Annotated in this window: 51 protein-coding genes, 2 pseudogenes and 1 riboswitch (2 of these 54 only partly in view); of the genes and pseudogenes, 29 read left to right on the top strand and 24 right to left on the bottom strand. The window is 73.7% G+C overall.

The features are described from left to right. The 4 genes and pseudogenes from AB0J21_RS22195 to AB0J21_RS22180 all read left to right on the top strand — a co-directional run. Positions 1–335, top strand: partial view of a TetR/AcrR family transcriptional regulator C-terminal domain-containing protein gene (locus tag AB0J21_RS22195; RefSeq protein WP_363147794.1) — the 3' portion only. 358 nt of this gene lie to the left of the window's left edge; the window shows 335 of its 693 coding nt (coding positions 359–693); the start codon falls outside the window, past its left edge; the stop codon is at positions 333–335. Positions 336–348: 13 nt separating this feature from the next. Then, positions 349–519: pseudogene (locus AB0J21_RS22190) on the top strand (2-aminoethylphosphonate ABC transport system ATP-binding subunit PhnT); the annotation flags it as partial. Positions 520–948: 429 nt separating this feature from the next. After that, complete coding sequence (locus AB0J21_RS22185) at positions 949–2,214, top strand: MFS transporter (RefSeq protein WP_363147793.1); 1,266 nt, start codon at positions 949–951, stop codon at positions 2,212–2,214. Between the two features lie 74 nt (positions 2,215–2,288). Continuing rightward, positions 2,289–3,113 (top strand): aldo/keto reductase, encoded by an 825-nt coding sequence (locus AB0J21_RS22180; RefSeq protein ID WP_363147792.1) that lies wholly within the window; start codon positions 2,289–2,291, stop codon positions 3,111–3,113. Between the two features lie 136 nt (positions 3,114–3,249). Here the strand turns inward: AB0J21_RS22180 and AB0J21_RS22175 are convergent, their stop codons facing one another. After that, positions 3,250–4,218, bottom strand: a complete 969-nt coding sequence (locus tag AB0J21_RS22175) for an NADP-dependent oxidoreductase (RefSeq protein ID WP_363147791.1) — start codon at positions 4,216–4,218, stop codon at positions 3,250–3,252. A 154-nt stretch (positions 4,219–4,372) separates the two neighbouring features. Between AB0J21_RS22175 and AB0J21_RS22170 the strand changes: the two genes are divergently transcribed. After that, positions 4,373–5,920: an ATP-dependent DNA ligase gene (locus AB0J21_RS22170; protein WP_363147790.1), complete on the top strand. Its 1,548-nt coding sequence runs from the start codon at positions 4,373–4,375 to the stop codon at positions 5,918–5,920. 241 nt (positions 5,921–6,161) lie between these two features. Beyond that, complete coding sequence (locus AB0J21_RS22165; RefSeq protein ID WP_363147789.1) at positions 6,162–7,577, top strand: SpoIIE family protein phosphatase; 1,416 nt, start codon at positions 6,162–6,164, stop codon at positions 7,575–7,577. A gap of 172 nt (positions 7,578–7,749) precedes the next feature. Here the strand turns inward: AB0J21_RS22165 and AB0J21_RS22160 are convergent, their stop codons facing one another. After that, positions 7,750–9,261, bottom strand: a complete 1,512-nt coding sequence (locus tag AB0J21_RS22160) for a hypothetical protein (RefSeq protein ID WP_363147788.1) — start codon at positions 9,259–9,261, stop codon at positions 7,750–7,752. Between the two features lie 232 nt (positions 9,262–9,493). Between AB0J21_RS22160 and AB0J21_RS22155 the strand changes: the two genes are divergently transcribed. From AB0J21_RS22155 to AB0J21_RS22145, 3 genes are all read left to right on the top strand, one after another. Next, positions 9,494–10,621, top strand: a complete 1,128-nt coding sequence (locus AB0J21_RS22155) for an aminoglycoside phosphotransferase family protein (RefSeq protein ID WP_363147787.1) — start codon at positions 9,494–9,496, stop codon at positions 10,619–10,621. 139 nt (positions 10,622–10,760) lie between these two features. Next, complete coding sequence (locus AB0J21_RS22150) at positions 10,761–11,372, top strand: GNAT family protein (RefSeq protein ID WP_363147786.1); 612 nt, start codon at positions 10,761–10,763, stop codon at positions 11,370–11,372. 123 nt (positions 11,373–11,495) lie between these two features. After that, complete coding sequence (locus tag AB0J21_RS22145; RefSeq protein ID WP_363147785.1) at positions 11,496–13,454, top strand: N-acetylmuramoyl-L-alanine amidase; 1,959 nt, start codon at positions 11,496–11,498, stop codon at positions 13,452–13,454. 106 nt (positions 13,455–13,560) lie between these two features. Here AB0J21_RS22145 and AB0J21_RS22140 read toward each other — a convergent pair whose 3' ends face one another. Continuing rightward, positions 13,561–14,061 (bottom strand): hypothetical protein, encoded by a 501-nt coding sequence (locus AB0J21_RS22140; RefSeq protein WP_363147784.1) that lies wholly within the window; start codon positions 14,059–14,061, stop codon positions 13,561–13,563. Positions 14,062–14,550: 489 nt separating this feature from the next. Between AB0J21_RS22140 and AB0J21_RS22135 the strand changes: the two genes are divergently transcribed. Continuing rightward, positions 14,551–15,507, top strand: coding sequence for a GNAT family N-acetyltransferase (locus AB0J21_RS22135; RefSeq protein ID WP_363147783.1), 957 nt, complete (start codon positions 14,551–14,553; stop codon positions 15,505–15,507). Between the two features lie 17 nt (positions 15,508–15,524). Here AB0J21_RS22135 and AB0J21_RS22130 read toward each other — a convergent pair whose 3' ends face one another. The 5 genes from AB0J21_RS22130 to AB0J21_RS22110 all read right to left on the bottom strand — a co-directional run bounded on the left by AB0J21_RS22130 (position 15,525) and on the right by AB0J21_RS22110 (position 21,667). Beyond that, a complete protein-coding gene (locus AB0J21_RS22130; RefSeq protein WP_363147782.1) occupies positions 15,525–16,460 on the bottom strand; it encodes a universal stress protein in 936 nt (311 codons plus the stop codon). 54 nt (positions 16,461–16,514) lie between these two features. Beyond that, positions 16,515–17,303, bottom strand: a complete 789-nt coding sequence (locus AB0J21_RS22125; protein WP_363147781.1) for an alpha/beta fold hydrolase — start codon at positions 17,301–17,303, stop codon at positions 16,515–16,517. A 692-nt stretch (positions 17,304–17,995) separates the two neighbouring features. Further along, positions 17,996–20,200: a serine/threonine-protein kinase gene (locus AB0J21_RS22120; protein ID WP_363147780.1), complete on the bottom strand. Its 2,205-nt coding sequence runs from the start codon at positions 20,198–20,200 to the stop codon at positions 17,996–17,998. Beyond that, entirely contained in the window at positions 20,182–21,129 is a 948-nt protein-coding gene (locus AB0J21_RS22115; RefSeq protein ID WP_363147779.1) for an oxygenase MpaB family protein, read from the bottom strand. The genes AB0J21_RS22120 and AB0J21_RS22115 overlap by 19 nt, the downstream gene beginning before the upstream one ends. Before the next feature lie 97 nt (positions 21,130–21,226). Further along, positions 21,227–21,667, bottom strand: a complete 441-nt coding sequence (locus tag AB0J21_RS22110) for a ferredoxin (protein ID WP_363147778.1) — start codon at positions 21,665–21,667, stop codon at positions 21,227–21,229. 170 nt (positions 21,668–21,837) lie between these two features. Between AB0J21_RS22110 and AB0J21_RS22105 the strand changes: the two genes are divergently transcribed. From AB0J21_RS22105 to AB0J21_RS22095, 3 genes are all read left to right on the top strand, one after another. Beyond that, complete coding sequence (locus AB0J21_RS22105; protein WP_363147777.1) at positions 21,838–23,109, top strand: MFS transporter; 1,272 nt, start codon at positions 21,838–21,840, stop codon at positions 23,107–23,109. 186 nt (positions 23,110–23,295) lie between these two features. After that, a complete protein-coding gene (locus AB0J21_RS22100) occupies positions 23,296–24,276 on the top strand; it encodes a rod shape-determining protein (RefSeq protein WP_363147776.1) in 981 nt (326 codons plus the stop codon). Between the two features lie 170 nt (positions 24,277–24,446). Continuing rightward, positions 24,447–25,829 carry an FAD-linked oxidase C-terminal domain-containing protein gene (locus AB0J21_RS22095; protein ID WP_363147775.1) on the top strand — a complete coding sequence of 461 codons (1,383 nt, stop codon included), beginning with the start codon at positions 24,447–24,449 and terminating at the stop codon, positions 25,827–25,829. Between the two features lie 72 nt (positions 25,830–25,901). On the opposite strand, the gene AB0J21_RS22090 is transcribed toward AB0J21_RS22095, so the two are convergent. The 4 genes from AB0J21_RS22090 to AB0J21_RS22075 form a co-directional block, all read right to left on the bottom strand. Beyond that, the gene (locus tag AB0J21_RS22090; RefSeq protein ID WP_363147774.1) at positions 25,902–27,287 is read right to left on the bottom strand and encodes a GH1 family beta-glucosidase; all 1,386 of its coding nucleotides are present in this window, start codon (positions 27,285–27,287) and stop codon (positions 25,902–25,904) included. After that, entirely contained in the window at positions 27,284–28,123 is an 840-nt protein-coding gene (locus AB0J21_RS22085; protein WP_363147948.1) for a carbohydrate ABC transporter permease, read from the bottom strand. Before AB0J21_RS22085 ends, AB0J21_RS22090 begins: the two co-directional genes overlap by 4 nt. A gap of 82 nt (positions 28,124–28,205) precedes the next feature. After that, a complete protein-coding gene (locus AB0J21_RS22080; RefSeq protein ID WP_363147773.1) occupies positions 28,206–29,210 on the bottom strand; it encodes a sugar ABC transporter permease in 1,005 nt (334 codons plus the stop codon). A gap of 10 nt (positions 29,211–29,220) precedes the next feature. Then, positions 29,221–30,537 (bottom strand): sugar ABC transporter substrate-binding protein, encoded by a 1,317-nt coding sequence (locus AB0J21_RS22075; RefSeq protein WP_363147772.1) that lies wholly within the window; start codon positions 30,535–30,537, stop codon positions 29,221–29,223. Between the two features lie 154 nt (positions 30,538–30,691). On the opposite strand from AB0J21_RS22075, the gene AB0J21_RS22070 reads away from it, so the two are divergent. Beyond that, positions 30,692–32,011: an ROK family transcriptional regulator gene (locus AB0J21_RS22070; protein WP_363147771.1), complete on the top strand. Its 1,320-nt coding sequence runs from the start codon at positions 30,692–30,694 to the stop codon at positions 32,009–32,011. 149 nt (positions 32,012–32,160) lie between these two features. Then, positions 32,161–32,781, top strand: a complete 621-nt coding sequence (locus tag AB0J21_RS22065; RefSeq protein ID WP_363147770.1) for an NAD(P)H-binding protein — start codon at positions 32,161–32,163, stop codon at positions 32,779–32,781. Between the two features lie 28 nt (positions 32,782–32,809). Here the strand turns inward: AB0J21_RS22065 and AB0J21_RS22060 are convergent, their stop codons facing one another. Beyond that, the gene (locus AB0J21_RS22060; protein WP_363147769.1) at positions 32,810–33,367 is read right to left on the bottom strand and encodes a 2'-5' RNA ligase family protein; all 558 of its coding nucleotides are present in this window, start codon (positions 33,365–33,367) and stop codon (positions 32,810–32,812) included. A 253-nt stretch (positions 33,368–33,620) separates the two neighbouring features. Then, a riboswitch (cobalamin riboswitch) is annotated at positions 33,621–33,790 on the top strand. 177 nt (positions 33,791–33,967) lie between these two features. Between AB0J21_RS22060 and AB0J21_RS22055 the strand changes: the two genes are divergently transcribed. Further along, positions 33,968–34,399, top strand: a complete 432-nt coding sequence (locus tag AB0J21_RS22055) for an acyl-CoA thioesterase (RefSeq protein WP_363147768.1) — start codon at positions 33,968–33,970, stop codon at positions 34,397–34,399. Between the two features lie 83 nt (positions 34,400–34,482). Here the strand turns inward: AB0J21_RS22055 and AB0J21_RS22050 are convergent, their stop codons facing one another. Next, entirely contained in the window at positions 34,483–35,844 is a 1,362-nt protein-coding gene (locus AB0J21_RS22050) for an NAD(P)/FAD-dependent oxidoreductase (RefSeq protein WP_363147767.1), read from the bottom strand. 403 nt (positions 35,845–36,247) lie between these two features. Here AB0J21_RS22050 and AB0J21_RS22045 point away from each other — a divergent pair, with 403 nt between their 5' ends. Then, entirely contained in the window at positions 36,248–37,105 is an 858-nt protein-coding gene (locus tag AB0J21_RS22045) for an alpha/beta hydrolase (protein ID WP_363147766.1), read from the top strand. Positions 37,106–37,150: 45 nt separating this feature from the next. Next, positions 37,151–37,924 carry a Clp protease N-terminal domain-containing protein gene (locus AB0J21_RS22040; protein ID WP_363147765.1) on the top strand — a complete coding sequence of 258 codons (774 nt, stop codon included), beginning with the start codon at positions 37,151–37,153 and terminating at the stop codon, positions 37,922–37,924. A 24-nt stretch (positions 37,925–37,948) separates the two neighbouring features. Here AB0J21_RS22040 and AB0J21_RS22035 read toward each other — a convergent pair whose 3' ends face one another. Further along, positions 37,949–39,172 (bottom strand): benzoate/H(+) symporter BenE family transporter, encoded by a 1,224-nt coding sequence (locus AB0J21_RS22035; protein ID WP_363147764.1) that lies wholly within the window; start codon positions 39,170–39,172, stop codon positions 37,949–37,951. Positions 39,173–39,340: 168 nt separating this feature from the next. On the opposite strand from AB0J21_RS22035, the gene AB0J21_RS22030 reads away from it, so the two are divergent. Continuing rightward, positions 39,341–39,886, top strand: coding sequence for a helix-turn-helix domain-containing protein (locus AB0J21_RS22030; protein WP_363147763.1), 546 nt, complete (start codon positions 39,341–39,343; stop codon positions 39,884–39,886). 67 nt (positions 39,887–39,953) lie between these two features. Beyond that, a complete protein-coding gene (locus AB0J21_RS22025) occupies positions 39,954–40,280 on the top strand; it encodes a hypothetical protein (RefSeq protein WP_363147762.1) in 327 nt (108 codons plus the stop codon). A 64-nt stretch (positions 40,281–40,344) separates the two neighbouring features. Here AB0J21_RS22025 and AB0J21_RS22020 read toward each other — a convergent pair whose 3' ends face one another. After that, a complete protein-coding gene (locus tag AB0J21_RS22020; RefSeq protein ID WP_363147761.1) occupies positions 40,345–41,043 on the bottom strand; it encodes a (2Fe-2S)-binding protein in 699 nt (232 codons plus the stop codon). Positions 41,044–41,219: 176 nt separating this feature from the next. Between AB0J21_RS22020 and AB0J21_RS22015 the strand changes: the two are divergent. Continuing rightward, positions 41,220–41,767, top strand: a pseudogene (locus AB0J21_RS22015) (response regulator transcription factor); the annotation flags it as partial. Between the two features lie 205 nt (positions 41,768–41,972). On the opposite strand, the gene AB0J21_RS22010 reads toward AB0J21_RS22015, so the two are convergent. Continuing rightward, a complete protein-coding gene (locus AB0J21_RS22010) occupies positions 41,973–42,824 on the bottom strand; it encodes an ANTAR domain-containing protein (protein WP_363147760.1) in 852 nt (283 codons plus the stop codon). A gap of 370 nt (positions 42,825–43,194) precedes the next feature. Here AB0J21_RS22010 and AB0J21_RS22005 point away from each other — a divergent pair, with 370 nt between their 5' ends. Then, entirely contained in the window at positions 43,195–43,620 is a 426-nt protein-coding gene (locus tag AB0J21_RS22005) for an STAS domain-containing protein (protein WP_363147759.1), read from the top strand. 22 nt (positions 43,621–43,642) lie between these two features. Here the strand turns inward: AB0J21_RS22005 and AB0J21_RS22000 are convergent, their stop codons facing one another. Next, a complete protein-coding gene (locus AB0J21_RS22000; protein WP_363147758.1) occupies positions 43,643–44,695 on the bottom strand; it encodes a LysR family transcriptional regulator in 1,053 nt (350 codons plus the stop codon). 342 nt (positions 44,696–45,037) lie between these two features. On the opposite strand from AB0J21_RS22000, the gene dhaK reads away from it, so the two are divergent. Genes dhaK through AB0J21_RS21985 form a run of 3 tightly spaced genes read left to right on the top strand, consistent with a single transcriptional unit; the run spans position 45,038 to position 47,089 of the window. Beyond that, positions 45,038–46,030 carry a dihydroxyacetone kinase subunit DhaK gene (gene dhaK, locus AB0J21_RS21995; protein WP_363147757.1) on the top strand — a complete coding sequence of 331 codons (993 nt, stop codon included), beginning with the start codon at positions 45,038–45,040 and terminating at the stop codon, positions 46,028–46,030. 37 nt (positions 46,031–46,067) lie between these two features. Further along, positions 46,068–46,682 (top strand): dihydroxyacetone kinase subunit DhaL, encoded by a 615-nt coding sequence (gene dhaL, locus AB0J21_RS21990; protein ID WP_363147756.1) that lies wholly within the window; start codon positions 46,068–46,070, stop codon positions 46,680–46,682. Beyond that, positions 46,679–47,089 (top strand): PTS fructose transporter subunit IIA, encoded by a 411-nt coding sequence (locus tag AB0J21_RS21985; RefSeq protein ID WP_363147755.1) that lies wholly within the window; start codon positions 46,679–46,681, stop codon positions 47,087–47,089. The genes dhaL and AB0J21_RS21985 overlap by 4 nt, the downstream gene beginning before the upstream one ends. 25 nt (positions 47,090–47,114) lie before the next feature. Here the strand turns inward: AB0J21_RS21985 and AB0J21_RS21980 are convergent, their stop codons facing one another. Beyond that, on the bottom strand, positions 47,115–47,942 hold the full coding sequence (locus AB0J21_RS21980) for a glycoside hydrolase family 75 protein (protein ID WP_363147754.1): 828 nt from the start codon (positions 47,940–47,942) through the stop codon (positions 47,115–47,117). A 207-nt stretch (positions 47,943–48,149) separates the two neighbouring features. Next, a complete protein-coding gene (locus tag AB0J21_RS21975; protein ID WP_363147753.1) occupies positions 48,150–48,845 on the bottom strand; it encodes a type 1 glutamine amidotransferase domain-containing protein in 696 nt (231 codons plus the stop codon). Between the two features lie 338 nt (positions 48,846–49,183). Between AB0J21_RS21975 and AB0J21_RS21970 the strand changes: the two genes are divergently transcribed. After that, positions 49,184–49,912 (top strand): serine/threonine protein kinase, encoded by a 729-nt coding sequence (locus AB0J21_RS21970; protein ID WP_363147752.1) that lies wholly within the window; start codon positions 49,184–49,186, stop codon positions 49,910–49,912. Between the two features lie 24 nt (positions 49,913–49,936). Here the strand turns inward: AB0J21_RS21970 and AB0J21_RS21965 are convergent, their stop codons facing one another. The 3 genes from AB0J21_RS21965 to AB0J21_RS21955 all read right to left on the bottom strand — a co-directional run bounded on the left by AB0J21_RS21965 (position 49,937) and on the right by AB0J21_RS21955 (position 51,673). Beyond that, positions 49,937–50,524, bottom strand: a complete 588-nt coding sequence (locus tag AB0J21_RS21965; RefSeq protein WP_363147751.1) for a GNAT family N-acetyltransferase — start codon at positions 50,522–50,524, stop codon at positions 49,937–49,939. A gap of 109 nt (positions 50,525–50,633) precedes the next feature. After that, positions 50,634–51,260, bottom strand: a complete 627-nt coding sequence (locus AB0J21_RS21960; RefSeq protein ID WP_363147750.1) for an XRE family transcriptional regulator — start codon at positions 51,258–51,260, stop codon at positions 50,634–50,636. A 137-nt stretch (positions 51,261–51,397) separates the two neighbouring features. Beyond that, positions 51,398–51,673 (bottom strand): hypothetical protein, encoded by a 276-nt coding sequence (locus AB0J21_RS21955; RefSeq protein ID WP_363147749.1) that lies wholly within the window; start codon positions 51,671–51,673, stop codon positions 51,398–51,400. Positions 51,674–51,771: 98 nt separating this feature from the next. Between AB0J21_RS21955 and AB0J21_RS21950 the strand changes: the two genes are divergently transcribed. The 3 genes from AB0J21_RS21950 (at position 51,772) to AB0J21_RS21940 (ending at position 54,836) form a co-directional block, all read left to right on the top strand. Beyond that, positions 51,772–52,254, top strand: coding sequence for an NUDIX domain-containing protein (locus tag AB0J21_RS21950; protein ID WP_363147748.1), 483 nt, complete (start codon positions 51,772–51,774; stop codon positions 52,252–52,254). A 124-nt stretch (positions 52,255–52,378) separates the two neighbouring features. Next, positions 52,379–53,770 carry an NADP-dependent succinic semialdehyde dehydrogenase gene (locus tag AB0J21_RS21945; protein ID WP_363147747.1) on the top strand — a complete coding sequence of 464 codons (1,392 nt, stop codon included), beginning with the start codon at positions 52,379–52,381 and terminating at the stop codon, positions 53,768–53,770. Between the two features lie 52 nt (positions 53,771–53,822). Next, a complete protein-coding gene (locus tag AB0J21_RS21940; protein ID WP_363147947.1) occupies positions 53,823–54,836 on the top strand; it encodes a PHP domain-containing protein in 1,014 nt (337 codons plus the stop codon). Between the two features lie 19 nt (positions 54,837–54,855). Here AB0J21_RS21940 and AB0J21_RS21935 read toward each other — a convergent pair whose 3' ends face one another. Next, positions 54,856–55,387, bottom strand: the end of a protein-coding gene (locus tag AB0J21_RS21935) for a xanthine dehydrogenase family protein molybdopterin-binding subunit (protein WP_363147746.1). 1,586 nt of this gene lie beyond the right edge of the window; only the last 532 of its 2,118 coding nucleotides appear in the window; its start codon lies beyond the right edge, outside the window; it ends in the stop codon at positions 54,856–54,858.

Raw genomic sequence — 55,387 nt, 5'->3', positions numbered from 1 at the left:
TCGCCGTGACCGAGGCGACGCTGGCCGCCCTCGACGGACTCGCCGACCTCGACACCGTCATGCGCGCCGCGGAGACAGTCAGCGCCTACTCGATCGGCGCGATCAGGCGCGAGATCGCGCAGTTGCGGGCCGAGCGCGCCACGGGCCTGTCCAAGCACGACTGGCGGCGCGCCTCCGGTCCGCACGTGACGAGGATGCTGGCCACGGGCCGCTTCCCGGCACTGGCCAAGGCCGTGCACGACGGCACGGACGTGGACCCCGAGGCGTCCTTCGCGACCGGCCTGGACTGGGTGCTGGATGCCGTGGCCGCCAGACTCACCCGGCCGCAGGCCTGACGCCCGGCGTCGGGGCCAGGACGTCACCGGCCCGCCCCCGCACCGCCGTGGCATCGGCACGGCCGTGCAGCAGTACGCCCTCCTCCCGCACCGGTGAGTGCGGGACAACGTCGCCCTCGGCCTGAAGGCGGGCCGGGCGCCCCGGGCACAGATCCCCGCGCGGGTCGCCGAGTCCCGCGAACTCGCCCAAGGGCGGCGGCCGTCCCGCGACCTTCGCGCTGCCCCGCACGGCCGGCCCGGCCGAGTGCGAGCGACCGCCACGCCACACTCCTCGATGACCGCCTACGGCGATCCACGTGGGCTCCGGCCGCGCCATCACCCGGGACCCGGGTGCCCGTCGACGCCGAACCGGCTGAGCGCACGAGCCGACCCGGCGTACCACCAGTCCGCCACCGTCGCCGACCGGGGAGCCTCCCGAGCCGCCTGCCACCGGCAGGCCACTCATGGACTCACGCAGGCCGTTCCGACTCACCCAGCCGCTCACCGGGCACCCGGACGCCCCTATAGCGCTGCCGCGATCTGTACGCGCTTGCCTTTATAGCGCGCACGCAAGTATTGTCGACGCTCGTAAGCGGCTCCCGCTTGCTTCTGGACTTCTGGAAGGTACCTCCCCATGCCTCTGGCACTCCTGGCCCTGGCCATCGGGGCCTTCGGTATCGGCACGACCGAATTCGTGATCATGGGCCTGCTCCCCGAGGTCGCGAGCGACTTCGGGGTCTCCGTGCCGACCGCCGGGCTCCTCGTGACGGGTTACGCCCTCGGTGTTCTCGTCGGCGCGCCGATCATGACCGTCCTCGGCACCAAGGTCCCGCGCAAGCGCATGCTGATGCTCCTGATGGCGCTCTTCGTCATCGGCAACGTCGTCTCCGCTCTCGCGCCCGCCTTCGGCGTCCTGCTCGCCGGGAGGGTGATCGCCTCCTTCGCGCACGGCGCCTTCTTCGGAATCGGCTCCGTCGTGGCCGCGGGGCTGGTCCCGCCCGCCAAACGGGCCAACGCGATCGCGCTGATGTTCACCGGGCTCACCGTCGCCAATGTCGTCGGCGTACCGCTGGGCACGTTCATCGGGCAGGCCGCCGGCTGGCGCGTCACCTTCCTCGTGGTGGCCTCGCTCGGCCTCGCGGGCCTGCTCGGCATCCTGCGGCTCGTCCCGGACCTGCCGAAGCCCGAAGGGGTACGGCTGCGGCACGAACTCGGCGCTCTGGGCGACGTCCAGGTGGTCCTGGCGATGGCGATGACCGTGCTCGGCTTCGGCGGCGTGTTCGCCGCGGTGACCTACATCGCCCCGATGATGACCGACGTCGCCGGGTACGCCGACTCCTCCGTGACCTGGCTGCTGGTCCTGCTCGGCGCCGGAATGGTGGCCGGGAACCTGGTGGGCGGCCGCTTCGCCGACCGCCGGCTGATGCCGATGCTGTTCACCGCGCTCGGCGGGCTCACCGTGGTGCTGGCCCTGTTCACGGTGACGGCCCACGACAAGGCCTCCGCCGCCGTGACGCTCTTCCTGATCGGCGCCCTCGGCTTCGCGACCGTTCCCCCGCTGCAGAAGCGGGTGCTCGACCAGGCCGCGGGCGCCCCCACCCTCGCCTCAGCGGTCAACATCGGGGCCTTCAACCTCGGCAACGCCCTCGCGGCCTGGCTCGGGGGCCTCGTCATCAGCGCGGGCTTCGGCTACACCGCGGCCAACTGGGTGGGCGCCGCCCTCGCCCTGTCCGCGCTCCTCGTGGCCTTCCTCTCCGCGTGGCTGGAACGGGCCGGGCAGCCGCGCGGGACACCGGTGGTGACAGCCCGTCCCGCCGCGTCGGACAGCCTCTGTGCGGCGCAGCCGCAGACGGCGCCCGCGGCCGAGGCGGCGGCTCCCGGCGCGGCCGTCCGTCCCTGACCGACCTCCCGTTCGCCCCCGCGGGCGGGAGCACCCCCACACCGCCCCTCATCGAAAGAACAGTTGAGAACGCCATGCACACCATCCCCACCGTCACCCTCAACAACGGCGTGACCATGCCGCAGCTCGGCTTCGGCGTCTTCCAGGTCTCCGACGAGGAGACCACCGCCGCCGTCACCACCGCGCTCGAAGCGGGCTACCGCAGCATCGACACCGCGGCGGTCTACGGCAACGAGAAGGGCGTCGGCCGCGCGCTCGCCGCCTCGGGAATCGACCGCGAGGACCTCTTCGTCACCACCAAGCTGTGGAACGAGGACCAGGGACACGACACGACGCTGCGCGCCTTCGACGCGAGCCTCGACCGGCTCGGCCTCGACCACGTCGACCTGTACCTGATCCACTGGCCCACCCCGGCCCGTGACCTGTACGTCGAGTCGTACCGGGCCCTGGAGAAGCTGCTCGCCGACGGCCGGGTCCGTGCCGTCGGGGTGTCCAACTTCCAGCCGGCGCACGTCGAACGGCTCGTCGCCGAGACGGGAGTCGTACCTGCCGTCAACCAGGTGGAGCTGCACCCCGGGCTCCAGCAGCGTGAGCTGCGGGCGACGCACGCGCGCCTGGGCGTCGCCACGGAGGCTTGGAGCCCTCTCGCGCAGGGAGCCCTGCTCCAGGAGGAGGCGATCACCACGATCGCCGCGCGGCTGGGCCGCACCCCCGCCCAGGTGGTCCTGCGCTGGCACCTGCAGAGCGGCAACATCGTGATCCCCAAGTCGGTGACCCCGAGCCGTATCCGGGAGAACCTCGACGTGTTCGGCTTCGAGCTGACCGGCGAGGACCTGGACGCGATCGCCGCCCTGGACCGCGGCATGCGCACCGGTCCGGACCCGGACACCCTCAACTAGGAGGTGGGGCCGGGCCCGGAGCGAGATGTCGCTCCGGGCCCGGCCCTGAGGCGCACCGTCGGCGGGTGCCGGGCAGCCGTGTCCGCGCCCGCCCGCCGCCTTCCAGCTCGGTGACCGGCGCGGTGGCCGGTCGTGCTCAGTGGTCGGCGACGCTGAGCACGAGCTTGCCGCGCGTCCCTCCGGCCTCCAGCCTGGTGTGCGCGGCGGCGGCGTCCTCCAGCGGATGGACGTCGTCGACATGCACCCGCAGCGCCCCCTTCTCGACGAGCTGGGCGATACGGGTGAGCGCCGCCCCGTCCGGCTCCACGAGGATTCCGGTGGAGCGCAGTCCGGCCTCGGCGGCCCGCTCGTGGATCTCGGTGCCCCCGCCGGAGGGCGCCGTCACCAGCAGCCCACCGGGGCGCAGGACCCGCAGGGACCGCTCGCTCGTGTCGTCCTTGGGACCGACCAGGTCGAGGACGGTGTCGACGCCGGCGACCTCGTCCTCGAACCGGGTCGTGCGGTAGTCGAGGACCTCGTCGGCGCCGAGCGAGCGCAGCCACGCGTGCCGGGAAGCGCTCGCCGTGGCGATCACGTGGGCACCGAGATGGTGGGCGAGCTGCACGGCGAGGTGACCGACGCCGCCGGCCCCGGCGTGCACGAGCAGCCGTTCGCCGCGCCGCAGCCGCGCCGTGTCGACGAGGGCCTGCCAGGCGGTGAGCGAGGCGAGCGGGAGCGCCCCGGCCTGCTCGAAGCTCAGCCCCGCGGGCTTGCGGGCGAACTGGCGGGCGGGGGCGGTCACGTACTCGGCGTAGGCGCCGGCCGGGCGCGGGAACCAGGGCATGCCGAAGACCTCGTCGCCCGGCCGCAGGACCGTCACCCCGGCGCCGACCTCCTCGACGACGCCCGCGACGTCCCAGCCGGGTACGAGCGGCGGCTTCGCGAGGGCGGCGGCCGCACCGAGCCCCTGCCGGGTCTTGCCGTCGACCGGGTTCACCCCGGCGGCACGGACCCGGACCAGGACCTCGGTCGGTACGGGCTCGGGGCGCGGGACGCGGGTCGGCGTGAGCACCTCGGGTCCGCCGAACTCGGTCTGGACGATGGCGCGCATGGTGCGGTCGGTCATGGCTGGCTGGTCCTTCGGGCGTGGGCGGACGGTCGGGGGCAGGGAGAGAACGGGTTCGAAGATCCTCCCCGGCACTACTACCACGTGATCCGGGGGCGGTGGCCGGGTGGTCGCGGGCGTGCCGGACGGGGCCGTGCGGGGCAGGATGGAGGGCATGCTGCTGTCGAAGGTGGTGGAGGTGTCCACGGCGGTCGCGGCGACCCGGGCACGCTCGGAGAAGACGGCGCTGCTGGCCGGGCTGTTCCGTGCTGCGGGACCGCGGGACGCGCCGCTGGCCATCGCCTGTCTCGCGGGCCGTCCTCCGCAGGGCCGGATCGGCGTCGGCTGGAGCAGTCTGCGCGCCCCGGTGCCGCCGGCCGCCGGTCCTTCGTTGACGCTGGAGGCCGTCGACGCGGCCTTCACGGAACTGGCGTCGGTGGGTGGCAAGGGGTCCCAGGAGGAACGGCGCCGGTTGCTCGCCCTGCTGCTGGGCGCGGCGACCGAGCCCGAACAGCGCTTCCTCGTGGGTCTGCTGACCGGCGAGGTGCGCCAGGGGGCGCTGGACGCGATGGCCGTCGAAGGACTCGCGGCGGCGGCCGGGGTGCCCGCCGAGGAGGTGCGCCGTGCGGTGATGCTGAGCGGGGCGCTGGTCCCGGTGGCGCGGGCCCTGCTCGCGGAGGGGCGCGAGGCGCTGGCCGGTTTCCGGCTCACGGTGGGCAGGCCGGTGCAGCCGATGCTCGCGCGCTCCGCGAAGTCGGTCGCCGAGGCGGTGGGGGCGCTCGGCCCGTGCGCGGTCGAGGAGAAGCTCGACGGCATCAGGGTTCAGGTGCACCGGGACGGGGACGCGGTCCGGGTGTGGACACGCACGCTCGACGACATCACCGACCGGGTGCCCGAGGTGGTCGAGGCGGCGCGCACCCTGTCGGCGCGGCGCTGTGTCCTGGACGGTGAGGTGATCGCCTTCGACGCGGCGGGCCGGCCGCGCACCTTCCAGGAGATCGCCGGGCGGACCGGCTCCCGGGTGGACGTGAGTGCCGCGCGGGCCGCGGTGCCGCTGGCCCCGGTCTTCTTCGACGTCCTGCTGGTCGACGACCGTGAGCTGCTGGAGGCCCCGGCCGTCGAGCGGCACGCCGCCCTCGCGGTGCTGGTCCCCCCGGACCTGCGGGTGCGGCGCTACGAGGTCGACGCTCCGCAGCAGCCCGGGCAGGTCACGGTGGCCCAGGAGTTCCTGGAGACGACGCTGGAGCGCGGGCACGAGGGGGTCGTGGTCAAGTCGCTGGACGCGCCCTACAGCGCGGGCCGGCGCGGGGCCGCGTGGCTGAAGGTGAAGCCCGTGCACACGCTGGACCTGGTGGTGCTCGCCGCCGAGTGGGGCCACGGCCGGCGCACCGGGAAGCTGTCGAACCTGCATCTTGGGGCGCGCGACCCGGAGGGCGGCTTCGTGATGCTCGGCAAGACGTTCAAGGGGCTCACGGACGCGATGCTCGACGAGCAGACCCGCCGGCTGCTGGAGCGGTCCGAGTCGGACGACGGCCATGTCGTGCGGGTGCGGCCCGAGCTGGTGGTCGAGATCGCCTACGACGGGCTGCAGCGCTCCACCCGGTACGCGGCGGGCGTCACGCTGCGGTTCGCGCGCGTCGTGCGCTACCGGCCCGACAAGACCCCCGCCGAGGCCGACACCCTGGACACGGTCCTGGACTCCGGCGCTGCGGCCAACGGCTGAGGCGCGTACCGTCCGACAGCGCTCCGGAGACTGTGGCATATGCCGAGGGCACCAGCGGATCGGGTCTTGCCAAATGCCTTACAGGAGCAGAGGCGCTGTGCGAAAGTCATACCGTCGTCACGCCCGAGGGGACACCAACTCCGTTGTGGGAGCGGGTATTCCACAGGTGCGCCAGCGCCTGAGGGGGTGGGGGCCGCTCCGTCCCCGTCCTGCGGGGCACGTCGCCAGTATCGGAGTCCTCATGCCGTCCCACGCGTTCACGGACCGCCCGGCAGCGGGCACGCCCGAGCCGGGACCGGTCGACGCCCTCATCGCCCAGGCCCGGCGCCTGCGCGGGGGCATGGACGCGGTGCGCGCGCAGCCGCAGGACCCGCGGGCCGACGAGGTCCGGGCCCGCTGGCAGCGCGCGCTGTGCGAACTGGCGATGCACCATCTCGACGATCTGGACGACCATCTCGCCCAGTTGCGGGCGGGGGCGCGCCCGCCGCGACCGGCCGCGCGGGGCGGGCCCGACGAGTCGCTCCCGCACCGGGTCGGCGGCGCGGAGTGGAACCTGCTGACCGACGAGGTCAGCTGGTCGCCCGAGCTGTACGCGATCGTCGGACGCGATCCGGCGACCAGACCCCTCACGCTGGACGAACTCCCCTCCCTCGTGCACCCCGAGGACCAGCCCCGCCTCACCGCGATGGTGACGGGCTGCCTGATCGACGGGAAGCCGATCGACGGGGAGTTCCGGTTGACGCGCCCCGACGGCTCCTCGCGCACCGTGCACATGACCGGTGAGCCGGTACTCGACACGGACGGCGCCACCGCCTCGATGTGGGCGGTGCTGCGGGACGTGAGCGCCTTACGACGCGGTGAACGCGCCCTCCGGGAGACCCGTCACTCGCTCGACAGGCGGGACCGCGAGGAGCTGGCGGAGCGGCACGCGGCCGACGCACTGCGCGAGGCCGTGCTCCCCGCGGAGCACGGCCCTGTGCGCTTCTCCCCCGAGGCCGCCCCCGGGGCCCTGGATCTCGCCGTGGTCCGGCTGCCGGCCGTCCGGACCGGCCCCCCGGAAGGCCACTGGCACGAGGCCCTCGAACTGCCCGGCGGACAGACGGTACTGGCCGTCGGTGAGCTGTCCGGCCGCGGAGTGCCGCTGGCCGCCGCGACGGCCACCCTGCTCGGCGCGCTGCGCGGCACCGCCCTGGCCGGGCTCGGCCCCGGTCAGACGCTCGACTGCCTCGACCAGTTGGTCGCGGCGGGTGCCGGACCCACACCGGGCAGCGCGCTGTGCTGCCGTTACGACCCACGGACGGGACTGCTGACCTGGGCCCACGCGGGACATCCCGCTCCCCTGTTGTTCCGGGGAGGTGAGGTCCGCGAACTGCTCCCGCCGCAGCGGCCTCTGCTCGGCGACGTCCCCATGGACCGACACGCCGAGGCGGGAGAACCCCTGCTCCCGGGCGACCTCGTCGTCCTGCGCACCGGCAGCCCCGTCCCCGCGCCGGGTACGGACCTCGCCGACCGTCGTCTGCCGGCCCTCGCCCCGGCTTTCGCCGCCGCGCGTACGGCACAGGAGTGTGCGCGGCTGCTCACCGAGGAGTTCGCGTCCGTGGTGCGCGAGGACGACGGGTACGTGCTGTTCGCCCGGGTGCGGGACCGCGCGGGCTGAGGCCGCGGCCTTCGGCGGGCAGGAGGGAGCCCCACGAGCCGCTCGGGGCTCCGGCACGCCCTGCGCCCCGGAGAGCTGCGGCGTGAGCGACTGCCTGCCGGGGGCGGCCGGACGGGCCGCGTTCTCCCGTCGTCGTGCCCGACGCCCCGACGGCGGATGCCGCCGCGGCCGCTCACGCCTCGGCCGCCCGGCCGCCCGGCCGCCCCTTGACGCCGGGGCTCCTCGGCAGTACCAGCTGGATCTCCTCGCGAAGCTGGTCGATCTTCGGGTAACCGGAGTACTGGGCGGTGAGCCGGTACATCTGACGCAGCCGGTGCCACGTGCGGTGCGAGGAGGTCTCGCCGATGGACACGAGGGCCAGCCGCGCGTAGGTGTCGGCCTGTTCGGGGTCGTCGCCGAGCAGGGAGGCCGAGGCCATGGACAGGTAGTCGAAGATCTGCGAACGCTGCCGCTTGTCCGCGTTCCGCAGTTCCAGAGCCCGTTTGGCGTGGCGCTGGGCCACGGCGGCGGCGGAGGGGTCGTGCTCGGCGAGGGTGCGGTAGGCCAGGGCCTGCATGCCGTAGAGGTCCGCCTCGTCGAACATCTGCATCCAGCTGGGCGGCGGTGTGTCGGCCCGGTCGGAGACGAAGAGTTCCTCCGCCTCACCGAGAGTCCTGCGCATGGCCTGTCCGCGGCCCATGGACGCCTGTGCCCAGGCCTCGATGGTGTGAAGCATGGCGCGGGTGCGGGGCAGGGCCCGGTCCCCGGCACCGGAGGAGGCCAGCTTCATCAGGTCCAGGGCCTCGCCGGGCTGCCCGAGATGGACCTTCTGACGGGCCGCGCGGGACAGGGCCTCTCCCGCACGGGGCCGGTCGCCGCCCTCCCTGGCGGCGTGCGCGGCGATGAGGAAGTACTTCTGGGCGGTGGGTTCGAGGCCGACGTCGTGGGACATCCAGCCCGCGAGGACGGCGAGGTTGGCGGCGACGCCCCACAGGCGCCGCTGCAGGTGGTCGGGGTGACGGTAGGCGAGCATGCCGCCCACCTCGTTGAGCTGTCCCACGACGGCCTTGCGCTGCAGGCCGCCGCCGCGGGAGGCGTCCCAGGCGCGGAACACCTCGACGGAGCGCTCCAGTTCGTCGATCTCCTGGGAGCCGACCGGGGCTGCCTCGTACCGGTCGAAGCCCGCGGGATCGGCGTGCAGAGGGTCGCCGACGCGCGGCGCGTCGGCCGCGAGTACGGGGTCGGTGTGAAGCCAGTCGTGCATGGCGTTGCTGAGTGCTGAGCCGGCGGCGAGCGCGGCGCCCGCACCCACCAAGCCGCGTCGGTTGAGCATGAGGTCCATTCCCGTGAATTCGGTGAGGAACGCAGCCGTCCGCTCAGGCGCCCACGGCACGCCGTCGGGATTGTCGTCGGTACTCCCGTCGGCGCGCTGCTTTCCCGCGCGCCCGCGCCGGACCAGACCGAGGTCCTCGATGGTCACGACACGGCCGAGACGCTCGGTGAACAGGGCTGCCAGCACCCTCGGCACGGGGTCGCGCGGGATCTCCCCGACCTCGATCCAGCGCCGCACCCGCGAGGTGTCGGTGGCCAGTTGGGGGTGGCCCATGGCCGCCGCCCGCCGGTTCACGAGTCTCGCGAGTTCGCCCTTGGACCAGCCGGCCAGGCCGAACAGGTCGTTCAGGCGGGTGTTGGGTTGTCCGCTCACGTCAAGCCCCCAGGTTCTCGGCTGATTTGACACTAACGGCCTGTCAGATGCGGGGCGACTATTCGCCAGGGTTCGCCAGGGTGCGCCAGATGGTGTGCCACAGGGGGACGGGTGTCGGGTAGGAACGCGCCACCCCGACCCGGTTTCCGGTCGGCACTCCCCAGGGTGCCCGGCCCTCCGGGCCGGGGCCGGCGCGTCGACCCATCGGCCCACGAAGGGACCTGCCCCGCCCATGTACACAGCATCGTCCGCCGTGTCCGCGCCGCCGAGGCCGCCACGGGTCCGCCAGCCGGGCGCCCCCTACCTGGACCCGGCCCGGCCGGCCGGAGCGCCCTTCGCCGCGGGCCGGGCCCGCCGTGCGCCCGGCCTCGTCGGGACCCAGCAGCCCAGCGGCCGTCTCGACCTCTCCGGTGCGCAGGGCGCGCAACTGCGCGCCGCGGTGAGCGCCGTGCACCGGATCTGCCCGGAGTTCCACCCCGCGCAGGTGCTGCGCCGCAGCGGCCGCTCGGTGCTGCTGGTCGGCACGACCGGGCGTACCGCCGTGGTCGCCAAGTGCTTACTGGACCACTCGCCGGTGTGGGCCGAGCGCATCCGGCACGAGATAGCCGCCTACCGCTCCTTCGTGCGGCAGCGTCCGCCGGTGCGGGCGCCCCGGCTCGTGGCGGCCGATCCCGAGCAGGGGGTGCTGGTGATCGAGCGCATGCCGGGACGGCCCGCCGCGACCCGCAGGCATCCGGTGCAGGCCCCCGGCCGCGGGGACGTACGGGCCGCGCTCGCCGCGGTGTGCCGGCTCAACGCGTGGCAGCCGGCCCCGCACACCTTCGACGCGCCACTGGACTACGCGGGGCGCCTCAACCGCTACCACGAACTGGGGCTGCTGACCGACCGCGACCTGGGCGACCTGCAGAAGCTGCTGCACGGGATCGCGGCGAGCGCGGGACGCGGCGGCATGGGCCAGTTCAACCACGGCGACGCGCTGCTGACCAACGTGCTCCTCTCCCCCGCCGGCCCGGTCCTCGTCGACTGGGACCAGGCCGGCTGGTACCTGCCGGGCTACGACCTGGCGACCCTGTGGTCGGTGCTCGGGGACGCGCCCGACGTACGACGGCAGATCGCCCAGTTCGCTCAGTCCACGGGCCCCGCCGCCCGGGACGCCTTCCTCATCAACCTCATGCTGGTACTGACCCGCGAGATCCGCACCTACGAGTCCGCGGTCCAGCGCACGATGCACGAGACGGCCCCCGCCGCCGTCCCCGGGGTGCCCAGCTCGGGCGAGGAGCAGCGGCTCCTGCTGCGCCGGCTGCACGACGACTGCGCGACGGCCCGCAACGCGGTACGCGCGGCGGTCGGCACCCGCTGAACGCCGTTGACCGGTGAGGTGAGCCCGCGGCGCTCCGGCCGCGGGCCCCGGCGCCTTGACGCCCCGCCACCGGGCGGGCACCCGCCGCCACGGCACTATTCGCTTGCCCGTTCCCCCGGCCCCGTCGAGAATCCGGGGGATGAACAGCCAGGCATCCCGGCCGTCCGTCCCCGACCTCTCCGTCAAGCCCACGCTGGTCGGTGAGCGCACCGTGTTGCGTCCCTTCACCCCCGCCGACATCCCGCGGATCAGCGCGATCGTGCGGGAGCCCGAGGTGGGCCGTCTGACGGGAGCCGCGGGGATGACTTTCGACGACGCGCGCCTGCGCTCCTTCTACACGCGGGCCGCCGACGCCCGGGACCGGCTCGACCTCGCGATCACCGACCGCGCCGACGGGCGGCTGGTCGGGGAGGCCGTGCTGTACCAGTGGGACGCGCGCAACCGCGGCTGCGTCTTCCGCATCCTCGTGGGCGCGGCCGGTCGCGGCAGAGGTCTCGGCACGGAGGCCACCGAGCTGATCGTCGGCCACGCCTTCGCGCGACTGGGCATGCACCGGGTGGCGCTGGAGGTCCTGCCGTTCAACACGCGCGCCCGCCACGTATACGAAAAGCTCGGTTTCGTCGTCGAGGGGCGGCGGCGCGCGGCGCTGTTCCAGGACGGCGAATGGGTCGACTGGGTGACGATGTCGGTCCTCGCTCCGGAGTGGCGGGCCCGCCGAACGTCATTGGTCCACTCCACTGGTACCTCATAGGACCACCCCTGACATGGGAAATCCTTGCCCTGGTACGTGATTGACGGATCGTCGGACAGCCGGTACCACTGGCACGTCCGGACCCGTAGACCCATCGCGCACCATCTCCCCCAGGAGGCTGTCTTGCGAGGAATTCCCCCCGTCCGCGGCAGACGAAGGACGGCGGCCGCCGTCGCCTCGTCCGCGCTGCTCCTCCCGCTGCTGACCGCGGCGCCGTCCGGCGCGGCGGCCCCGCGGCCCACGCAGCGCCTCCAGGACTCCTTCGCCGCGGCCTCGGCCACCTACCACGTGCCGCAGAGCGTGCTCCTCGGTGTGTCGTACCTCCAGTCCCGCTGGGACGAGCACGGCGGGGCGCCGAGCGTGAGCGGCGGCTACGGCCCCATGCACCTCACCGACGCGGTGACGGCGCTGGCCGGAGCCGGGCACCACAGCGAGGGGACCGAGGACCCGCGCGGCGACAGTTCGCGTTCCGCCCTGCACCCGCACCACGACGCGCCGAAGGCCGCCGAACTGCCCGCGCGCCTCAAGACGCTCGGGAAGGCCGCGAAGCTCACCGGCAGGCCCGCGGCGGCGCTGCGCACGGACGCCGCCGCGAACGTGGCGGGCGGGGCGGCGCTGCTCGCGCAGGCCCAGCGCGCACAGGGCCGGCCGCTCAGCGCCGACCCCGCCGACTGGTTCGGCGCGGTAGCGGCGTTCTCGGGCGCCGGCGACAAGACCACGGCCGCCTCCTACGCCCAGGAGGTCTTCTCGGTCATCCACGACGGCGAGAGCCGCACGACGGACGCCGGTCAGCGCGTGCGGCTGAAGGCCGACCCGCGCGCCGAGGCGGCCCCGGCCCAGTTGCGCGGTCTGGGGCTGCGCCCGGCCGACAAGAGCGGGGCCGAGTGTCCGCCCACCGTGTCCTGCGAGTGGGTCCCCGCGCCGTACGAGGAGTTCGGCGAGGGCGACTACGGCAACCACGACGTCGCCGACCGGCCGAGGGACCAGACGATCGACTCGATCGTCATTCACGACACCGAGGCCGACTGGGAGACGACGCTCGGCCTGGTCCAGGACCCGACGTACCTGGCCTGGCACTACTCCGTCCGCTCCACCGACGGACTGATCGCGCAGCACGTGCGGACGAAGGACGTCGGCTGGCACGCGGGCAACTGGTACGTCAACGCGAAGTCGATCGGCATCGAGCACGAGGGCTTCCTGACCTCCCCGGACGCGTGGTACTCGGAGGCCATGTACCGGACCTCCGCGCGACTGGTCGCCTATCTCGCCAAGCGCTACGACATCCCGCTGGACCGCCAGCACGTCCTGGGGCACGACAACGTGCCGGCGACGACCACCTCGGGCATCCCCGGGATGCACACCGACCCGGGCCCCTACTGGGACTGGGCGCACTACTTCGCGCTGATGGGCAAGCCCTTCCACCCCTCGGCCGGGCCGGGCGCGCAGGTCGTCACGGTGCTCCCCCCGTACGCGAAGAACCGTCCGCAGTACACGGGCTGCACGGCGGCCGGTCAGGCCTGTCCCTCGCACGGGTCGAGCGAACTGTGGCTGCGCACGGCTCCCTCGGACGACGCCCCGCTGGTCAGGGACGTCGGCCTGCGGCCCGGTGGTGAGGACTCGACCACCGACGTCAACGACCTCGGCTCGCGGGTGTCCACCGGTCAGCAGTACGTGGTGGCCGGGCGGCAGGGCGACTGGACGGCCGTGTGGTACCTCGGCCAGAAGGCGTGGCTGAAGAACCCGCGCAAGGCGCCCACGGCGGTGCCCGCGAAGGGCCTCGTGATCACGCCCAGGGCGGGGCGCGAGGACATCCCCGTCTACGGCAGGGCCTATCCGGAGGCGGCGGCCTACCCCGCGGGGATCACCCCGCAGGCCCTGTCCCCGTTCTCGTACAAGCTGCCCGCCGGGCAGCGCTACGTCGCGGGCGCGAAGGTGCACGGCGAGTACTTCTACTCCCCGACCTTCGACACGGCGGGGCACCAGGTGGTGCGTGGGAAGAACACGTACTACGAGATCCAGTTCGGCCACCGGGTCGCGTACGTGAACGCGGACGACGTCCAGGTGACGGACGCGCGGCACTGAGGACGGCGGTGTCCTGGCCCGTAGCGGGTGAGGACGCGTGAACGGCCGGTCCGGGAGCCCCCCGGGCCGGCCGTCGGCGTATCCTCCGGTCGCGCCTCGACCGTGCTCAGCCCTGCTGGAACATCTCGGCGGGCAGCGGCTTGAGCAGGGTGTACAGGTCGTCGGTGATCGGCCGGTCCCAGGCGGCGATGGTCACCAGGACGTTGTCGCTGCGGTCGAACTGCACGCAGGAGATCCGGCTCTCGGAGAGCTTGAGGCGGCGCACGATCAGCAGGTTGTCGCCCTGCATGACGGGCATGTCCTCGGCGCCCACGACCTCGACGTCCTCGTCGTTCTCCAGGGCGAGGAGAAGCTGCGCGACCTCGAAGGGCACCTGGTTGTCGGCCAGTTCCCGGGCCGGGGAGCCCTCGGGCAGGTTGCCGATGATCATCGCGGGGCCCCGGCCGCCGAAGAGGTCGTAGCGCAGGAAGACCCCTTGACAGCTGCCGTCGGGGGCGGGAAGGAGTCCGGCGCCGAGGTTCCCGGGCCAGTCCCCGGGGTCCATGGCCAGGACGTCGAACGCGGGGCCCGCGGGCGTGGCGGGGTTGCGGCGGCGGAGGAAGGACATGCCGCCATGGTACGTGCCCGGCAGGGGTGACCGGCGGGCACCCCTGCGTGACGAGGCCCGCTCCGCGAGGGCGTGTTCCCGTGCGGCGCCCGGGCTGCCGACCCCGTCCCGGCGCGCGGACAACGGCCCGCGCGAGGGCGGCAGTGCGGTGCGGGAGACCGGTGGGCACCCCTCGCGGCGATCGGTGGGCACCCCTCGCGGAGACCTTCGCGCGCCTGCCGCGGATGCCTTCGCGGGAACCTCGCGGAGACCTGTGCGCAAGACTCGCGAAACATGACTCTCACCCTTCACTTCAGGGTGAGACCGAGCAGCGGGGGCGAGCGGAAAACGCCTTGCCCGGGTTCCGGCGGGGACCTAGGTTCTCGGGCGACCCGCCGCACCCGTGGACCACGGTGCGGACCGAGGCGCCGCACGCGCGAGCCGGGGCGCGCCCCTCGCACGCCGCACCGCGCCGCTTGCCGGCCTGTTCCCCTCCCCCTGGAGATCTCGTTGCTCTTCGCCCCCGCCGTTCCCGCCGATCTCGACGGCCTGCTGCCCCTCCTCCACGCCGATCCGGCCAGCTCTGTGACGCCTGGCCTGTACCGGGAGCGGCTGGCTCGCGACCAGTACCGGGAGGCCCACACCTGGATCGCCCGTCCGGCTCCCGGCGCGCCCGCGCTGGCGGTGGCGGTGTGGTGGGCGGGCCCGGAGGAGGCGCTGCCCGCCGTGCTCGACGCGGTGTGCGTGGCCCCGGCGGTGGGAGAGGGGCCCGAGCGGGTGGCACTGGCCGCCGCCCTGCTCACCGCCGGGCACGCGTACTTCGCCGGGCGGGGGCTTGACTCCGCGCCGGAGTACCACGTCTTCCTGCCCGCCGACTGGCATGCGCGCCCGGAGGTCGCGGCCGCACTCGGCTGGCGGCGCGAGGCGGCGCGCCTGGCCGGACTGACGGTGAGCGTGGAGCGCCTGCGCTACGAGTGGGAGGCCTCTCGCGGGCTGCCGGGGCCGGCCCGGCGGCTCCGCTTCCACGCCGAGCCCGACGACGAGGTCTTCGTGGACCTGTTCCGGCGCTGCCTCGAAGGGACCCTCGACGCGGCCTGCGCGCGGGAGGCCGCGGAGCTGGGCGCCGGGGAACAGGCCCGGCGGGACCTGGCCTTCTACCGCGACACCATGCCCGGTGAGCGTTCGTGGTGGCGGGTGGCCCGGGACGCGGCGGGCGAGGCGGTCGGTTTCGCCGTACCCTCGCGCAACCACGAGTGTCCTGTCGTCGGCTACCTCGGTGTGCTGCCCGAGTACCGGGGGAACGGATACGCCGACGAACTGCTGGGCGAGATCACCCGGGTGCTGGCCGAGGCCGGTGCGCGGCGCGTGCGCGCCGACACCGACCTCGGGAACACGCCGATGGCCGCCTCCTTCGAACGGACCGGCTACGTCAGCCGCTCGCGGCGGCTGGTGCTGTCCGCGGCCTGATGCGGGCGCCGGAGGGCTCAGGCGGCGGAGGCGTCGGCGTCCTCGTCCTGTTCTTCCGCCTCCGCGGGCGGCACGACCGCGACCGGCGCGGCGGCGTGCAGCAGCACGGCCTGGGTGACGGAACCGAGGATGCGGCCGGGCTGGAGCAGTCGCCTGCGGTGGCGGCCCACCACGACGAGTTCGGCGTCCGCCGAGGCGGCGACGAGATGGCCCGCCGCGTCTCCCGCGGCGACCGAGACGAGCACGTCGACCTTCGGATGGGCGGCCCGGTGGCGGTCGACCACCCCCTGCGCCATCGCGAGGCATTCGTTCTCCGCGGCCTCCTGGTCCTCGACGGAGGGCGTGTAGTCGCCGAGCGCGGTCCACGCGAGGGCGGGCCAGGGGTAGGCCGAGACCACGTGCAGGACGGCGCCGCGCATGGCGGCCTCCGCGAAGCCGAACTCGACGGCCCGCTCGTCGGTGACGTCGGCGGGAAGGCCGAGGACGACACGTGGTCCCGGCGAGACCTCCATCGCCATGTCCTCGGGGACCGCGCGCCCGGGCCGCGGGACGACCACGACGGGGCAGGCCGCCTCGCGCGCCGCGGCCATGCCGTTGGACCCGAGCAGCAGGCTCGCGAAGCCGCCCCGCCCGCGCGAGCCGAGGACGAGCAGCTGACCGTCCGCGCCCATGTCGGGCAGGACGGCGTCGGGGGCGCCCTCGACGGTGACGAACTCCAGGGGCGGCAGCTCCGTCCGCTCGCCGAGGCTCTGCCGCAAGCGGTCGAGCACCGGATCGCCGACGGGCTCCTCACCCGCCGCCAGCACCTCGGGCTGGGCCCAGGCTGCGTACTGGCGTACGTGCGCGATCCGCAGGACGCTGCCGCGCATCCGCGCCGCCCCGATCGCCCAGTCCAGGGCCCGCAGGCTGTCCTCCGAGCCGTCCACCGCGGCCAACACCGGCAGGTCACTCATGTTCTTCCTCGTTCCCGGCACACGCCATATCGGTCTATCCCGGCCAAGCCTCGCTCAGCGGGGGCCCGGAAGGGGAGAGCCGAAGGGCCCGTGTCGGGACGGGTTCTCCTCCTGCGCCCTCCCCCGCACCCGTCCGCCCGGTGTGTCCAGGAAGGGCAGTACGTGGGCGAGGAAGGCGTCGGGGCGGGTGGCGTGCACGAGGTGCCCCGCGTCCACCGTGACGAGCCGGGCGCCGGGTATCCGCTCGGCGAGCGCGGCCACGGAGACCTGGTCGACGACGCTGTCCGGTCCCCCGGCGATCGCGAGGACCGGCAGGTCGATCCGGTCCATGCGCCGCCACCACGCCGGGTCGGGCTGGTTGCGGGGGCGTTCGGTCGCGAGGACCATGCGCCAGTCGAAGGTGAGCGGGCCTTCGGGCCGTGCGGGCGGCGGCCGGGGCGGGTCGAGCGGAAGGGGTGCGGGCACGTCCTCCAGGACGAGGCTGCGCACGAGGCGCGGCCGGTCCTGGGCGAGCAGGCAGGCGACCAGTCCGCCCATCGAGTGGGCGAGGACGTCGACGCGGGTGAGTCCGAGCGCGCCGAGGAAGGCGTGCACGTCGTCGCGCATGAGTTCGTACGAGTACTGCCCGGGCCACGTGCTCGCGCCGTGTCCGCGCAGGTCGAGGGCGTAGACCCGGTGCCGGTGGGCAAGGGGGCCGAGCACGGGCTGCCAGTCGGTTCCCCCCTCGCCCCGGGCGTGCAGGAGGAGGAGCGGGGGCGCGTCTTCGGGGCCCGCGACGCGGTAGGCGAGGGTGATGCCGTGGGCGCGCAGGGTCCGGGGCTGGTCCGCGGGGTGCTGATCCATGGCAGAGTCCTCCCCCACCGCGTCGGCGATCAGACATCGGTTCGGGGCGGGCACGATCCCGGGCGGGTGGCCGGCGAGGCGGCCGCCGGCCACCGGCCCGGTGAGAGTCCGCGATTCCGGTGGCCTTGTCGACGATGTCGAGGTCGTAGTGGTGGCCCACCTGGTCGTCCCGGGCCCGCTGGACGCGCAGGGCGGCGGTGCCCGTGGCGGTCCTGACGGCCTTCAGGGGCCGGCGCGAGGTGAACGAGGGGGCGACGGTGTCGCGGGCGACGGCGGTGTAGCGGAAGTTGTCCTTGATCTCCTGGTTAGTGTCGCCCTTGAGCCGGACGGTCCGGGTCGGGCCGCTGAGCGTCCCCGACCTGGCGTAGGGCGGCTGCGGGTTCGCCGGCCACACGCCCCCCTGGTAGATGTCGTGCTTGTCAGCGGCCATGTTGACGCGGGCGATCTCGGTGCGGTCCTTGTAGACCTCGACGAAGAGGGCTTGGGCGGTGGTCGCCTCGAAGCGGTCGGCGAGGCCGCTGTCGGTGACGGCCTGATAACCGTGGTCGACCTCGACGTAGGACCTGGAGCCGTCGTTGACGGCGGTGAAGTCCTTCTGTGCGATGGACCGTTCGTCGTTGATGTTGAGGTGCGAGTGGCCCGGCTGCGCGCGCGGACAGCGGTGACCGTGCCGGGCCGTCGCGCGGCGTGGATCAGCCCTGTTCGCGCAGGAGGGCCACCGCGCGGTACACCAGCGCGGCCTCCTGGGACCTGCCGAGCTGTTCGAGGCAGTGGGCCTCGTCGTCGCGGCTGGAGAGCGTGTCGGGATGACCCGCGCCCAGGACACGCTCGCGGTGGTCGGCGACGGAACGGTACACGTCCAGGGCCTCGTCCCAGCGGCCGAGCCAGCCGAGGGCGACAGCGATCTCGCGGTGGCTGACGAGGGTGTCGGGGTGCGCGGGGCCGAGGAGCCGCACGCGTGCCGCGGCCACGTCCCGGGCCTGGGCCAGGGCCTCCGCCCAGCGGCCGAGCCGGCCGAGGTTCACGCCCAGGCCGTGGCGGGCCCGCAGGGTCTCGGGCGCCTCGGAGCCGTCCGCGCGGGTGCGGTCCTCGATCAGCGCGCGGTAGAGCTCCAGTGCCTCGGTGATGCGGCCGAGACGTCCGAGGCCGATGCCGACCTCGTAGCGGGCCGCCAGGGTGTCGGGGTGCAGGGCGCCCAGGACGCGTGCGCGGCCCTCGGCCACCGCCCGGTAGCTGTCGAGCGCCTCGCTCCAGCGCCCGAGCCGGCCGAGGGCGTGGGCGGTCTCGTACCGGGTGAGCAGGGTGTCGGGGTGGACCGCGCCCAGGACGCGTGCGCGGTCCCGGGCGGTCTGCTCGGCCAGGCGCAGGCAGTCCTCCAGCAGGCCGAGGCGGCCGAGGGTGTAGGCGAGGTTGTGGCGACAGCACAGGGTGTCGGGGTGGTCCGGCCCCATGGCACGTTCCCGGGCGGCGAGGACGGAGCGGTAGACCTCGTGGGCCTCGAAATGGCGGCCGAGCCTGCCGAGGACGTAGGCCGTCTCGTGGCGGGCCATGAGCGTGTCGGGGTGCTCGGGACCGAGCGTGCGTTCCCGGGCCTCCGCGACCCTGGTGTACTCGCGCAGGGCGTCCGCGAGGCGGCCGGTCCTGCTGAGGCTCAGGGCGATCTCGCACCGGCTGGCGAGCGTGTCGGGGTGGGCGGGGCCCAGCAGGTGCGCGCGTTCGGCGGCGACCGCCCGGTGCACCTCCCCCGCCTCCTCCCAGCGGCCCAGCCGCCCCAGGCTCAGCCCCGCCTGGTGGCGGCTGCCGAGATGGGCGAGGAGTTCGGGCGCCGCAATCGGCGCGCGCTGTTCGACCGGGGCGGGCACGCCGCCCGCGGCCCGGGCGGACCAGATGGCGGACAGTCCGGCGGCCGCGTCGGACGGCGGCGGACGGCGCGCCCCGGTGGTGACGCTCGCCTTGTGACCCGCCGTCATGCCCCGCGTCCAGGCGGGCAGCGGGGCTTCGGGGGCGGCTGCGCCCGGCCACGCGCGCGGCACGGCGGGCCGGGCGGTGGGCAGCTTCTCGGTGAGTCGTGCGGCGACGTCCCCGGCGTCCTGCGGGCGCCGTCCGGGGTCCTTGGCGAGCAGGTCGAGGACGACGCGGTCGAGGTGGTCGGGTACGTCCGGCCGGTGCTCGCTCGGGGGGCGCGGCGCGGTGTCGCTGTGCCCGACGAGGATCGCCCACACGTCGTCGAAGGCGAAGGGCGGCTCGCCGGTGGCGAGTTCGTAGAGCACACAGCCCAGGGAGTAGAGGTCGCTGCGCCGGTCGACGCTCTCTCCGCCGATCTGCTCGGGCGACATGTAGTGCGGGGTGCCCATGGCGACGCCGGTGCCGCTCAGCCGTGAGGTGAAGCCGATGTCGTGGCCCAGCCGCGCGATGCCGAAGTCGCAGATCTTCACGCTGCCGTCGGCGAGCCGCATGATGTTGGCGGGCTTGAGGTCGCGGTGCACGATGCCCTGTTCGTGGGTGTGCGCGAGGGCGGCGGCGACCTGGGCCCCGATGTCGACGACGACGTCGAGGGGCAGCGGGTGCGGGGTGTGGTCCTCCAGGAGCTGGCTGAGGTTGCGGCCCTCCAGGAGCTCCATGACGAGGTACAGGACGCCCTCGTGCTCACCGAAGTCGTGGACGACGGTGACGCCCCGGTGCTGGAGGGCGGCGGCGACCCGCGCCTCCCTGCGGAAGCGCTCGCGCAGGACCCGGGTGAAGTCGGCGTCGCGCCGCGCGCCGAGGGGCTTGAGGCATTTGACGGCGACCCGGCGGCCCAGCGACTCGTCGCGGGCCCGCCACACCTCGCCCATGCCGCCGCGCCCGATCAGGTCCAGCAGCCGGTAGCGGCCCTGGATCAGCCTGGTGTCCGCCATCGCGTGCCGTCGCCCCCGTCGCTTCGCCGCGCTGTCCCCGAAGTGTCCAGTATGGCCGTCCCCGTGCCACGTGGGTACGGGGAGGGCCGGGCGCCCGGGCCGAGCCGTGCGACGGCGCCGAGGATGTGCTGGGGCGGGAACTGCCAGCGCACCGTGGTGGGAACGGCCCGCAGCAGCCGCCCCGTCGAGCGCAGCCGCCGGGTCACGACGGCGGGCGGCGGGGCGGGGGCGCCGTAGAGCGCGTGGGCCCACGGAGGGAGTGAGCCGTAGGCGAGCGAGGCGACCCGGCGCCACAGGACGGCGCGGGCCGGCCGGAGGGCGGGGGGTACGGGCGGGCGGCGCAGGAAGTCGTCGACCTCGCGGGCCTCGGGCCCGACCGCGAGTTCCGCCTTCATGCCGCGGAAGTAGGCGTCGAGTTCACCGACGGTGGCGGGCACCTGGGCCGGGTCGAGGCCGACGAGCCGTGCGGAGGTGCGCTGCTCCGTGACGTAGCGGTCGGCGAGCGCGTCGGTGAGCCGGAAGCCGGAGCGGCGCACGGTGTGCAGGTAGGAGGAGATCTCGGCGCAGTGCACCCACAGGAGGAGTCCGGGCTCGTCGACGCCGTAGCGCTCACCGGTGTCGGGGTCGGTGGCGCCGAGCGCGCGGTGGATGCGGCGGACGCGGGCGGCGGCCTGCTCCGCGTCCTCGGTGGGCGCGTAGGTGGTGGCGGCGACGAAGCGTGCGGTGCGGATCAGCCGGCCCCAGGCGTCCTCGCGGAAGTCGGAGTTCTGCATGACGGCGCGCAAAGTCCTCGGGTGCAGGGCCTGGAAGTAGAGGGCGCGGACTCCGGCCACCCACATCATGGGGTCGGCGTGCAGTCGCCAGGTCACGGTGTCCAGTCCGAAGAGCCCGGCGTCGGGCGCGCGGTCGGGGTGCGGCTGCTCGGCCATGCCGGCGCCTCCTCGGCTTGTCGGGTACGGCCTGCCGGAAGGGGACCGCCCCGCCGATTCTGCCTCCGGGCGGGCCGGCCCGCGTCGCCGGGCCCCGTCAGTTCGCCGCTTCGAGGGTGCGCAGGAGTTGTGCGCAGGCGTCGGCGCAGTCGCGGCAGGCGCGGACGCAGTCGGCAAAGCCCGGGTCCCGCCGGTCCGCGCAGCGGGCGGCGCAGTCGAGGCACGCCTCGTCCGCGCAGCGGGCGGCGCAGTCGAGGCACGCCTCACGGCACCAGGCGAGCCGGAAGCTCAGCTCGGCCTCGTCCTCGGCCCGGCGCGGGGGTTCCTCGGTCAGCAGGCGCGCGGTGCGGTCGCAGATCTCCACGCAGGTCAGCGCGCGGTTGCTGTGGTCGAGGCCGTGTGCGTGACGGGCGCAGGCCCGCGCGCAGGCCCGGCAGGACTCGACGCAGGCGAAGCGCTGTTCGAGGTAGCGCACGAGCAGTGCGCGATCCCATTCCCCGTCCGCCTGCCGCGCGGGGCGGGTACTCGCCGAGGTCATGGGGACTCCTCTCTCCGGCACCGGACACGGGCGGCGCGCGTGACCGTGGTGCGGGTTGCCGGTCACGGGGCGCCCAAACCGGCCGGTCCACCCCGGTGCGACCGTCCCGTACGCAAGATCGCCACGAACCGCGGGTGTGCGGACCCCTGGCCCGGGAAAGGGACGTGCGCATGACACTGACCTTGTCCCCCACCCGGCGTCCGGTACGGCAGTTGGCCGCGGCCTCCGTCGGCAACGCCGTGGAATGGTACGACTGGTACGCCTACACGTTCCTGGCCACCTACATCGCCGATCAGGTCTTCCCGAAAAGCGCGGACAACTCCCTGGTCCCGCTGCTGTCCACCTTCGCGGTGTTCGCGGTGGGCTTCTTCATGCGGCCGGTCGGCGGTCTGCTGATGGGCGCGGTCGCCGACCGCCGCGGCAGGCGCGCCGCGCTCACGGTGACGATCCTGCTGATGGGCGGCTCCAGCCTGCTGGTCGGGCTGACGCCGACCTACGCCTCGGCGGGCGTGCTCGCGCCCGTCGTGCTGGTCCTCGCCCGGCTGCTCCAAGGGCTGTCGGTGGGCGGGGAGTTCGCCGCCTCCACGACCTTCCTCGTCGAATCGGCCGGTGCCGGCAGGCGCGGTCTCTTCTCCAGCTTCCAGTACGTCTCGACGACGGTCGGGCAGCTCATCGCCTCGGGCGTCGCCGCGCTCCTGGTGCGCCTGCTGGACGACGGGCAGATGGAGGCGTGGGGCTGGCGGCTGCCCTTCGTCCTGGGCGCGCTGCTGAGCCTCGCGGGGTTCTGGATCAGGCGCGGGGCGCACGAGACGCGCAGCGCCGAGCAGGCGGCGGCGCGCCCCGGACTGTTCGAGGCGCTGCGCCGGTATCCGCGTGCCTCGCTGCTGATCGGCGGGATCACTGCGGGCGGCACCCTCGCCTACTACACCTGGACCTCGTACCTGCCCACCTACGCCGAGCTGAACGCCGACGTCCCGAAGTCGGACGCGCTGCTCGCGAGCACCCTGGCGCTGGCCTTCTTCGCCGTACTGCAACCGGTCGGCGGCCTGCTGTCGGACCGCTACGGACGCCGGCCGCTGCTGCTGTTCTTCGGCCTCGGTTTCGCGCTGCTGTGCGTTCCGTTGCTGAAGCTGATCGACGGTTCCTTCGTGTCGCTCCTGCTGGTGAGCTGCGCCGGCATGGTGCTGCTGACCGGGTTCACGTCCATCTCCGCGGCCGTCAACGCGGAGGTCTTCCCCGCCCGCGTGCGGGCGGCCGGGATCGGGTTCCCCTACTCGCTGACGGTCGCGTTGTTCGGCGGGACCGCCCCGTACATGGGCACTCTGTTCAAGCAGCTGGAGCGGCCCGGGCTCTTTCCGTGGTACGTCGCGGCGCTGTGCCTCGTCTCCTCGGTGGTGTACCTGAGGCTGCCGGAGACGGCGCACCGCGCACTGGACCGCTGAGGGGGCCGACCGCTGAGCGCGGGCCCGGCGAGGGGTGGCCCGTCCACAACTCGAACGGCGCGCCGAAGTTGCCGGGCCCCGGCCGGCGGGCGAACGTCGGGGGTGGTGCCGCGCCGTCGTCGCCGGGTGGCGGTGGCGGGCGCGGCGCGACGCCCGTGGCCCCCGGACAGCAGGAGTTGAAGTCTCATGGCAGCGCGCAGCAGACAGGTGGCCGTCGACCTCGGCAGTGCGACGCTGCGGCTGCACAGCGCGGACCGCGAGGAGGGCTGGTCGAGTCCGCACGTCGCGGTCGTCGACGAGGGCGGGACGGTCCGCACCTGGGGGTCCGAGGCGCTGGCGATGGCGGGCCGGATGCCCCCGCACCTGCGTCTGGCGCGTCCGGTGACCGCCGGGGCGGTGACCGATCTGGCGCTCGCGGCGCGGCTGCTCGGCATGGGGTTGCGTGCGGCCTGTGGCAAGCGGCGCGGACTGCGCGGACTGCGCGCCCTCGTGTGTGTGCCGGACCACGCCACCTCCATGGAACAGCACGTGCTGCGGCAGGCGTGCCGGGACGCGGGTCTCGCCCAGGTGACCTCGGTGCCGCACTCGGTGGCCGCGGCCGTGGGCGCCCGGGTGTGCTCGACCCCGTCGGGCGCCCTGCTGGTGGACGTGGGCGAGCACCGCACGACGGCCTCGATGATCGCCTTCGGCTCGACCCTCGCGACCCGGACCGTCAAGAGCGGGGCCGGAAGCGCGGACGCGCTGCTCGTGCGGTACGCGCGGGACCGGCACGGGCTCACCGTGGGGGCGGGGGTGGCCGAGGAGGCGAAACTGGCCGCGGCCGAGGATCGCGAGGTGGTGGCGGTACGGGGTCAGGACCGCACGAACGGGCTGCCGCGGGTGGAGGACCTGCCGGTCGCGGAGATCCGGGCGCTGCTGCGCTCGACCTACGAGGACACGGCGCGGCTGATCAGCGCGGTCCTGGACGCGAGCCCCGCCGAACTCGTCGACGACGTCCACGACCGCGGCCTGCTCCTGCTCGGCGGCGGCGCCCGGCTGCACGGGCTGGACGTGTTCCTGCGCGAGCGGCTCCGCATTCCGGCGCACGTCGTGGACTCCGGGGGCGCGACCGCCGTCGCGGGCGCCTGGGAGCTGGCCTGCGGAGAGAACACGCCCGTTCTGCTCTGACCGGGCCCCGGGCCCCCGCGCCTGGCCGCCCTTACCCCGTTGACCTGCCCCTTCGCACGGCCCTCCGCCCCCCGCCCGGTCTGTGCGCGCGACGGGCGCGCGATGATGGAGGGAGGCGTCCCTCGCGAGCAGCGCGGGTGGACGCGGTGCACGAGGAGGTGGCCACGGGCGTGGCGAAGGCAGTGGCGGCAGGGATCCCGGCCCAGCGGGTCATCACCGATCCGGACAGCGTGGCCGCTTACCGGCACGACGAGGCGGAGTGGGCCCCGCACGGCGTCCCGCTCGCCGTCGTCCGTCCCCGGGACACCGAGGAGGTGCGGGCGGTGGTCGCGTACTGCGTGGAGCACCGGATACCGCTCGTGCCGCGCGGGGCGGGCACGGGCCTGTCGGGCGGCGCCAACGCGGTGGACGGGGCGATCGTGCTGTCCTTCGAGGACATGAACCGGGTCCTGCGCGTCGACCCGGCCGAGCGGATCGCCGTGGTCCAGCCCGGCGTCGTCAACGACGACCTGCGGGCCGCCTGTGCCGAGTACGGCCTGTGGTATCCGCCGGACCCGGCGAGTTCCCCGTGGTCGACGATCGGCGGGAACGCGGCGACCAACGCGGGCGGCATGTGCTGCGTCAAGTACGGGGTGACCCGCGACTACGTCCTGGGCCTCGAAGTGGTCAACGGCCTCGGGGAGATCGTCCGGGTGGGGCGGAGCACCGCGAAGGGGGTCTCCGGCTACGACCTCTGCGGTCTCCTCGTCGGCTCGGAGGGCACGCTCGGTGTGATCACGGAGATCACCGTCAAGCTGCGGCCGGCCCGGCTGCCGGAGCGCACGGTCGCGGGCTACTTCGACTCGGTGGTGGCCGCCGGAGAGGCGGTGAGCGCCGTGACGGCCGCCGGGGTGGTGCCCTCGGCGCTGGAGCTGGTGGACCGGCACTGCCTCGCGGCGGTCGACGCGTGGAAGAACATGGGCCTGTCGACGGACGCGAACGTCGTGCTGCTCGGCCGGGTGGACACGCCGGGCGCCGAGGGGGACGCGGAGGCCGCCGTGCTCCTGGACTGCTTCGAGCGGTCCGGGGCGAGCTGGGCGGCGCGGTCCACCGACCAGCAGGAGGCCGATGCCCTGTTCGAGGCGCGGCGGCTGGCCTACCCGGCGCTGGAGCGGCTGGGCCCGGTGCTGACGGAGGACGTGTGCGTGCCGCGAGCGGCGGTGCCCGAGATGCTCGCGCGGATCGAGCGGGCCGCCGAGCGGCACGACATCCTGGTCGCCAACATCGCGCACGCGGGCGACGGCAATCTGCACCCGCTGATCATCACCCGGCCCGGGGACGAGGCGGCGGCGGCGCGGGCCCGGCTCGCCTTCGAGGACATCCTGGACGACGCCCTCTCGCTGGGCGGAACGGTGACCGGCGAGCACGGCGTGGGCCTGCTCAAGATGCGCGGCATGGACCAGGAGGTGGGCCCCGCCGCTCTCGCGATGCAGCGCGCGGTGAAGGCGGCCCTGGACCCGCACGGCATCCTCAACCCGGGGAAGGTCGTCGTCTCAGGGCGGGCACTCGTCTGAGTCCGGCACGTGAAGGAGCCGCCACCCCTGCCGGGGGCGGCGGCTCCTTCACGTGGCTGTCCTGACCGGTTCTCAGGCGGGACGCCCGCCTCTGCGGCGGTGGCTCGCGACGAGTTCGGCGTAGCGGCGGCCACTGGTCTTGACGGTGCGCTTCTGCGTCCTGTAGTCGACGTGGACGAGGCCGAACCGCTTGTCGTAGCCGTTGGCCCACTCGAAGTTGTCCATCAGCGACCACGCGAAGTACCCGGCGAGCGGGGCGCCCTTGCGCAGGGCGCGCGTGCAGGCCGCGAGGTGGTCCTCCAGGTAGCGCACCCGGTCCGGGTCGTTCACGCCGCCGTCGGCGCCGACGACGTCGGGCCAGGCGGAGCCGTTCTCGGTGACGTAGATCTTCCGGACCCCGTACTCCTCGGTCAGCCGCAGCAGCGTCCGCTCGATGCCGTTCGCGTCGATCTCCCAGTCCATCCCCGTGCGCGGGACGTGCAGCCGGCGCACGGCCCGGGCGTAGGGCGCGGGTCCTGCGGGGTCGTTGGTGACGACGGCGGGCATGTAGTAGTTGAGCCCCAGCCAGTCCAGCGGCTGCGCTACGGTCTCCGCGTCCCCGTCCCGTACCGGCAGCTCGACCCCGTACACCTCGGTCATGTCCTCGGGGAAGCCCCGGCCGTGCAGCGGGTCCAGCCACCAGCGGTTGGTGTGGCCGTCCATGCGCCGGGCCGCCGCCGCGTCCGCCTGCGAACCGGTCGCCGGGTCCACGGGGTTGAGGTTGAGCACGATGCCCACCCGGGCGTCGGGCACGGCGGCCCGGATCGCGCGGGTGGCGAGTCCGTGCCCGAGCAGCAGGTGGCAGGAGGCCCGGACGGCGGCGGTCAGATCGCTGACCCCGGGGGCCATCGTCCCTTCGAGGTGGCCGATCCACGCGGAGCACAGCGGCTCGTTGAGGGTCGCCCAGTTCTTGACGCGGTCACCGAGGCGTTCGGCGACCACCGAGGCGAAGTGCGCGAAGTGTTCCGCGGTCCGCCGTTCGGGCCAGCCGCCCCGGTCCTGGAGGGCCTGCGGCAGGTCCCAGTGGTACAGCGTCGGGAAGGGCTCGATGCCCTCGGCGAGCAGCCCGTCCACGAGCCGGTCGTAGAAGTCGAGGCCCTCGGCGTTGACCGGCCCGTCACCGCCGGGCAGGACGCGGGGCCAGGCCACCGAGAAGCGGTAGGCCCCGGCGTTCAGCTCCTTGACCAGGCCGAGATCCTCGCGCCAGCGGTGGTAGTGGTCGCAGGCCACGTCACCGGTGTCACCGCCGGCCACCTTGCCCGGGGTGTGCGAGAAGCTGTCCCAGATGGACGGCCCCCGGCCGCCCTCGGCGACGGCCCCCTCCACCTGGTACGCGGCGGTGGCCACGCCCCAGAGGAAGCCGTCGGGGAGAGCGGCGTGATCGAAGGGGTCGCCACCGGCCGGGACGGCAGCCGTCATTTGACGGCTCCCGCGGTCAGTCCGGTCACCAGGTACTTCTGGAGCAGCAGGAAGCCCGCCACGATCGGCACGCTGACCACGAGGGAGGCTGCCATGACCTGGTTCCAGTAGACGTCGTTCTGCGTCGCGTAGCCCTGGAGGCCGACGGCGAGGGTACGGGTCTGGTCGTTGGTCATGACGGAGGCGAACAGGACCTCGCCCCAGGCCGTCATGAAGGCGTACACGGCGACCGCGACGATACCGGGGATGGCGGCCGGCACGACGACGCGGAAGAGCGCGCCGAGCGGACCGCAGCCGTCGACCTTGGCGGCCTCGTCGAGTTCCTTGGGCACCGAGTCGAAGTAGCCGATCAGCATCCAGATCGCGAAGGGCAGCGAGAAGGTCAGATACGTGATGATCAGGCCGAAGCGCGAGCCGAACAGCGGGAGGCCGGTGGCGTTGCCGATGTTGACGAAGATGAGGAACAGCGGCAGCAGGAAGAGGATGCCGGGGAACATCTGCGTCGACAGCACCGAGATCGTGAAGACCCGCTTGCCGGGGAAGCTGTACCGGCTGACGGCGTAGGCCGCGAAGACGGCGATGATCACCGAGCAGATGGTCGCCGCGCCCGCCACGACCAGCGAGTTCACGAAGTAGTCCGCGAGCGGGATGGTCTTCCAGATGTCGATGTACGGGCTGATCGTGAGGCCCGACGGGATCCAGTGGAACTCCCCGGACACGTCCTTGAGCGGCTTGAGCGAGCTGCTGATCATGACGTAGACGGGCAGCACGACGAAGAAGGTCAGGACGGTCAGGAAGACCCGGCGCACCCAGATGAAGGACTTCGGCGGGGCCATCGGCGAACGCGGGGCCTTGCCCTTGTCCGCCCGGGACGCGGAGCCCGATGTCTTCGTCACGGCCGGCGTGACGGAGGTTGCGCTAGGCATCGGAGCCCTTCCTTCCGCGCGAGGTGAGCAGGAGGTACACGGCCGTCACCACGAGGAGGAAGAGCAGCAGCAGGACGGACATGGCCGAACCGGTGCCGAAGTTCCAGGAGACGAAGGACGACTGGTAGATGTGGATCGAGATGAGGTCCGCGGACTCCGGCGCCGAGTCCCCGAAGAGGATGAACGGCGTGTTGAAGTCGTTGAAGGTCCACAGGAACAGGACGAGCACGAGGACCTGGTTGACGGGGCGCAGGGAGGGCAGGGTGATCCTGCGGATCTGCTGCCACATCGTGGCGCCGTCGATGCTGGCGGCCTCGTAGAGGTCCTTGGGGATGTTCTGGAGGGCGGCCATCACGATGAGGAACGCGAAGGGCCAGGTCTTCCAGACGGCGACGACGCACAGGGCGATGAAGCTGTTGTTGCCCAGCAGCCAGAAGGGCTTGTCGTCGGTGAGGCCGAGCTGATCGTGGACGACGTGGTTCACCAGGCCGTTGTCCCGCTGGAACATGAAGGCCCAGGTGATGACGGCGGCGTAGATGGGCAGCGCGTACGGGGTCAGGAAGATGGCCCGCAGGACGCCCCGGCCCTTGAAGTTGTCCTGGAGGAAGATCGCGGCCGCGACCCCGATCAGCCAGCAGGAGGCCACCGAGATGACGGTGAAGACGCAGGTCACCCAGAAGGAGTGCAGCAGCGCCTTGCCGACCGGCTCGCTGAAGTCGATCGCGAGGTGGAAGTTGTCGAAGCCGGACCAGGGGGCGGCGCCCCAGTCACGGATGTAGAACTGCGTCAGTTCCTTGAAGGCCATGAAGATGCCGACGACCATCGGCACCATGTGGACGAGGAGCTCGAAGAGCAGTGCGGGGAGCAGCAGCAGATAGGGCAGACCGATCTTGCGCACCCGGTCGGGGATGCGCAGCCTGCGCTTTCGCTTCGGCCCGGGGCCGGGCCCCTTCACGGGGCCCGGCGTCGCCTGCTCGGGAGCGGCGGTGGCTGTCATGTTCAGTAGCTCACTTCGGCATCTGCTGCTGGGCCTTGTTCAGGCGTTCCTTGACGTTCTCCGTCGTGATCTTGCGACCCGCGGCGGCGTCCGCCCACAGCTCCTTGACCGCGGTGCCCACCGTGGTCTCGAACTGCGACTCGGAGGGGACCTGCGGAAGCGGGCTCGCGCTGTTGAGCAGGGTGTCCTTGAGGACCTTGGTGTCCTGCTTGTTGAAGGCGGCGTCCTCCTGCGCGGTCTTGACCGGCGGGATGGAGCCGTAGGTCTTGTTGAGGACCTTCTGCTCCGCGTCGCTCGTCATGAACTTGACGAACTTCTGGGAGGCGTCGAGGTTCTTGGTGTTCTTGAAGACGGCCATGTTGATGCCGGCGACCATGGAGTTGGTCTGCTTGTCGGCGCCCGGGGTGCCGGAGGGGACCGGGACGGGGGCGACGCCGTAGTCCTCGGGCTTCATGCCGTGCGCCTCGAAGGTGCTCGCCGCGGCCTGCCACAGCACCATCGCGGTCTTGCCGCTGGAGAAGTCCTGCAGCGACTGGTTCTGGGCGTACTCGGCGTTGCCCGGGGCGATGATCTTGTCCTTGGCCATGAAGTCGACGTACTGCTTCACGGCGGCGACCGCACCGTCGGAGGTGAAGGTCGGCTTGTTGTCGGCGTCGAAGAAGTCGGCGCCGTGCTGCTTGGCGAGGACGAACACCTGGTGGATGTTGTTGGAGAGGTTGCCGCCCTCGGCGCCCAGGCCCCAGGTCTTGCCGCCCTTGGAGACCGCCTTGCCGTCCTCGACCAGCTCGTCCCAGGTCTTCGGCGGCGCGGTGATCCCGGCGTCGGCGAACATCTTCTTGTTGTAGTAAAGCGCGTAGGACAGCGAGTAGAGCGGGACCGCGGCGGGGTCCTGGCCCTCGGCGCCGGCCGCGGCCAGCGCGGCCTCGGCGAAGCGGTCCTTGCCACCGATCGCGTCGAAGTTCTTCTGGTCCCAGGGCAGCAGCGCGCCCGTCGCCTGGAGCGAGGCGGTCCAGGTGTTGCCTATGTTCAGCACGTCCGGGCCCTGACCCGAAGTGGTCGCGGCCAGAATGCGGTTGAGCAGGTCGGCCCAGGGCACGACCTCCAGCTTGACCTTGACGCCGGTCTGCTTGGTGAACTTGGCGAGCTCCTTGGTCAGGATCTTCTTGTCCGCCTGGATGCTCGGCCCCTGGTTGGAGGCCCAGTAGGTGATCGTCTTGGAAGACTTGCCGTCACTCCCGCCCCCGCTGTCGCCGCCGCCACAAGCACTGGCGGTGACGGCGAGCGTGGTGACGAGGGTGGCAGCGGCAGCGGCTCGAAGTCTGCGCATGACGGAATGCCCCTTTCCGGGGTGGTCAAGGAGTGCTGGACGCGTTCAGTCCCTGAACGGCCTCACGACTTAATTTAGGACGTGAGTTAAAACCTGAGAGAAGGTCGCGTCAAGGGCTACGGCGGGGGTATGTTGCCGTCCGGGAAGGGGCAACATGGTGGAGCGTCACAGGCGAACAGTGCGTGACCTGCGCAGAGGCAACCGCGCGGCGGTTTTGCAACGGTTGTATTTCGATGGGCCGATGAGCCGCCAGGCGCTCGTTCCAGCGACCGGGCTGAGTTCGGGTTCGATCAGCAACGTCGTCTCCGAACTCACCGCCGACGCCCTCCTGGAGGAGGCCGGGGTCGTCGAGTCGGACGGCGGCCGGCCCCGTACGCTTCTGCGGGTCTCGCCCTCGGCCGGTTACCTGATCGGGGTGGACGTCGGCGAGACGATGGTCAGGATCGAGCTGTTCGACCTCGGCATGTCCGAACTCGCGCGCTCCGAGCTGGCCCTGACCCAGCTCGGTTACGACGTCGACGTGATCGTGCGGTACATCGGCGAGGGCATCGCCTCCGTGCTCGCCGAGGCGGCGGTCCCGCCCGACCGGCTCCTGGGTGTCGGTGTGGGCGTGCCCGGCATCGTGGAGCGTTCGGGCCCCGAGGGAGCCCTGGTCCACGGGCAGACCATCGGCTGGGCCGGTGTGCCGCTGGAGACCCTGCTGCGCCAGGTCGCCGAACTGCCCCCGGAGGTCGGCTTCTACGTCAACAACGGGGCGAAGGCGCTCGGCCAGGCGGAGATGTGGTTCGGGGGCGGCCGCGGCGCCGAGGACGCGGTCATCGTCCTGTTCGGTTCCGGGGTCGGCGCGTGCATCGTGACCGGCGGCGCGATCCACGGCGGAATGCACGGCAGCGCCGGGGAGTGGGGCCATCTGACCGTCAACGTCCGTGGCCGGCGCTGCCGTTGCGGAGCGCGCGGCTGCCTGGAGGCGTACGCCGGGTCCGAGGCCCTGCTCCAGCGCTGGGTGGAGGCGGGCGGTACCGTTCCGGACGGGGCCGGGGAGGAGGAGGCGGTCACCGCGCTGCTGGCCGCCGCGGATCCCCGGGACGACGGCGGCGCGCCCGACCCGGTGGCGGTCGCCGTGCTGGAGGAGACCGCCGAGTACCTGGGCGCGGGCATCTCCGACCTGATCAACCTCTTCAGCCCGGAGCGGGTCCTGATCGGCGGCTGGGCGGGTCTCCAGCTGGGTCCGCACATCCTGGAGTCCCTGCGCCGCTACGCCGACAGCTTCTCACTGCGTCACCCGGCGGGGAAGGTCACCATCGGGATGGGGCTGCTCGGTCCGGACGCGGTGACCGTGGGGGCGGCGACGCTCGTCCTCGCCGATTTCTTCAAGAGCGGTGGCCGGCGCAGCGAACCGGTGCGCGAGGAGGAGCTGCCCGCGCTCGACCACGCCGAGTGGCGCACCGCGCACGGGCCGGGTGCCCCGCACTGATCCGTCCCCGGGGAACGGGAAGCGGGTCGGCGGACGGGTCCCGCGAGTTGCGCGCGAAGGCGCGGGGGCCCAGCGTCGGAGTGTCGGCCCCTACTCGCAGGAAGGCGCGAAGCCATGAACGGTCCCGGCCGGGACGCGGGGACGCGCGGATGAGGATCACCGTCTTCGGCGCGTCCGGGCGAGCGGGGCGGGCCTTCCTGTACGCGGCCGCGCGGGCCGGGCACACGACGACGGCCGTCGTCCGCGATCCGGCCCGGCTCGCGAAGGCACCGGCCGACCGGGTGGTCACCGGCAGCCCTTTCGACGAGAGCGAGGTCGCCGACGCTCTGGAGGGGGCCGGCGCGGCGGTGGTGGCGTACGCGCTGCGGGGCGGACGGCGCAGCGTCCCGCTGCACTCCCGCGGCACCCGCACCGTCGTCGACGCGATGCGCCGGCTGCGGGTGCCCAGGCTCCTGGTGGTCTCGGAGGCCGCGTACGGACCGCACACGGCGGGGCCGCTGAACCGCACGGTGTCCGCGCTGTACCGGGCGACGGCGCGGCCCGTGATCCGGCAGCGGGAGGACCAGGACGCCGTCATCGCGGCGAGCGGTCTTCAGTGGACGATCGTGCGGCCGGTCATCCTCATCGAGGGACCCGCGCACGGCCACCGCCGTACCCCTTTCTCCCCGCACCGCTCCCCCGCCCCGCGCACGACGTACGCGGACCTCGCGGCCCTGCTGCTGGACGCGCTGGAGGATCCGGCGACCTACCGGCGCGACCTCTACCCGTGAGCGGACGGCGCCGGGCCGCGCCCGCGCCTTACGGTCCCAGCGGCAGCACGTCCGCGTCCTGCCAGGCCCCCTCGCGCCGCACGATGAGGTGGACCGCGCTCACGCGGGTGTGGAACGGCAGCTCTCCCGCGTAGCGCCGCTCCAGCGCGTCGTACGCCGACATGTACGTCTCGGGACCTTCGTGGTTGGCGAGGGTGAGGTGGGGAGGCAGCCCCTGGGGCCCGAAGATCCCCCGGTAGGGCACCGCCTCGGGCCAGCGTTCCCTGAGCGCCGCGCGCAGGGCGAGCACCGGGTCGTGCGGTTCGGGCTCCAGGTAGAGCACCCCCGGGTAGCGTCCGAACCGTGCGAAGCCGAGGTCGAAGGCGGGGTGCGCGCGGCACAGGCGGGCGAGTGCGCGCCGGGCCCAGGGGCCGAGCCGGCTCTCGTGGACGAAGGGGTACAGGAGGGTGACGTGAGCGGGGAAGCCGGCCGTCACCAGGGGATCGGCGCGCGGTATGCGCAGGGTCAGGGCGGTGTCCCCCGGCCGGTCGCCCCAGTCCTCCCCGTCCGCCTCGGCCGGCGGGCCCGGCTGCTGTCTCGTACGCACAGCGCGCCATGCTCGCACGCACGGCACCTGGTGCCCGCGGGCACCCCCGGACGGCCCGGCCGGCGGCCGCGGTCTCGCGCTCGCTGAGCGTGAGCGAATGGTTCCGCCGCTGGTCGCAGGGGGGCCGGCCGGCGATCGGTGTTGCCGAGTTCACGTGCACCGGGGCCACGGATGATCGATCAAACGGGTGACGCGGGTTAGGCTGGGCGAGCAGTTGGTTCGCCCCCTGACCTTCAGGGACGGGGCGCGTCGCAAGAGGGAACCCGGTGGGAGTCCGGGACTGCCCCGCAGCGGTGAGCGAGAACGACCGCCGTCCCCCGCACTGGGCCCCGGCCGGGCCCGGGAAGCGACGGCCAGTAGGTGCCCGCCCGCCCCGTTTCGTACAAGGGCGTACGGCGTGTGTGCTCGCGAGTCCGAAGACCTGCCGCTGCCCGTGGGCGCCGTGGGCGCCCGCGGTGATCCCGGTGTGCGCGCGAGGGCGGCCGCGGGGTGCGAGCCGTTTCCGTGCGGCCGGGTCCGTCCTGGCGCGGGCCGTCGCCCCTCAAGTCCTCCCGTCCGCGGCGCCGGGTCCGAGAACGCCGCTCGCGAAGGAGAGTTGACGTGACTGTGCAGTCCGCCGGAAACCCCCCGGCCGCCGTCCGGGACAGCAAGACCCCTGCTGAGTCCCAGGTGATGCTCAAGCACATCATGAGCGAACACGACACCAACCTGTACGGGACCATCCACGGAGGTGTCGTGATGAAGCTGATCGACGACACGGCGGCGGCCTCGGCCGGCCGGCATGCGGAGGGCCCGGCGGTGACCGCGTCCGTGAACCGGATGACCTTTCTCGCGCCGGTGCGCGCGGGCGACCTGCTGAGCGCCGAGGCGACGCTGGAGCGCGCGGGGCGGACCTCGATGGACGTGGCGGTGCGGGTGACGGCCGAGCGGTGGAACTTCTCCGGCCCGGTGACGGAGGTCGCGACGGCGCGGCTCACCTTCGTCGCGATCGACGCCGAAGGCCGGCCGCGGTCCATTCCCGCGCTGGTCTGAGCGGCTGAGCCCACGAAGGGGCGGGGCGGGCGGTTGGACCCGCCCGCCCCGCCCCCCATTGCCGTCCCGGGCTGGGAGCGCGCTCAGTGCACGCCGTGCAGGGAGGCGGTGTGCTCGCGGATCTGCTCCGGAGTCAGGTAGACGTCGGTGTGCTCGAACTCGCGCAGGGTCCCGGACTTCTCCGACAGGAAGCCGGTGCGGACGAAGTCGTCCCCCGCCACCGCGTTGAGCAACCAGTTCGTCATGACACGGGTCTTGGCGGGGCCGGTGCGCAGCGCCGACCAGTGGTAGCCCCTGGCCACCGCCTCGGCGGGCAGTCCGCGCAGGTTGACGCCGAGCGGGCGGGAGACGGCGTCGGTGCCGCCGAGGTCGACGACGAGCCCGAGGTCCTTGTGGACGTAGGGCCGCATCGGCTGGTGCAGCAGGCTCGCGATGACGTTGTCGGCGACCTTGCGTCCCTGGCGCATCGCGTGCTGGGCGGTGGGCGGGCAGATCGCGCCCTCCTCCTTGGTGAGGTCGGGCACGGCGGCGGCGTCACCGAGGGCGAAGACCCCGTCGAGCCCGGGGACGTTCATCTCCGGGGTGACGGCGACCCGGCCGCGCACCGTCTCGGTGTCGAGCGTCGCCATGAGGGGGCTGGCGGCGACCCCGGCCGTCCAGATGAGGGTGCGGCAGGGCAGTGTGCGGCCGTCGGTGAAGGTGACCTTCTCCGGTCCGGCCTCGGCGATCGACACGCCCAGGGAGACGTCGATCCCGCGCCGCTTGAGCACCTTCATCGCGGCCTTGCCGAGTTCGTCGCCCAGCTCCGGCATGAGCTTGGGCGCGATGTCGATGAGGTGCCACTTGATGAGCGAGGGGTCCAGGCGCGGATAGTGCTTGACGGCGTTGTGCGTCAGGCGCTGCAGGCAGGCCGCGGTCTCGGTCCCGGCGTAGCCGCCGCCGACGACGACGAACTGCAGGCGGGAGGCGCGCTCCTCCTCGTCGGTGCTCGCGTCGGCGAGGTCGAGCTGGGAGATGACGTGGTCGCGGATGTACGCGGCCTCGGCGAGGGTCTTCATGCCCCGGGCGTTCTCGGTGAGCCCGGGGATGTCGAAGGTGCGGGTGATGCTGCCGGGGGTGAGCACGATGATGTCGTACGGCTCGTGCACGATCTCGCCGTTGACCTTCTGCACGATGCAGATCTTCGCCTGCGTGTCCACGCCGATCGCGCCCCCGGGGATGATGCGGGTGCGGTGCTTCTGGCTGCGGCGCAGCGAGACGGCGACCGACTGCGGGGTGAGCACCCCGGAGGCCACCTGGGGCAGCAGCGGCAGGTACAACTGGTACGAGAAGGGCGCGACCAGGGTGATGTCCGCCCGGCCCGGTGGAATGCGCCGCTCCAGACGGCGTACGCATCCCACTCCGGCGAAGCCGGCGCCCACTACGAGAATCCTGGGTCGTGCCACGGTTGTCGTCCCTTCTCAGGGTCTGCGGTGTCCGGAGCCTGGACTGCTCCTACGGCTCTCGCTCGCCTGCCCGCTCAGCGGCGTATGTCACGGCCCATCTTTGCTGGCTCCCCGACAACCCGCCCGTCGAACGCGCGCGGGCACGGCGGGAGGAGCGGCACGGCCGCGGCCCCGCGGGCACCGGGCGGGGCCGATCGGGTGACGAACCCGCAGGCGGCGGGTGCCGCGCCCGGCCTGCCCCCGCCAGACCGGGCGCGGCCCGCGTCCAGGGCGCGTCGGCTGCCCGCGCGAAGAGGCCACGGGGGCGCACGCCGTCGTCTACGCTCGGTTCGCCCGCCCCGGGCGGGTCTCGGTACGACGTCGCGCGCGCCGCCCGCGCGCCCGCCACGGCGAAGGAGTCGTCATGCGCACGATCGAACTGACCGCGGGAACCGTCGAGTACGAGGACACGGGGGGCGAGGGGCCGGTCGTGGTGCTCCTGCACGGGCTGGCGATGGACGGCAGTTACTGGCGCGGGCTGGTGTCCGCACTCACGCCCGGGTGCCGGGTGATCGTGCCGAACCTGCCACTGGGCGGCCACCGGGTGCCGCTGCGGCCGGGGGCCGACCTCAGCCCGCGCGGCATCGCCGCCCTGGAGGCGGAGTTCCTCGTGGCGCTCGGCCTGCGGGACGTGACGCTGGTGGGCAGCGACTCGGGCCTGTTCCTGTTCGCCGCCCCGCTCGCGAAGGAGCGGATCGCACGGCTGGTGATCGGCGCGTGCGAGGTCTTCGACAACTACCCGCCGGGTCTTCCCGGCAAGGCGGTCTCCCTCGCCGGCCGGGTGCCGGGCGGTCTGTGGCTGGTGAGCCGGATCGTGCGGGTGCGGGCGCTGCGCCGGGGCCCGACCATGCTGGGGCCCATGACGGTGCGCCCGATTCCGCACGAGGTCACGGACGGCTGGTTCCGGGGCCTGATCGAGAATCCGGGTGTGAGACGCGATCTGCGGGCCTATCTCACCGCCACGCGCCCCGACGACATGCGGGAGGCCGCCGAGGCGCTGCGCGATTTCGACCGGCCCACGCTCGTGGTGTGGGGCACGCGGGACCGGGTCATGCCGCTGGAGCACGGTCACCGGCTGACCGCGCTGCTGCCCGACGCGCGTCTCGTGGAGATCCCCGACAGCGGGACGTTCATCGCGGAGGACCAACCGCTCGCGTTCGCACGGGCGGTGGCGGACTTCGTCGGCGGGGGAGAGAAGCGGGAATCCGGCCGGAGCGAGTGACAACCAGAGGTTGACGACCCCCGATCGTCAACCTACGGTTGTCACATGACGCAACCGACAGAGTCCTCGTCCGTGCAGCGGGAGATCCGCCTCGACGACCTGATCAACGCCATCAAGAAGGTGCACAGCGACGCCCTCGACCAGCTCAGCGACGCGGTCATCGCGGCCGACCACCTCGGCGAGGTGGCCGATCACCTGATCGGCCACTTCGTCGACCAGGCGCGCAGGTCGGGCGCCTCCTGGACCGACATCGGCCGCAGCATGGGGGTGACCCGGCAGGCGGCCCAGAAGCGCTTCGTGCCCAAGGACGCGACGGAGGGCGCGGACATGTCCGCCGACCAGGGCTTCAGCCGGTACACAGAGCGCGCGAAGAACGTGGTCATGGCGGCGCAGAGCGTCGCGCAGAACGCGGGCAACGAACGCATCACCCCCGCCCATCTGACGGCCGGCCTGCTGGCCGAGCCGGAGAGTCTCGCGGTCGCCGCCCTGACCGCGCAGCGGATCTCACCACGCGCGGTACGGGAGGCGGTCGAACCGCTGTTCCCGCCCCGCGTCGAGGGGGCACCCGCTCTCGTCCCCTTCGACCCGGCGGCGAAGAAGGTGCTGGAGCTGACCTTCCGCGAGGCGCTGCGCCTGGGCCACAACTACATCGGTACGGAGCACCTGTTGCTCGCCCTGCTGGAGCAGGAGGACGGATCGGGTCCGCTGTCCACCCTGGGCGCGGACAAGGCCGCGACACAGGAGATCGTCGTCAAGGCCCTGGAGGAGCTGACCGGCCGGCGGCAGCAGACGGGGGAAGAGGCGCCCGACGCGCAGTGACCGTGCCCGACGCACCACGTGCGCTCACCCGCGTCCCGCCGGGTCCGGTTCCCGTCGCTTCGCCGCGGGAGCGGGACGGGCAAGGCGGGTCACCAGGAGCGCGAGCACCCCGGCGAACAGCCCCCAGAAGGCGGAGCCGACACCGAGCAGCGTGAAGCCGGAGGCGGTCGCGAGGAAGGTCACGGCGGCGGCCTCGCGCAGTTCGGGCTCGGCGAAGGCGCTGTGCAGGGAGCCGCTGATGGTGCCGAGCAGGCCCAGTCCGGCGATCCCGGCCACCAGGGCGTGCGGCAGGGCGGTGAGCAGAGCGCCGATCGTGCCGCCGAGCAGGCCGACGCACAGATAGAAGAGACCGGCCCACACGGCGGCGAGGTAGCGGCGGGACCGGTCGGGGTGAGCCTCCTCGCCCGCGCAGATGGCCGCCGTGATCGACGAGAGGTTGATGCCGAACGCACCGAACGGCGCGAGCAGGGCGTTGACCGCGCCGGTCCAGCCCAGCAGCGGGGAGACCGGCACCTGGTACCCGGCGTTGCGCAGGACGGTCACGCCCGGGAGGTTCTGCGAGGCCATCGTGACGACGAACAGCGGCAGCCCGACACCGAACAGGACCCGCCAGTCGAACTGCGGCACGGTGAGGACCGGGGAGGCGAGCGAGAGCCGTGTCCCTCCCGCGTGCAGGCCGCCGGTCGCGAGGGTCGCGAGTACGCCCACCGCGAGCGCCAGCAGGACGGCGAAGCGCGGCAGCAGCCTTCGTGCGAGGAGGTAGGCGGCGAACATCGGGAAGACGACGCCGAAGCTGCCGTGCATCGAGCGGAACAGGTCGGTGCCGAACTCCAGCAGGACGCCCGCGAGCAGCGCCGAGGCCAGCGGCACGGGTATGCGGTCCATGACGCGGGCGAACCAGCCGGTGACTCCGCTCAGCAGGATGAGCACGGCGGAGAACACGAAGGCGCCGGTCGCCTGCGCCATGGGGACGCCGCCGAGCGCGGTGGCGAGCAGGGCGGCGCCCGGGGTGGACCATGCGGTGACGACGGGGGCGCGGTAGCGCAGCGAGAGCCCGACACAGGTGACGCACATGCCGATACCGAGGGCGAGCATCCAGGAGGCGAGTTCAGCGGCGTCCGCGCCCGCCGCCCGGGCCGCCGCGAACACCACGGCGGCGGAGCTGCTCACCCCCACCAGGACCGTGACGAGACCCGCGGTGACGGCGGAGGGCGGGGCGAGGGTGCGCAGGCGCGCGAAAGCGTTCATGGACCGTTCCGTGGGCGCGGGGAAGCGGGAGACGGTCGTTCCGTATACGGAACGTTCCGTGTATGGAACACTAGAGCGCGTCGCGCCGGGGCGTCAACCTCCTTGTGCGGCGAGGGGAGCCGGGCCGGCTGGTGCCGGGCATCGGGTGGTGTGAGGACCGGGAGCGGCATGGAGCTGAACGAGCAGGTGGGCCTGCGGCTGCGGGAGCTGCGGGAGCGGCGCGGCCTGTCGCTGTCGGAGCTGGCGCGGCGCGCGGGTACCGGGAAGGCCACGCTGTCGGGCCTGGAGTCGGGGCGGCGCAATCCGACGCTGGAGACGCTGTACGCGCTCACCACGGCGCTCGACGTCCCCCTGAGTTCGGTCCTGACGGAGCCCGCGCGGGGTCTGGTGCTGCGCCCCGGTGTCGACGGGGACGCCGTGACGGCGGCGCTGCTGGAGCGGGTCGAGTCCGCCGAGCTGGTGAGCGAGGTCTACCGCGCGCGTATCCGGCCGGGAGCGGTCCAGGAGTCGGCGGCTCACCTGCCGGGCACCAGGGAACGGCTCGTGGTGCTGAGCGGGCGCGCGCGGGTGGGCCCGCGCGAGGCGCCGTTCACGGTGGGCCCGGGCGAGGAGGCGTGCTGGGTGTCCGACGGTCCCCATGTGTACGGCGCCTTGGACGGCGTGGCCGTCGAGGCGGTGCTGTTCATCGACTACCCGGGCGGGCAGACCGGCTGAGGCCCCGTGACCGGCGGCGCCGCCGATGTCGCTGTCACTGTCACTGTCACACGGAACGAGTGGGGGTGTGCGCGAAGAATCCGGCGACCGCGCTCACGAGGCGTCCCGGGTCGTCCAGCCACGGGTAGTGGCCCGCGCCGGGCTGCACCACCGTCTCGGCGGGCCGGGCCCGGGGCAGGAGCGCGGCGTAGGCCTCGGCGAGCGCGGGCCCGCCGCCCGGGTCCGTCTCCCCGGCGAGGACCAGGAACGACGCGGTGCGGGCGGCGGGTACGGCGCGCGCATCCGGCGGGTCGAAGGCCCCCTCGGACGCGAAGACCGCGGCCGCCCGCTCGTTGGTCTGTCCTTCCTCGGCGCCGCCCAGTGGGCCCGGGCCGGCTCGTCCCGGCGCCCGTAGTAGAGCGGGAGCCCGGCAGACGGCGGCGAGCGGGGCGGCAACGGGATTGCCGGCCCCGGTGCGCTCAGCCCCTGCGGGCGGGGGCGGAGCGCAGGACGCAGTCCCCGCACAGGCCGCCGCCGGGGACGCGGTAGTAGAGGCAGCAACTGGAGCGCAGGAAGGCGACGCCGAGCCCTTCCTCATGGAGGAAGGTGCCGCCCTCGGACAGGGGCGCGCGGCCGAGCAGCGCGGCGGCGGTCGGCACGGGCGGGTGCGGTGCGTCGGGGACACGGCCGAGCAGTACGCGCAGGGTGCCGACGAGGGCGGAGGCGGCGTTCCCGCGCAGGATGGGCGCGGAGAGGCCGAGGCGCGTACGCATCGCCGTCCCGAGCGGCCGCAGATTGGCTTCGACGACGGTGGCCCGCAGCGCCTCGGCGGGCGCCTCGGGGCGGGCGAGGGGTTCGGGGAGCCACAGGGTGAGCGCGCCGTCCCCGGACAGTCTCCACCGCACCCGTCCCGGCGCCAGATCGGGGACGCGGCCGTCCAGGGCGGCGGCGCCGAGTCCGAGGGACCAGAGACGGGAAACCAGCCCCAGGTGCACGGTGGAGGCGGCCACCCGCCGGTCGGCCGTCCCCATGCGGGGGGCGGTGCGCGCGACGTACTCCTCCAGTCCGCTGTCGTAGAGAGTGCTCAGCGGGGCGAACCCTGCGGCGTCCTTCGGTTCCCCGCACTCCGCGGTGAAGTAGGGGCCGATCCGCGCCAGCCGTTCCATGATCTCGCGCACGTTCCGCCGCCCTGTCGCCTCGTCGTGGACCGCGACCAGCGTACGGAGCGAAGGCGCGTGCCGGGCCCGGGGGCCCGTACGTCGAGGCCGCCGGTGTCACCCCCGGTCGGCCCGGGCCTCGTCGGCCCGGCCCGGCCGGCGGCGGTCGCGCGGCGACGGCGCGAGGCGCGGGAGCGGCCGAGCAGGCCCTGGCGCGGGTTCCCGCGGTACGCCCCGACGTCGCGAGCCTCGACGTCGGCTGCCCGACGGCGACGGCGTCGCCGTGTGCCGCGAACTGCGCGCGCGGGCGCCGGGACTGGCCTGCCTCATGCTGACGTCCTTCGACGACGAGGAGGCGCTGCTCGACTCCGTCATGGCGGGGGCCGCCGGGTACGTCCGGAAACAGATCCGCGGCTCGGACCTGGTGTCGGCGGTACGGACGGTCGCCTCGGGCCGGTCCCTGCTGGACCCGGGCGCGACGGCGAGGCTCCTGGGGTGGCTGCGCCACGAGCGGACCCCCGAGCAGGAGGCGCTGCCCGGGCTCACGGACCGGGAGCGCAGGATTCTGGAGCTGATCGGTGAGGGCCTGACGAACCGGCAGATCGGCGAGCGGCTGTTCCTCGCCGAGAAGGCGGTGAAGAACCGGATCTCCCGGCTCCTCGCCAAGCTGGGTGTCCAGCGGCGCGTCCAGGCCGCGGTGATCGCCACGCAGGTCAGGGACCGCGGGGGCCGCGTACGCCCCTGAGACGGGAGCAGGGGAAGCACGCGGCTGCGGTCATCTGCCGGTGGCAGTCCCGCCGAGGTACTGGTCTCGTCGGCCGGGGACGGCTTGGTGGGCGGGCGGGTTCGGCGCCGCCTGAGGGGACGGGCACGGTGCTGGACTGGCGGGCCCCGCTGCCGTCCGGATAGGACGCGCGCCGCCGCCGGACGGGCCGGGGGCGGCCGGGGTCTCAGTCGTCCGTTTCTCCGGTGCCCCTGCGGTGCAGGTCCTCCAGGGCGTCGAGGACGACGGTGTACTGATGCCAGGCCAGCCAGCGTCCCGACTGGAGGCCGAGCCGGGCGAGGGCGGTCCCGGTGGCCCTGCCGGGCGGGGTGATGGGCCGGTCGTGGTGGGTGGAGACCATGCCGACGCAGCGCCCTGCGGAGGTCGCGAGCGGGGTGCTGTGGGCGCCGCGGCTACCGGCGGCGAGGATGGTGCGGCGGGCCGGTTCGGTGAACACCGGATCGGTGGCCACGTCCCGCACCGTCACCTGCGCGACGTCCTGTGCGGCGCGCGAGCAGGACGTCCCCGCGGGACCGGCCTCCACGTGGTCGAAGAAATCCACGAAGTCGTCGCTGAGCCCCGCGTGCTTTTCCATGCGCAGTCCCCCACTCGCGGCGTCGACGAGCTGCACGTTGCCCATGGGGGTCTGGGTGATCTCCAGGGTGCGGCTGAGGACGGCGCCGAGCACGGCTCCCACGGTGGGCTTGCGGTCGGTCAGCCCGGGCAGTCCGCCGAGGGGTGGCGGGGTGTGCCGGGCCCGGCCGGGGAACCACTCGTGGCCCGGGCTGGGGCGCGGGGCGGCGACGAGGGCCTCGGCGAGCGCCCGCACCCGCAGGTTGTGCCGCTGCGCGGTGCGGTGGAGGAGATCGAAGGCGATGCGCTCGTCGCCGAGGCCGTACCGCTCCTGGACGACGCCCTGCGCCTGGGCGATGACGGGCCGGGACCGCAGCTTGGCACGCAGATCGCGCAGTTCGGTGCGCAGACGTGCCGTCTCCCTGTCCGTGTCCGCGTCCGTGTCCATGGCTGTGCCCGTGTCCATGGCTGTGCCTGTGTCACCAGAGAGCGACGTCGGCGGGGCGGGGGCGGTCTGCGCACGGCCCGCCCCGGCATGCGTGCCCGTCCCCGGCCCGGAGTTCTCTGCCGGGTCCGGCGCGGGCGCCGCGGTCCGTGTCCTGTCCATCCCGGTGCGTCTCCTGTCCGGTCCGCCGCCCGATGTCCTGCCGGCCCGGACGACCTGCGCCTCCTGCTGTACGCGGCCAGCTTTCCGCCGAGGCGCCCCCGGCGTCAATCGCGCGCCCCGCACGGTGGAAACCTCTGACGCATACCTGACGGCCGACGGGCAATACTCGGGTCAGGGTCAGGAAGCGGCCTGTCCGTGATGAAGGCTGCCCTGCTGAAGGAATGACCCGATGCCTCCCATGAACTACCGGCTCGGTCCGCGCCACCTCGTCGTCGTGCTCGACGAGGTGGTCGACCTCGACAACGAAGCGACCGTGGAGAGCGCGCTGCGCCGGCTCGTGCGCGTGTCACGCGAGCGGACGGTGGTGGTCGACATCACGGCGCCGATCGTCACCTCGACCGGACTGCACGTACTGCTGCGCTTGCGACGTACCGCGCTGGCGCACGCGAGGACGCTGCGGGTCGTGGCCCGGGAGCCCACCACCCGCTGGGTGTTCCGCGTCACGCGACTCGAACAGACGCTCAAGGTGAGTCACAGCCTGGAACAGGCCCTCACCGAGCCCCTCCCGCCGTCCGCCGCGCCGGACGCCCCGGGTACCCGGCGGCACGGCCGGGCGGCCGGCGAGCGCCCCGGGGCGCGGCAGTCGCACCACTGAGCCCGCGCACCTCGTCCGCGGCTCAGTCCGCGTTCCCGGCCGGGGCAGCGGACCGCCCCGCGGCCCCGGGTGAACGCCGCAGGGGCGTCGTCTCCCGGGGCGGACGCGGGTTCCCGCTGCCGGGACGCGGGCGGCCGGGAGGCTCGCCGACGCCAGGCCGTGATGCCCCCTCACCGCCGGCCGCGTGTCCTGCCTCCACCTCGGGGAGGCAGCGCAGGAGATCGCGCAGGAGAGGCCGGTGGTCGTCACGGCGCCACGCGAGGGCGAGTTCGCTCGGCCCCAGTCCGGTGACCGCGATCGCCCCCATGCCCGGCCGCCGGTAGAGCCGCGCGTTGCCCTCGGCGAGCAGGACGATGCCACTGCCCTCCTCGACGGCGGCGAAGGTCTCGTCGGCGTTGTGCACGGTCGCGCCGATCACCGGGGGCCGCCCGCCTCGGGCGTCGAGCGCGAGCCAGTGCTCACGCAGGGGCCCCGCGTCGGCCGGCAGGGCGAGGAAGGGCTCGTCGAGGAGTTCGGCCATCGTCACCGTCTCCCGCCCCTGAAGCCAGTGTCCTTCCGGAAACGCGACGTACCGGTCCTCGCGCGCGACGACCCAGGTGCGGAAGGCTTCCTGTCCGGGCAGCGGCAACCACACGAACGCCGCGTCCACCGCGCCGGAGGCGAGTCCCACCGAGGGGTCGTCCCAGTCGATCTGGCGCATCCTCAGGCGCGCCGCGGGCCGGTTCCGCGCGAAGCCGGCCCGCAGCGCGGCGAGCAGTCCCCGGCCCACGCTCGACGACAGGCCGAGGGTGAGCGTGGCCTCGTGCGCGGCGGCGGCGTCGGCGACGATCCGCTGTCCGCGGTCCCAGGCGTTCGTCAGTTCCCGCGCCACGGGCAGCAGGGCGTCCCCGGCGGCGGTGAGCGACACCGTGCGCCCCTCGCGCCGGAACAACTGGACGCGCAGACCGTCCTCCAGGTGGCGTATCTGCTTGCTGAGCGTCGGCTGGGCGATGAACAGACGCTGAGCGGCCCGGGTGAAGCTGAGTTCCTCGGCCGTCGTCACGAAGTAGCGAAGGTCCCGCAGGTGCACGTCCATAACCCGTGACTATGGCAGTGGTACGGGCACCGCGCGGCTGTTTTCAGGCGAGCGCCTCCGGGGTCCGGCCCTGACGGCTCGTCGCCCGGTGGCAACGGCCGGGTGGACCGACTTCGTCGCGTCGCTTCCCGATCGGCTCGGGTCTCTCCAATACTGGGAGCCGGGTCGCGGCCACGACAGGAACGGAGCGCTCCGGGGGGAATCGGGGAATGTCGGTGCCCAGTCGGCGTCGGCCCCGCCGGACGCGCCCCGGCCCGAGCCGGCCGCGGGACACGAAGCCGTACTCATCCGCTCACCAGGCACCGGCTGTCCGGGGCCTGGCTGGAACCGCAGGAGAGCCCGTTGAAGATGCTGATCAACGTTCCGGAGACCGTGGTGGCCGACGCCCTGCGGGGGATGGCGGACGCGCATCCCGAGCTGACGGTGGACGTCGAGAACCGGGTGGTGCTGCGCCGGGACGCGCCCGTCGCCGGGCAGGTGGCACTCGTCTCCGGGGGCGGGTCCGGGCACGAGCCGTTGCACGGCGGGTTCGTGGGGCCCGGCATGCTGTCGGCGGCCTGTCCCGGTGAGGTGTTCACGAGCCCGGTGCCCGACCAGATGGTGCGGGCGGCCGCCGCCGTGGACAGCGGGGCCGGGGTGCTGTTCCTGGTCAAGAACTACACGGGCGACGTGCTCAACTTCGACATGGCCGCCGAACTGGCCGAGGACGAGGGCATCCGGATCGCGAAGGTGCTGATCGACGACGACGTGGCCGTGACCGACAGCACGTTCACGGCGGGACGGCGCGGGACGGGCGCCACGCTGTTCGTCGAGAAGATCGCGGGGGCCGCCGCCGAGGAGGGCCGTCCGCTGGAGGAGGTCGAGGCGCTCGCGCGCCGGGTCGACGAGCGTTCGCGCAGCTTCGGGGTCGCGCTCAGTGCCAGTACGACTCCGGCGAAGGGCAGCCCGACCTTCGACCTGCCGGCCGGTGAGCTGGAGCTCGGTGTCGGCATTCACGGCGAACCGGGGCGGGAGCGGCGCGCCATGATGACCTCTCGCGAGATCGCGGACTACGCGGTGGACGCCGTACTGGACGACCTGCGGCCGAGCGCGCCCGTGCTCGCCCTGGTCAACGGCATGGGAGGCACGCCGCTGCTGGAGCTGTACGGGTTCAACGCCGAGGTGCAGCGGGTACTGCGCGAACGCGGGGTGCCGGTGGCGAGGACTCTCGTCGGCAACTACGTGACCTCGCTGGACATGGCGGGCGCCTCGGTCACCCTGTGCGAGGGCGACGAGGAGCTGCTGCGCCTGTGGGACGCCCCGGTGGCGACACCGGGCCTGCGCTGGGGACGGTGAGCGGAGTGAGGACGAGGACGACCGGAGGAACGACGTGGTGACTGCTGGGCTCGATGCCGTTTTCTTCCGCGGCTGGCTGGTCGAGGCCGCCTCGGTGATCGACCGCGAGGCGGACCGGCTGACCGAACTCGACTCCCCCATCGGGGACGCCGACCACGGCAGCAATCTCCGGCGCGGCTTCGCCGCCGTGCGGGAGTCCCTGGAGAAGGAGCGGCCCGCGACTCCGGGCGCGGTGCTGGTGCTGGCCGGCCGTCGGCTCGTCTCCACGGTGGGCGGCGCCTCGGGGCCGCTCTACGGAACGCTGCTGCGCCGTACGGGGAAGGCGCTCGGCGAGGCGGAGGCGGTGAACCGGGAGGAGCTGGCGGCGGCTGTGCGACAGGGGGTCGAGGCGGTCGCCGCGCTCGGCGGCGGGGCGGCCGGGGACAAGACGATGCTCGACGCGCTGCTTCCGGCCGCCGACGCGCTCGGCACCTCCTTCGAGGCGGCGCGCACGGCGGCGCGGGACGGGGCGCGGGCCACGGTCCCGCTGCGGGCGCGCAAGGGCCGGGCGAGTTATCTGGGGGAACGCAGTATCGGGCACCAGGACCCGGGCGCGACCTCCGCGGCGCTGCTGATCGCGGCCCTGGCCGACACCGCGGACGGGGCGGCGTGAGCGCGGGCCGGGTCGGCATCGTGCTGGTGTCGCACTCGGCGGCCCTCGCCTCGGCCGCCGCCGACCTCGCTCGGGGCCTGGCGGCGGGTGGATCGCTCGCGCCGGTCGCCCCGGCGGGAGGCACCGAGGGAGGGGGACTCGGCACGAGCGCGGACCTGATCGCCGAGGCGGCCAGGCAGGTGGACGGCGGCGCCGGCGTGGCTCTGCTCGCCGACCTCGGGAGCGCGGTGCTCACGGTCAAGACCCTGCTCGCGGAGGAGGGGGACGAACTTCCGCCGGGCTGTGTGCTGGTGGACGCTCCGTTCGTGGAGGGCGCGGTCGCCGCCGTCGTCACGGCTTCGGCGGGCGGCGACCTGGACGCGGTGCGGGCGGCGGCCGAGGAGGCGTACGACTACCGGAAACGGTGAGCGGCACCGGGCCGGTGCGCGCGGGTCAGCGCCCGGCCGGGGCCGCCGCGGTCTCCTCCAGGAACTTCCGCACCCGGCGCTCCCCGGCGGCGACCGCGGCGGCGGGGTCGTCGAGGGGCGTGACCTCGGTGTCGGGGAAGAGGAGGTAGGCGACCCCGGTGTCGGTCCCGCCGCCCCGGGGGTCGGCGGGGACGCCGAGATCGCGGGTGGCTTTCCAGGACGCCTCGCCGATGACGTCGGCCGGGCCGCTGTCGCCGACGACGGCGTACCGGACACGTCCGTCGTGGACCAGGACGGCGAGCGTGCCGCCGACGACGCCGGAGTCGGCGGGGCGCCAGCGCTCGGACGGTTCGGGGACGACGACGTACGGGAGGCGCTCGGCGCTCAGCGGCCGCCCGTCGCGTCCGGTGTAGGCGGTGGTGTCCTGGAAGGTGGGGTCGGTCTCGGCGTTGCAGTGCGGGCCGGGCCGGCCGTCGCAGTCGATGTCCAGGTCCGCCTTCCAGTACACCGCCTTCCCGGCGGCGCACACGGGGATCTCCTCGGGTCCCTCCGCGTCGGTGCGGTAGCGGCCCTGGGAGATCTCCTCGCAGGAGCCGAGCCGGTCCAGGAGCGCGTGGGCCTCGACGGGGGGCTTGGCGGGGGCTCCGGGGTGGGGCGTCGCGCGCTTGCCGCCCTGCGCCCCGGGCCCGGGACGCTCGCTTGCGGGCCCGGCTCCGGGACGGCGTTCCTCGGCCCCACCGTGGGCCCGGGCCGTGGTGGGGGCGGTGTCGCCGCGGTCGGGAGCGGCACAGGCCGCGCAGGCGAGTGCCGCTCCGGCGGCCAGGGGGACGAGTATGGTGCGCGCCGACGGCATACGGGGGCTCCTGCGGGGCGGTGAGGGGGCCGGAGCCGGCGAGCGGTCCGGGGCCGTCGTACGACGGCGGGTTCAGCAAGGAACGTAAGCCGCCGCGCGGAGGGCGGCCCCTCCACTCGGCCGGACGGCGCAAGGAGCCGTCCGGTGCCGGCCCCCGGCGAAGCCCGTCGGGCCTCCCGTTCCTCCCGGCCGCCCGCCGGCCCGGTCTCAGCGCAGGGCGCGCACGATCTCCTCGGCCAGCGGGCCCGAGGAGGCGGGGTTCTGGCCGGTGTGGAGGTTGCGGTCACTGACGGTCTTCGGCGCCCACGGCTCCCCCTCCTCGAAGCGCACACCGAGGCCGTTCAGCCGGTCCTGGAGGAGCCACGGCGCACGGTCGGCGAGCCCCGCCTGGGTCTCCTCGCCGTTGGTGAAGGCGGTGACGCGGTACCCCGTGAACGGGGAGCCGCCCGGCGCCGACTCGGTCGCGAGCAGCGCGGCCGGGCCGTGGCACACGATGCCGAGCGGCCGGCCCGAGGCGAGCGCCTCGGTGAGCACGCGCGCGGAGTCCTGGTCGCTCACCAGGTCCTCCATGGGGCCGTGCCCGCCCGGGTAGTACACAGCCGCGTAGTCGGCCGGGTCGACGTCGGAGAGGGACAGCGGTTCGAGGAGCGGCGTCATGGTCTCCAGCGCGGCGGTCATGGCCTCGGCCCCCTCCTCGCCACCGGTGAACTGAGGGCTGAGGCTGCCCGCGTCGACCGTGGGCACGACGCCGCCCGGGGTGGCGACGTCCACGTCGTAGCCCGCCTCGGTGAACACCCGGTAGGGCTCCACGGCCTCCTCGGCCCAGAAGCCGGTGGGGTGCGGGGTGCCGTCGGCGAGCGTCCAGTGGTCGGCGCCGGTCAGCACGAACAGGATCTTTGCCATGGTGTCTCCGTACACGTGGGGGATGGGAGACCCCTGACCGGCCAGTTCGCCGGTCTCGTACGGGGCCTGCTGCGAACGTAACCCGTTCCGGCCGAACGTAACTCCCCGGCCCGGCGGGCGGCGCCGCACGAGGCCGGCGCCACGCGTACCCGGGACGACCGGGAGGCGGCCGGGCGCGGTCCGCCGGACGCATGAGGCTGTCACCTGCCCGGGGGCACGGGGAGCCGTGCGAGGTGCGGTCCGCGGGCCCGGCACGTTGGCTCGGTCGTGGGCCGCACGGTTTCCCGCAGACCGGCGCCGCGTCGGCGCCCCCGTGCCGGGCCGGAGGGCGGAGACACATGGGCACAGCCGGCACGACGCTCGCGGGGACGGGACTGGCCGCGGTGGCCCTGCTGGCGGCGGCCGGCCCGGCCCGCGCGGACGCCGACGCGCCGAGGGTCGAGGTGACGGCGCAGCTCTCCGCGGTCCGGCTGGTGACCTCGGCCTGCCCGGAGGGCGGGCGGGCGGCGCTGCTTCCGGCGGGGCGCACGGCCTTCGACGAGGGGTACGTCCTCGACCTCACGGCCAGCGGCCGGGAGCGTACCGGTTCGTGGCTGGCCCTCGGGGACGGCCGCTACTCGGTCGCCGTACGCTGCGCGGACGGTACGGAGCTGACGGGCGGTCCGGTCCGGGTGCCCGGTCCGGCGTCGCCGCCGGCCACCGAACCCTCTTCGGCGCCGTCGTCCGCGGCTCCCCCTGCACCGCCCGAGACGTCCGCGCCGGTTGCGCCCCCCTCGCTTTCGGCGTCCGCCTCGACGCGTGCGGCGGAACCTTCCGAGGGATGGCCGGGGCGTGCACGGCGGCCGTACGGGGATGCCTCCGCCCCTGGCGACGGACGCTCCCCCGCCGGGTCCTCGTCGCCTTCCGCCGGGGTGACCGTGCCCAAGGGCGGTGTCGAAGCAGGGCTGGGCGGCAGCGTGGCCCAGGGCTCCTCTCCGGCCTTCGACGCGGGGGTGGCCCTGCTCGCGACGGGGAGCGCGAGCGCGGCGGTGTGGCTGGTGCGGCGGCGTCTCGCACGGCGCCGCTGACGCGCGGAGGGGCCGCGCACCGGGTTACCGCCGCGGTGTCGCGGTGAGCCTCTTGTGGAAGAGGGTGGTCGGGCGCAGGTTCCCGGCCGGGTCGGCCGCGTAGTCCGGGATGCTGCCGGCCTCCGTCCAGCCGGTGGAGCGGTAGAGCCGCTCGGCGGGGCTGCCGGTCTCGGTGTCGAGCACGAGCAGGCGCAGCCCCGCGGCCGCGGCCTCCGTCTCCGCGCCGGCGAGCAGCCGCCGCGCCAGGCCCCGGCCCCGGGCCTCGGGGTGCACCATGAGCTTCGTGATCTCCGCGCGGTGGCGTCCGTTGGGCCGGTCGCCGGGCACGAGGCCCACGGTGCCGAGCACGGGCGGGCGGACGGTGCCACCTGGGGCATCGCCCCCGGGCTCCACCGTCGCGATCCACGTCCAGAGCGCTCCCGAGGCAAGGGACGGGCTCCGGGAGCGCCACCACTCCTCGGCCTCGGAAGGGCCGAACGGGTCGAGGAAGCCGAGGGAGGCCCCGCCGCGCACGGTGGCGACGAGCAGGTCCACGAGGCCGGGGAGTGCCGTACGGAACGTGTCCGGGGTGAGCCGTGCACAGGTGAGGGGCAGCGGGACGCCCGACTTCATGGGGTTCTCCAGTTCGGGGATGCGGTGATGCGGGGATGCGGGAGGGCCGAGGAGTCACGCCGGTCGGAGGCGACCATGTCGGTCGGTGCACGGCGGCGCCTCAGCCGCCTCAGGGAAGGACGACGACCAGGGCGTAGCGCGCGGGTTCCGGCCCGGGGCAGTGGAAGCGCGTCGCTCCCCACAGGCGGAACCGGAGGCAGTCACCGTGCCGCAGGTGGTGCCGCGTATCCCCGACCGTGACGTCGATCTCGCCCTCCAACAGCCAGATGTGCTGTTCGAGGCCGGGCACGGGCGGCTGTTCGTACGCGATGTCGGCGCCCGGAAGCAGCGTCGACTCGACGACCTCCGCGCGAAGGGAGGGGTGCGGCGGGGAGACGGAACGTCGCACGAAGCCGTTCTCCGTGTCACGCCACACCTGCTGTTCCCCGGCGCGTGTCAGGTGCGGGGGCGCGGACTCGACCTCGGCGAGCAGCCGGGACATGGGCCGGTCGTACACCGTGCACAGGCGTCCCAGCAGCGCGGCGGTGGGGCTGATCTCGGCACGCTCCAGCCGGGACAGGGTGGACCGGCTGATCCCGCTGCGGTCGGCGAGCTGCCCGAGGGTGAGGCCGTGCTCGGCGCGCAGCCCGGCGAGCCGCGCGGCGAGCCGTTCCTCGGTGAACCCGGCCGGGTCCTCCCGTCCGCCGGCCGGCGCGGGCACCTCACCCCGCGTCTCTGATTCGGGATTCCCTCTCATAACCGGGACGATAGCAGGCGCCCCGGAGCGCGAGAGCAGATCCGCGTTTCCGGTCAGCGGTCACGTCCGGCGGTCTCGGCAGCCGGGCGCCCGGAGCAGGGAGGCCTCACGCGTGGCCCGCTCCGGCGGGCGGCGCGTCACTCGTCGGCGGCACCGACCTCCGCCTCCGCGACCCAGCCGTAGGGCAGTTCCAGTCCGTCCACCGTCGCCGCCTCCACGGCGCGGGTCCGGGGATCGATGTCGACCTCGAACCCGTCTCCGACGTACCGGGGATAGCCGCTCTCGCCCTCCTCCCCCGTGGCGCGGACGACGGCGCGCCGCATGGACGTGCCGTGGTCGAGGTGGCCGGACTCGTCGGTCATCTGCGGTTTGAGGGTGACGGTGTACGTGGCGCGGTGCGGCGTGGACGTCATGCCCCGGAGGCTAGTGCGGTCCGCGACGCCCCGCGCGCCGGACACGGCCCGCACCGGGCGCACCGTGGGTGGCGCGCCCCACGGGGCAGACTGGCGCCATGACGCACAAGCGCAGCGCGGGCCTGCTCCTGTACCGGCAGGGGCCCGCCGGGACCGAGGTACTGCTGGGGCACATGGGCGGCCCGTTCTGGGCGCGGAAGGACGCCCGGGGCTGGTCGATCCCCAAGGGCGAGTACGAGCCCGACGAGGAACCGCTCGCGGCGGCCCGCCGGGAGTTCCACGAGGAGCTGGGGCATCCCGCGCCAAAGGGGCCGTGCCTCCCGCTCGGCGAGCACAAGCAGCGCAGCGGCAAGATCGTGACGGTGTGGGCGGTGCCCGGGGACTTCGATCCCGCGAGCATGGTGCCGGGCACCTTCTCGATGGAGTGGCCGCGCGGCAGTGGCCGCACGCAGGACTTCCCCGAGCTGGACCGCGTGGAGTGGTGCACGCCGGAGCGGGCGCGCACCGCCCTGGTCGCCGCGCAGACGGTCTTCGTCGACCGGCTCCTCGCGAAGCTGGGCCCCGGAGTGGACACCCCGTAGAACGCGCGGCGCACATTCCCCGTCCGGCAGGGGGCAGGCGAGCGGGAGAACCGGCCGGCCTCCGCGTTGCGGCCCCCTCCGGAGCGCGGCAAGGTCGGAGTACCTGGACCAGGAGGGAACGACCATGCCCATCGCGACGGTGAACCCGGCCGACGGCGAGACCCTGAAGACCTTCGACGCGCTGTCCGGGGACGAGGTGGAGCAGCGGCTGCGGCGCGCCCACGAGACCTTCGCGACGTACCGCACGACGGGCTTCGCGGAACGGGCCCGGCTGATGAACCGGGCGGCCGACCTGCTGGAGCAGGACGAGCGGGACATCGCGCGGATCATGACGACCGAGATGGGCAAGACGCTCAAGGCGGCCCGTGCGGAGGCCGCCAAGTGCGCGAAGGCGATGCGCTGGTACGCGGGCAACGCCGAACGGCTGCTCGCCGACGAGCACCCGGCCGCCGCGGACGTCGAGGACTCGGGGGCCGAGGCGGCCCGGGTCGTCCACCGCCCGCTGGGCGTGGTGCTGGCCGTGATGCCGTGGAACTTCCCGCTGTGGCAGGTGATCCGGTTCGCGGCGCCCGCGCTGATGGCCGGCAACGTCGGTCTGCTCAAGCACGCCTCGAACGTCCCGCAGACCGCGCTCTACCTCGGCGACCTGTTCCGGCGCGCGGGTTTCCCCGAGGGCTGCTTCCAGACGCTGCTCGTGTCCTCGGGCGCGATCGAGGCGATCCTGCGGGATGAGCGGGTGGTCGCCGCGACGCTCACCGGCAGTGAGCCGGCCGGCCGCTCGGTCGCCTCGATCGCGGGCGACGAGATCAAGAAGACGGTGCTGGAGCTGGGCGGCAGCGACCCGTACGTCGTGATGCCCTCCGCCGACGTCGTGCGGGCGGCGCGCACCGCCGTCACGGCCCGGGTGCAGAACAACGGCCAGTCGTGCATCGCGGCGAAGCGCTTCATCGTGCACGAGGAGGTGTACGAGACCTTCGAGCGGGAGTTCGTGGCCGGCATGAAGGCGCTCACGGTCGGCGACCCGATGGAGGAGTCCACCGATGTCGGGCCGGTCTCCAGCGAGCAGGGCCGCGCCGATCTGGAGGAGCTGGTGGACGACGCCGTCGAACGCGGGGCGACGGTCCTGTGCGGCGCGCGGCGCCCCGAGGGCTTCGACCGGGGCTGGTACTACGAGCCGACGGTGCTCTCGGACATCACTCCGGCCATGCGGATCCACCGCGAGGAGACCTTCGGCCCGGTCGCCACGCTGTACCGGGTGCGGGACCTCGACGAGGCGGTGCAGCTCGCCAACGACACGTCTTTCGGGCTGAGTTCCAACGTGTGGACCGAGGACGAGACGGAGACCGAGCGCTTCGTGCGGGACCTGGAGGCGGGCGGGGTGTTCTTCAACGGCATGACCGCCTCGCATCCCGCCCTGCCCTTCGGCGGCGTCAAGCGCTCCGGGTACGGGCGCGAGCTGGCCGATCACGGGATCAAGGAGTTCTGCAACGCGACGACGGTGTGGCAGGGGGCCTGAGCACGGCCGCCGGTTCCTCGGCGGCGAAGGAACGAGGTGCGTGGAGGTGCCCGTGGAAGCGGTGGCCGCTCTCGACCGGATCGCGTTCCTGCTGGAGCGCGCGCAGGCACCGACGTACCGTGTGCGGGCCTTCCGCACGGCCTGCTCCGTGGTGCGCGAACTGGCTCCCCAGGAGGTCGAACAGCGCGCCGCGCAGGGCACCTTGGAGAAGTTGAAGGGCATCGGCCCGAAGACCGCGCAGGTGGTGGCGGAGGCCGTTGAGGGGCGCACTCCCGGCTATCTGGAGAAGCTGGAGGAGCAGGCGCGCGCCCCGCTCGCCGAGGGCGGGGCCGGACTGCTCGCCCGTACCCGCGGGGACTGCCACACGCACTCCGACTGGTCGGACGGCGGCAGCCCCGTCGAGGAGATGGGGCGGGCCGCGGCCGCGCTGGGCCACGAGTGGACCGTCCTGACCGACCACTCCCCCCGGCTCACCGTCGCGCACGGGCTGTCCGCCGCGCGGCTGCGGGAGCAACTGGACCTCGTGGCCGCCCTCAACGAACGGTGGGCGCCGTTCCGGCTGCTGACCGGTATCGAGTGCGACATCCTGGAGGACGGAACACTCGACCAGGAGCCGGAGTTGCTGGACCGGCTCGACGTGGTGGTCGTCTCCGTGCACTCGAAACTCCGCATGCCGGCGCCGGAGATGACCCGGCGGCTGCTGGCCGCCGTGCGCGATCCCCACTCCGACGTGCTCGGGCACTGCACCGGGCGGCTGGTCACCGGCAAGGGCCGCCCCCCGTCGCAGTTCGACGCGGAGGCGGTGTTCGCGGCCTGCGCCGAGACCGGGACGGCCGTGGAGATCAACTGCCGCCCGGACCGGCTCGATCCGCCCCGGCGACTGCTGCGGCTCGCCGTCGCCTCGGGGGCGCTGTTCTCGATCGACACGGACGCGCACGCACCGGGCCAGCTCGACTGGCAGGCCTTCGGCTGTGCGCGGGCCGAGGAGTGCGGGGTGCCGCCCGAGCGCGTCGTCACGTGCCGCCCGCTGGACGAGTTGCTGGAGTGGGCCGGGCGCGCGCGCTGACGCCCGCCGCGCCCGAGCCCTACGGGGAGGTGGCGTCCCGCAGCAGTTCTCCGAGGATCTTGTCCGGGGTGATGGGCAGGGCGCGCAGACGGGCGCCCGTCGCGTGGTGGATCGCGTTGGCGATCGCCGCGGCCGTGCCCACGATCCCGATCTCCCCGATCCCCTTGCTGCCCATGGGGTTGAGGTGCGGGTCCTCCTCCTCGCTCCAGTGGGCCTCGATGTGCGGGGTGTCCGCGCAGGAGGCGACGTGGTAGGCGGCGAGGTCGGCCTCGACGAAGGCACCGGAGACGGGGTCCAGGGTGCTGCCCTCGGTGAGCGCGGCGCCCAGCCCCATGAGCATGCCGCCGACGAACTGGGAGCGTGCCGTGCGGGGGTTGAGGATGCGGCCTGCGGCGTAGTGGCCGAGCAGTCGGCGCACGCGGGCCTCGCCGGTCGCGGTGTCGACCTGGACCTCGGCGAAGTGGGCGCCGAAGGCGTGCCGGGCGTACGGCGATCCGGCACCCACGAGATCACTCGTGTCGGCCGCGACGGCCAGCCCGTCCCGCGGCAGG

Source organism: Streptomyces sp. NPDC049954 (assembly GCF_040656295.1).
Lineage (GTDB): Bacteria > Actinomycetota > Actinomycetes > Streptomycetales > Streptomycetaceae > Streptomyces.
The sequence above is the reverse complement of the archived record's forward strand: the minus strand, read 5'-3'. Positions and strand labels throughout refer to the sequence as shown.

Coding starts and splice junctions, on each gene's coding strand:
- AB0J21_RS22040 (WP_363147765.1), top strand. CDS start 37,151: ATGACGCAACCGACAGAGTCCTCGTCCGTGCAGCGGGAGATCCGCCTC.
- AB0J21_RS22125 (WP_363147781.1), bottom strand. CDS start 17,303: ATGGATCAGCACCCCGCGGACCAGCCCCGGACCCTGCGCGCCCACGGC.
- AB0J21_RS22070 (WP_363147771.1), top strand. CDS start 30,692: ATGGTGGAGCGTCACAGGCGAACAGTGCGTGACCTGCGCAGAGGCAAC.
- AB0J21_RS22030 (WP_363147763.1), top strand. CDS start 39,341: ATGGAGCTGAACGAGCAGGTGGGCCTGCGGCTGCGGGAGCTGCGGGAG.
- AB0J21_RS22080 (WP_363147773.1), bottom strand. CDS start 29,210: ATGACAGCCACCGCCGCTCCCGAGCAGGCGACGCCGGGCCCCGTGAAG.
- AB0J21_RS22110 (WP_363147778.1), bottom strand. CDS start 21,667: ATGACCTCGGCGAGTACCCGCCCCGCGCGGCAGGCGGACGGGGAATGG.
- AB0J21_RS21965 (WP_363147751.1), bottom strand. CDS start 50,524: ATGAAGTCGGGCGTCCCGCTGCCCCTCACCTGTGCACGGCTCACCCCG.
- AB0J21_RS22065 (WP_363147770.1), top strand. CDS start 32,161: ATGAGGATCACCGTCTTCGGCGCGTCCGGGCGAGCGGGGCGGGCCTTC.
- AB0J21_RS22035 (WP_363147764.1), bottom strand. CDS start 39,172: ATGAACGCTTTCGCGCGCCTGCGCACCCTCGCCCCGCCCTCCGCCGTC.
- AB0J21_RS22180 (WP_363147792.1), top strand. CDS start 2,289: ATGCACACCATCCCCACCGTCACCCTCAACAACGGCGTGACCATGCCG.
- AB0J21_RS22185 (WP_363147793.1), top strand. CDS start 949: ATGCCTCTGGCACTCCTGGCCCTGGCCATCGGGGCCTTCGGTATCGGC.
- AB0J21_RS22140 (WP_363147784.1), bottom strand. CDS start 14,061: ATGTCCTTCCTCCGCCGCCGCAACCCCGCCACGCCCGCGGGCCCCGCG.
- AB0J21_RS22105 (WP_363147777.1), top strand. CDS start 21,838: ATGACACTGACCTTGTCCCCCACCCGGCGTCCGGTACGGCAGTTGGCC.
- AB0J21_RS21945 (WP_363147747.1), top strand. CDS start 52,379: ATGCCCATCGCGACGGTGAACCCGGCCGACGGCGAGACCCTGAAGACC.
- AB0J21_RS22000 (WP_363147758.1), bottom strand. CDS start 44,695: ATGGACGTGCACCTGCGGGACCTTCGCTACTTCGTGACGACGGCCGAG.
- AB0J21_RS22120 (WP_363147780.1), bottom strand. CDS start 20,200: ATGGCGGACACCAGGCTGATCCAGGGCCGCTACCGGCTGCTGGACCTG.
- AB0J21_RS22130 (WP_363147782.1), bottom strand. CDS start 16,460: ATGAGTGACCTGCCGGTGTTGGCCGCGGTGGACGGCTCGGAGGACAGC.
- AB0J21_RS22170 (WP_363147790.1), top strand. CDS start 4,373: ATGCTGCTGTCGAAGGTGGTGGAGGTGTCCACGGCGGTCGCGGCGACC.
- AB0J21_RS21960 (WP_363147750.1), bottom strand. CDS start 51,260: ATGAGAGGGAATCCCGAATCAGAGACGCGGGGTGAGGTGCCCGCGCCG.
- AB0J21_RS22085 (WP_363147948.1), bottom strand. CDS start 28,123: ATGGCCCCGCCGAAGTCCTTCATCTGGGTGCGCCGGGTCTTCCTGACC.
- AB0J21_RS21955 (WP_363147749.1), bottom strand. CDS start 51,673: ATGACGTCCACGCCGCACCGCGCCACGTACACCGTCACCCTCAAACCG.
- AB0J21_RS22155 (WP_363147787.1), top strand. CDS start 9,494: ATGTACACAGCATCGTCCGCCGTGTCCGCGCCGCCGAGGCCGCCACGG.
- AB0J21_RS21950 (WP_363147748.1), top strand. CDS start 51,772: ATGACGCACAAGCGCAGCGCGGGCCTGCTCCTGTACCGGCAGGGGCCC.
- AB0J21_RS22045 (WP_363147766.1), top strand. CDS start 36,248: ATGCGCACGATCGAACTGACCGCGGGAACCGTCGAGTACGAGGACACG.
- AB0J21_RS22090 (WP_363147774.1), bottom strand. CDS start 27,287: ATGACGGCTGCCGTCCCGGCCGGTGGCGACCCCTTCGATCACGCCGCT.
- AB0J21_RS22150 (WP_363147786.1), top strand. CDS start 10,761: ATGAACAGCCAGGCATCCCGGCCGTCCGTCCCCGACCTCTCCGTCAAG.
- AB0J21_RS21980 (WP_363147754.1), bottom strand. CDS start 47,942: ATGCCGTCGGCGCGCACCATACTCGTCCCCCTGGCCGCCGGAGCGGCA.
- AB0J21_RS21970 (WP_363147752.1), top strand. CDS start 49,184: ATGGGCACAGCCGGCACGACGCTCGCGGGGACGGGACTGGCCGCGGTG.
- AB0J21_RS22175 (WP_363147791.1), bottom strand. CDS start 4,218: ATGACCGACCGCACCATGCGCGCCATCGTCCAGACCGAGTTCGGCGGA.
- AB0J21_RS21975 (WP_363147753.1), bottom strand. CDS start 48,845: ATGGCAAAGATCCTGTTCGTGCTGACCGGCGCCGACCACTGGACGCTC.
- AB0J21_RS22100 (WP_363147776.1), top strand. CDS start 23,296: ATGGCAGCGCGCAGCAGACAGGTGGCCGTCGACCTCGGCAGTGCGACG.
- AB0J21_RS22010 (WP_363147760.1), bottom strand. CDS start 42,824: ATGGACACGGGCACAGCCATGGACACGGACGCGGACACGGACAGGGAG.
- AB0J21_RS22115 (WP_363147779.1), bottom strand. CDS start 21,129: ATGGCCGAGCAGCCGCACCCCGACCGCGCGCCCGACGCCGGGCTCTTC.
- AB0J21_RS22005 (WP_363147759.1), top strand. CDS start 43,195: ATGCCTCCCATGAACTACCGGCTCGGTCCGCGCCACCTCGTCGTCGTG.
- AB0J21_RS22075 (WP_363147772.1), bottom strand. CDS start 30,537: ATGCGCAGACTTCGAGCCGCTGCCGCTGCCACCCTCGTCACCACGCTC.
- AB0J21_RS22165 (WP_363147789.1), top strand. CDS start 6,162: ATGCCGTCCCACGCGTTCACGGACCGCCCGGCAGCGGGCACGCCCGAG.